This is a genomic window from Acidobacteriota bacterium, assembly GCA_016184105.1.
Taxonomy (GTDB): domain Bacteria; phylum Acidobacteriota; class Vicinamibacteria; order Vicinamibacterales; family 2-12-FULL-66-21; genus JACPDI01.
In genome coordinates this window covers 1-56,146 of record JACPDI010000002.1, presented here as the reverse complement: position 1 = coordinate 56,146, position 56,146 = coordinate 1, and the positions used below count along the sequence as shown (strand labels likewise).

At 68.4% G+C, this 56,146-nt stretch carries 61 protein-coding genes (1 of these 61 cut by a window edge); 44 read left to right on the top strand and 17 right to left on the bottom strand.

Annotation, left to right across the window (positions count from 1 at the left end):
• The 20 genes from tilS to HYU53_00370 all read left to right on the top strand — a co-directional run.
• On the top strand, positions 1–308 hold the 3' end of the coding sequence (gene tilS, locus HYU53_00465) for a tRNA lysidine(34) synthetase TilS (protein MBI2219667.1). Its footprint begins 1,087 nt before the window's first position; the window shows 308 of its 1,395 coding nt (coding positions 1,088–1,395); the start codon falls outside the window, past its left edge; its stop codon occupies positions 306–308.
• Between the two features lie 29 nt (positions 309–337).
• Positions 338–2,212, top strand: a complete 1,875-nt coding sequence (locus HYU53_00460; protein MBI2219666.1) for an ATP-dependent metallopeptidase FtsH/Yme1/Tma family protein — start codon at positions 338–340, stop codon at positions 2,210–2,212.
• Positions 2,213–2,411: 199 nt separating this feature from the next.
• Complete coding sequence (gene folP, locus HYU53_00455; protein ID MBI2219665.1) at positions 2,412–3,299, top strand: dihydropteroate synthase; 888 nt, start codon at positions 2,412–2,414, stop codon at positions 3,297–3,299.
• Positions 3,300–3,308: 9 nt separating this feature from the next.
• Positions 3,309–3,593, top strand: a complete 285-nt coding sequence (locus HYU53_00450) for a hypothetical protein (protein MBI2219664.1) — start codon at positions 3,309–3,311, stop codon at positions 3,591–3,593.
• 43 nt (positions 3,594–3,636) lie between these two features.
• On the top strand, positions 3,637–4,452 hold the full coding sequence (locus HYU53_00445; protein ID MBI2219663.1) for a TIGR00159 family protein: 816 nt from the start codon (positions 3,637–3,639) through the stop codon (positions 4,450–4,452).
• Entirely contained in the window at positions 4,452–5,102 is a 651-nt protein-coding gene (locus tag HYU53_00440) for a YbbR-like domain-containing protein (protein ID MBI2219662.1), read from the top strand. Before HYU53_00445 ends, HYU53_00440 begins: the two co-directional genes overlap by 1 nt.
• 22 nt (positions 5,103–5,124) lie before the next feature.
• Positions 5,125–6,465, top strand: a complete 1,341-nt coding sequence (glmM, locus tag HYU53_00435) for a phosphoglucosamine mutase (protein ID MBI2219661.1) — start codon at positions 5,125–5,127, stop codon at positions 6,463–6,465.
• Positions 6,462–7,199 (top strand): pyridoxine 5'-phosphate synthase, encoded by a 738-nt coding sequence (locus HYU53_00430; protein MBI2219660.1) that lies wholly within the window; start codon positions 6,462–6,464, stop codon positions 7,197–7,199. Before glmM ends, HYU53_00430 begins: the two co-directional genes overlap by 4 nt.
• Before the next feature lie 41 nt (positions 7,200–7,240).
• The gene (locus HYU53_00425; protein ID MBI2219659.1) at positions 7,241–7,972 is read left to right on the top strand and encodes an alpha/beta fold hydrolase; all 732 of its coding nucleotides are present in this window, start codon (positions 7,241–7,243) and stop codon (positions 7,970–7,972) included.
• Positions 7,973–8,044: 72 nt separating this feature from the next.
• Entirely contained in the window at positions 8,045–8,674 is a 630-nt protein-coding gene (locus HYU53_00420; protein ID MBI2219658.1) for a tetratricopeptide repeat protein, read from the top strand.
• An 8-nt stretch (positions 8,675–8,682) separates the two neighbouring features.
• Complete coding sequence (locus tag HYU53_00415; GenBank protein ID MBI2219657.1) at positions 8,683–8,946, top strand: YHS domain-containing protein; 264 nt, start codon at positions 8,683–8,685, stop codon at positions 8,944–8,946.
• 3 nt (positions 8,947–8,949) lie between these two features.
• Positions 8,950–9,792, top strand: coding sequence for a class II aldolase/adducin family protein (locus tag HYU53_00410; protein ID MBI2219656.1), 843 nt, complete (start codon positions 8,950–8,952; stop codon positions 9,790–9,792).
• Between the two features lie 115 nt (positions 9,793–9,907).
• Complete coding sequence (gene eutM / locus HYU53_00405; GenBank protein ID MBI2219655.1) at positions 9,908–10,201, top strand: ethanolamine utilization microcompartment protein EutM; 294 nt, start codon at positions 9,908–9,910, stop codon at positions 10,199–10,201.
• Between the two features lie 27 nt (positions 10,202–10,228).
• Entirely contained in the window at positions 10,229–10,498 is a 270-nt protein-coding gene (locus tag HYU53_00400; GenBank protein MBI2219654.1) for a EutN/CcmL family microcompartment protein, read from the top strand.
• On the top strand, positions 10,498–10,821 hold the full coding sequence (locus HYU53_00395; GenBank protein ID MBI2219653.1) for a EutN/CcmL family microcompartment protein: 324 nt from the start codon (positions 10,498–10,500) through the stop codon (positions 10,819–10,821). Before HYU53_00400 ends, HYU53_00395 begins: the two co-directional genes overlap by 1 nt.
• A 1-nt stretch (position 10,822) precedes the next feature.
• Positions 10,823–11,101: a EutN/CcmL family microcompartment protein gene (locus tag HYU53_00390; protein ID MBI2219652.1), complete on the top strand. Its 279-nt coding sequence runs from the start codon at positions 10,823–10,825 to the stop codon at positions 11,099–11,101.
• Positions 11,098–11,337 (top strand): hypothetical protein, encoded by a 240-nt coding sequence (locus HYU53_00385; protein ID MBI2219651.1) that lies wholly within the window; start codon positions 11,098–11,100, stop codon positions 11,335–11,337. The genes HYU53_00390 and HYU53_00385 overlap by 4 nt, the downstream gene beginning before the upstream one ends.
• Entirely contained in the window at positions 11,309–12,292 is a 984-nt protein-coding gene (locus HYU53_00380) for a D-glycerate dehydrogenase (protein MBI2219650.1), read from the top strand. The genes HYU53_00385 and HYU53_00380 overlap by 29 nt, the downstream gene beginning before the upstream one ends.
• Positions 12,293–12,306: 14 nt before the next feature.
• Positions 12,307–12,996: an endonuclease III gene (locus HYU53_00375; GenBank protein ID MBI2219649.1), complete on the top strand. Its 690-nt coding sequence runs from the start codon at positions 12,307–12,309 to the stop codon at positions 12,994–12,996.
• 8 nt (positions 12,997–13,004) lie between these two features.
• Positions 13,005–13,553 (top strand): peptidylprolyl isomerase, encoded by a 549-nt coding sequence (locus HYU53_00370; protein MBI2219648.1) that lies wholly within the window; start codon positions 13,005–13,007, stop codon positions 13,551–13,553.
• Here HYU53_00370 and HYU53_00365 read toward each other — a convergent pair.
• Positions 13,531–14,463, bottom strand: coding sequence for a DUF72 domain-containing protein (locus HYU53_00365; GenBank protein ID MBI2219647.1), 933 nt, complete (start codon positions 14,461–14,463; stop codon positions 13,531–13,533). The two genes, HYU53_00370 and HYU53_00365, sit on opposite strands and share 23 nt — an antisense overlap.
• Positions 14,456–14,728, bottom strand: a complete 273-nt coding sequence (locus tag HYU53_00360; GenBank protein MBI2219646.1) for a hypothetical protein — start codon at positions 14,726–14,728, stop codon at positions 14,456–14,458. The genes HYU53_00365 and HYU53_00360 overlap by 8 nt, the downstream gene beginning before the upstream one ends.
• 99 nt (positions 14,729–14,827) lie before the next feature.
• Between HYU53_00360 and queC the strand changes: the two genes are divergently transcribed.
• The 4 genes from queC to HYU53_00340 are packed head-to-tail and all read left to right on the top strand — an operon-like array spanning position 14,828 to position 17,361.
• The gene (queC, locus tag HYU53_00355; protein MBI2219645.1) at positions 14,828–15,520 is read left to right on the top strand and encodes a 7-cyano-7-deazaguanine synthase QueC; all 693 of its coding nucleotides are present in this window, start codon (positions 14,828–14,830) and stop codon (positions 15,518–15,520) included.
• Complete coding sequence (locus tag HYU53_00350) at positions 15,507–16,700, top strand: alanyl-tRNA editing protein (protein MBI2219644.1); 1,194 nt, start codon at positions 15,507–15,509, stop codon at positions 16,698–16,700. The genes queC and HYU53_00350 overlap by 14 nt, the downstream gene beginning before the upstream one ends.
• Positions 16,697–17,086, top strand: a complete 390-nt coding sequence (locus HYU53_00345; GenBank protein ID MBI2219643.1) for a response regulator — start codon at positions 16,697–16,699, stop codon at positions 17,084–17,086. Before HYU53_00350 ends, HYU53_00345 begins: the two co-directional genes overlap by 4 nt.
• Positions 17,083–17,361 (top strand): hypothetical protein, encoded by a 279-nt coding sequence (locus tag HYU53_00340; protein ID MBI2219642.1) that lies wholly within the window; start codon positions 17,083–17,085, stop codon positions 17,359–17,361. Before HYU53_00345 ends, HYU53_00340 begins: the two co-directional genes overlap by 4 nt.
• Positions 17,362–17,579: 218 nt before the next feature.
• Here the strand turns inward: HYU53_00340 and dacB are convergent, their stop codons facing one another.
• From dacB to HYU53_00315, 5 genes are all read right to left on the bottom strand, one after another.
• A complete protein-coding gene (dacB, locus tag HYU53_00335) occupies positions 17,580–19,061 on the bottom strand; it encodes a D-alanyl-D-alanine carboxypeptidase/D-alanyl-D-alanine-endopeptidase (GenBank protein MBI2219641.1) in 1,482 nt (493 codons plus the stop codon).
• The gene (locus HYU53_00330; protein MBI2219640.1) at positions 19,058–20,410 is read right to left on the bottom strand and encodes a DUF4340 domain-containing protein; all 1,353 of its coding nucleotides are present in this window, start codon (positions 20,408–20,410) and stop codon (positions 19,058–19,060) included. The genes dacB and HYU53_00330 overlap by 4 nt, the downstream gene beginning before the upstream one ends.
• A complete protein-coding gene (locus HYU53_00325; protein ID MBI2219639.1) occupies positions 20,411–21,730 on the bottom strand; it encodes a Gldg family protein in 1,320 nt (439 codons plus the stop codon).
• Positions 21,731–21,886: 156 nt separating this feature from the next.
• Positions 21,887–22,654, bottom strand: a complete 768-nt coding sequence (locus HYU53_00320; GenBank protein ID MBI2219638.1) for an ABC transporter permease subunit — start codon at positions 22,652–22,654, stop codon at positions 21,887–21,889.
• The gene (locus tag HYU53_00315; GenBank protein ID MBI2219637.1) at positions 22,647–23,621 is read right to left on the bottom strand and encodes an ABC transporter ATP-binding protein; all 975 of its coding nucleotides are present in this window, start codon (positions 23,619–23,621) and stop codon (positions 22,647–22,649) included. Before HYU53_00315 ends, HYU53_00320 begins: the two co-directional genes overlap by 8 nt.
• A 64-nt stretch (positions 23,622–23,685) precedes the next feature.
• Here HYU53_00315 and HYU53_00310 point away from each other — a divergent pair, with 64 nt between their 5' ends.
• Positions 23,686–24,039, top strand: coding sequence for a helix-turn-helix transcriptional regulator (locus HYU53_00310; GenBank protein MBI2219636.1), 354 nt, complete (start codon positions 23,686–23,688; stop codon positions 24,037–24,039).
• Positions 24,039–26,177, top strand: a complete 2,139-nt coding sequence (gene cadA / locus HYU53_00305) for a cadmium-translocating P-type ATPase (protein MBI2219635.1) — start codon at positions 24,039–24,041, stop codon at positions 26,175–26,177. Before HYU53_00310 ends, cadA begins: the two co-directional genes overlap by 1 nt.
• A gap of 61 nt (positions 26,178–26,238) precedes the next feature.
• Here the strand turns inward: cadA and HYU53_00300 are convergent, their stop codons facing one another.
• Positions 26,239–26,943 (bottom strand): response regulator, encoded by a 705-nt coding sequence (locus tag HYU53_00300; GenBank protein MBI2219634.1) that lies wholly within the window; start codon positions 26,941–26,943, stop codon positions 26,239–26,241.
• Positions 26,944–27,017: 74 nt separating this feature from the next.
• On the opposite strand from HYU53_00300, the gene HYU53_00295 reads away from it, so the two are divergent.
• From HYU53_00295 to HYU53_00285, 3 genes are read left to right on the top strand one after another with little or no spacing between them, the layout of a single operon-like run.
• A complete protein-coding gene (locus tag HYU53_00295; GenBank protein ID MBI2219633.1) occupies positions 27,018–27,278 on the top strand; it encodes a hypothetical protein in 261 nt (86 codons plus the stop codon).
• Entirely contained in the window at positions 27,275–28,147 is an 873-nt protein-coding gene (gene larE, locus HYU53_00290) for an ATP-dependent sacrificial sulfur transferase LarE (GenBank protein ID MBI2219632.1), read from the top strand. Before HYU53_00295 ends, larE begins: the two co-directional genes overlap by 4 nt.
• Positions 28,148–28,157: 10 nt before the next feature.
• Positions 28,158–30,110, top strand: a complete 1,953-nt coding sequence (locus HYU53_00285) for a hypothetical protein (protein ID MBI2219631.1) — start codon at positions 28,158–28,160, stop codon at positions 30,108–30,110.
• A gap of 33 nt (positions 30,111–30,143) precedes the next feature.
• On the opposite strand, the gene HYU53_00280 is transcribed toward HYU53_00285, so the two are convergent.
• Positions 30,144–30,896: a class I SAM-dependent methyltransferase gene (locus HYU53_00280; GenBank protein ID MBI2219630.1), complete on the bottom strand. Its 753-nt coding sequence runs from the start codon at positions 30,894–30,896 to the stop codon at positions 30,144–30,146.
• Between the two features lie 70 nt (positions 30,897–30,966).
• Here HYU53_00280 and pal point away from each other — a divergent pair, with 70 nt between their 5' ends.
• On the top strand, positions 30,967–31,509 hold the full coding sequence (gene pal, locus HYU53_00275; GenBank protein MBI2219629.1) for a peptidoglycan-associated lipoprotein Pal: 543 nt from the start codon (positions 30,967–30,969) through the stop codon (positions 31,507–31,509).
• On the opposite strand, the gene pyrF is transcribed toward pal, so the two are convergent.
• From pyrF to HYU53_00260, 3 genes are read right to left on the bottom strand one after another with little or no spacing between them, the layout of a single operon-like run.
• On the bottom strand, positions 31,496–32,194 hold the full coding sequence (pyrF, locus tag HYU53_00270) for an orotidine-5'-phosphate decarboxylase (GenBank protein MBI2219628.1): 699 nt from the start codon (positions 32,192–32,194) through the stop codon (positions 31,496–31,498). The genes pal and pyrF overlap by 14 nt on opposite strands.
• The gene (locus HYU53_00265; GenBank protein MBI2219627.1) at positions 32,179–33,117 is read right to left on the bottom strand and encodes a dihydroorotate dehydrogenase; all 939 of its coding nucleotides are present in this window, start codon (positions 33,115–33,117) and stop codon (positions 32,179–32,181) included. The genes pyrF and HYU53_00265 overlap by 16 nt, the downstream gene beginning before the upstream one ends.
• Positions 33,117–33,935: a dihydroorotate dehydrogenase electron transfer subunit gene (locus tag HYU53_00260; protein MBI2219626.1), complete on the bottom strand. Its 819-nt coding sequence runs from the start codon at positions 33,933–33,935 to the stop codon at positions 33,117–33,119. The genes HYU53_00265 and HYU53_00260 overlap by 1 nt, the downstream gene beginning before the upstream one ends.
• Before the next feature lie 19 nt (positions 33,936–33,954).
• On the opposite strand from HYU53_00260, the gene HYU53_00255 reads away from it, so the two are divergent.
• The 6 genes from HYU53_00255 to HYU53_00230 all read left to right on the top strand — a co-directional run bounded on the left by HYU53_00255 (position 33,955) and on the right by HYU53_00230 (position 40,204).
• Positions 33,955–35,712, top strand: coding sequence for an alkaline phosphatase family protein (locus HYU53_00255; GenBank protein MBI2219625.1), 1,758 nt, complete (start codon positions 33,955–33,957; stop codon positions 35,710–35,712).
• Positions 35,713–35,897: 185 nt separating this feature from the next.
• Complete coding sequence (pyrR, locus tag HYU53_00250) at positions 35,898–36,440, top strand: bifunctional pyr operon transcriptional regulator/uracil phosphoribosyltransferase PyrR (GenBank protein ID MBI2219624.1); 543 nt, start codon at positions 35,898–35,900, stop codon at positions 36,438–36,440.
• A complete protein-coding gene (locus HYU53_00245; GenBank protein ID MBI2219623.1) occupies positions 36,437–37,405 on the top strand; it encodes an aspartate carbamoyltransferase catalytic subunit in 969 nt (322 codons plus the stop codon). The genes pyrR and HYU53_00245 overlap by 4 nt, the downstream gene beginning before the upstream one ends.
• Before the next feature lies 1 nt (position 37,406).
• Entirely contained in the window at positions 37,407–38,735 is a 1,329-nt protein-coding gene (locus tag HYU53_00240; protein MBI2219622.1) for a dihydroorotase, read from the top strand.
• Positions 38,736–38,945: 210 nt separating this feature from the next.
• The gene (locus HYU53_00235) at positions 38,946–39,353 is read left to right on the top strand and encodes a hypothetical protein (protein MBI2219621.1); all 408 of its coding nucleotides are present in this window, start codon (positions 38,946–38,948) and stop codon (positions 39,351–39,353) included.
• Positions 39,347–40,204, top strand: coding sequence for a TIGR02757 family protein (locus HYU53_00230; protein ID MBI2219620.1), 858 nt, complete (start codon positions 39,347–39,349; stop codon positions 40,202–40,204). Before HYU53_00235 ends, HYU53_00230 begins: the two co-directional genes overlap by 7 nt.
• Before the next feature lie 21 nt (positions 40,205–40,225).
• Here the strand turns inward: HYU53_00230 and HYU53_00225 are convergent, their stop codons facing one another.
• Genes HYU53_00225 through HYU53_00215 form a run of 3 tightly spaced genes read right to left on the bottom strand, consistent with a single transcriptional unit; the run spans position 40,226 to position 43,707 of the window.
• Complete coding sequence (locus HYU53_00225; protein ID MBI2219619.1) at positions 40,226–41,353, bottom strand: glycosyltransferase family 4 protein; 1,128 nt, start codon at positions 41,351–41,353, stop codon at positions 40,226–40,228.
• Positions 41,353–42,180, bottom strand: a complete 828-nt coding sequence (locus HYU53_00220; protein MBI2219618.1) for a glycosyltransferase family 2 protein — start codon at positions 42,178–42,180, stop codon at positions 41,353–41,355. Before HYU53_00220 ends, HYU53_00225 begins: the two co-directional genes overlap by 1 nt.
• Before the next feature lie 12 nt (positions 42,181–42,192).
• Positions 42,193–43,707, bottom strand: coding sequence for a TolC family protein (locus HYU53_00215; GenBank protein ID MBI2219617.1), 1,515 nt, complete (start codon positions 43,705–43,707; stop codon positions 42,193–42,195).
• 259 nt (positions 43,708–43,966) lie between these two features.
• Between HYU53_00215 and HYU53_00210 the strand changes: the two genes are divergently transcribed.
• Positions 43,967–46,342, top strand: a complete 2,376-nt coding sequence (locus HYU53_00210; GenBank protein MBI2219616.1) for a S9 family peptidase — start codon at positions 43,967–43,969, stop codon at positions 46,340–46,342.
• A 65-nt stretch (positions 46,343–46,407) separates the two neighbouring features.
• Here the strand turns inward: HYU53_00210 and HYU53_00205 are convergent, their stop codons facing one another.
• A complete protein-coding gene (locus HYU53_00205; GenBank protein MBI2219615.1) occupies positions 46,408–47,919 on the bottom strand; it encodes an ATP-binding protein in 1,512 nt (503 codons plus the stop codon).
• Positions 47,920–48,367: 448 nt separating this feature from the next.
• Here HYU53_00205 and HYU53_00200 point away from each other — a divergent pair, with 448 nt between their 5' ends.
• From HYU53_00200 to HYU53_00170, 7 genes are all read left to right on the top strand, one after another.
• Complete coding sequence (locus HYU53_00200) at positions 48,368–48,937, top strand: orotate phosphoribosyltransferase (protein MBI2219614.1); 570 nt, start codon at positions 48,368–48,370, stop codon at positions 48,935–48,937.
• A complete protein-coding gene (gene truA, locus HYU53_00195) occupies positions 48,930–49,673 on the top strand; it encodes a tRNA pseudouridine(38-40) synthase TruA (protein MBI2219613.1) in 744 nt (247 codons plus the stop codon). Before HYU53_00200 ends, truA begins: the two co-directional genes overlap by 8 nt.
• A gap of 76 nt (positions 49,674–49,749) precedes the next feature.
• Positions 49,750–50,535, top strand: a complete 786-nt coding sequence (locus HYU53_00190) for an isoprenyl transferase (GenBank protein ID MBI2219612.1) — start codon at positions 49,750–49,752, stop codon at positions 50,533–50,535.
• A 35-nt stretch (positions 50,536–50,570) separates the two neighbouring features.
• Positions 50,571–51,365: a phosphatidate cytidylyltransferase gene (locus HYU53_00185; protein MBI2219611.1), complete on the top strand. Its 795-nt coding sequence runs from the start codon at positions 50,571–50,573 to the stop codon at positions 51,363–51,365.
• Entirely contained in the window at positions 51,362–52,549 is a 1,188-nt protein-coding gene (locus tag HYU53_00180; GenBank protein MBI2219610.1) for a 1-deoxy-D-xylulose-5-phosphate reductoisomerase, read from the top strand. Before HYU53_00185 ends, HYU53_00180 begins: the two co-directional genes overlap by 4 nt.
• Before the next feature lie 27 nt (positions 52,550–52,576).
• Entirely contained in the window at positions 52,577–53,884 is a 1,308-nt protein-coding gene (gene rseP, locus HYU53_00175) for an RIP metalloprotease RseP (GenBank protein MBI2219609.1), read from the top strand.
• An 11-nt stretch (positions 53,885–53,895) separates the two neighbouring features.
• Positions 53,896–55,278, top strand: coding sequence for an MATE family efflux transporter (locus HYU53_00170; GenBank protein MBI2219608.1), 1,383 nt, complete (start codon positions 53,896–53,898; stop codon positions 55,276–55,278).
• On the opposite strand, the gene HYU53_00165 is transcribed toward HYU53_00170, so the two are convergent.
• Complete coding sequence (locus HYU53_00165) at positions 55,275–55,748, bottom strand: hypothetical protein (protein ID MBI2219607.1); 474 nt, start codon at positions 55,746–55,748, stop codon at positions 55,275–55,277. The genes HYU53_00170 and HYU53_00165 overlap by 4 nt on opposite strands.
• Positions 55,749–56,146: the final 398 nt, after the last annotated feature.

Genomic DNA, 56,146 nt, shown 5'->3' with positions numbered 1-56,146 from the left:
GATACCGGGTGCATGTTGCCGCCCCGGCCGTTACCGACGGGCTGGCCGTGCGAAACAGGCGGCCAGGGGACCGTTTCCGCCCGCTTGGGCTGGGCGGATCCAAGAAGCTGCAGGACTATTTCGTCGACCGGAAGGTCCCCCGGAGCGAACGGGACCGGGTGCCCCTCGTCGTGGATGGCCGCGACCGTATTGTCTGGGTCGTCGGCCACACCATTGCAGAGGAATTCAGCCTCAGCGCCGGCAGTGATAGGGGCCCCGAAGGGCACATGTTACTCTTGAAGGTCAGGCATTTGGGGGAACCAGTTTGAACTCGACTCTTAAGAGCCTCCTCTTCTGGATGGTCCTCGTCGTCGTCGGGGTCATGATCTGGAACTTTTCCACCGGGTTCCAGGGACCCGACCAGCCGATGACCTTCAGCGATTTCATCGCCAAGGTCGACGCCGGCGAAGTGGAAGAGGTGACGATTACCGGCAACGAGATTACCGGCACGCTCAAGGTCGGGCCCGACACCAAGTTCCGCACGTACGCGCCCCCGCAATTCGAGGGGCTTGGCAACAAGCTGCTCGAAAAGAACGTGCACCTGGCGGCGAAGGCACCGACGGCGAGCCCGTGGGCCACGCTGCTGTATTCGTGGGCGCCGATCCTCCTGATGATCGGCTTCTGGATTTTCATCGTGCGGCAGATGCAGAGCGGCGGCAACAAGGCGCTGTCGTTCGGCAAGAGCCGCGCGAAGCTCTCGTCGAGCACGCAGAAGAAGGTGACCTTCAAGGACGTCGCCGGCGTGGACGAGGCGAAGGAGGAGCTCCAGGAGATCATCGAGTTCCTGCGTGAGCCGCAGAAGTTCCAGAAGCTCGGCGGCCGCATCCCGAAGGGCGTGCTCCTGATGGGGCCTCCGGGAACGGGCAAGACGCTGCTCGCGCGCGCGGTCGCGGGCGAGGCCAACGTGCCGTTTTTCTCGATCAGCGGCTCGGACTTCGTCGAGATGTTCGTCGGCGTGGGCGCCTCGCGCGTCCGGGATCTGTTCGAGCAGGGCAAGAAGAACGCGCCGTGCATCATCTTCATCGATGAAATCGACGCGGTCGGCCGGCACCGCGGTGCGGGTCTGGGCGGCGGACACGACGAACGCGAGCAGACGCTGAACCAGCTCCTCGTGGAGATGGACGGGTTCGAGTCGAACGAAGGCGTGATCCTGGTCGCGGCCACCAATCGTCCCGACGTCCTCGATCCGGCGTTGCTGCGCCCGGGCCGCTTCGATCGCCGCATCGTCGTCAACCGTCCCGACGTGAAGGGGCGCGAGGGGATCCTCGCGGTTCACACGAAGAAGATCCCGCTGTCCGACGACGTGGATATCCGGCTGCTGGCGCGGAGCTCGTCGGGCTTCTCGGGCGCGGACCTGGCGAACCTGGTGAACGAGGCGGCGCTCAACGCCGCGCGTTACAACCAGAAGGTCGTGCGCATGGCGGACTTCGAGTTCGCCAAGGACAAGGTGATGATGGGCACGGAGCGCCGCTCCATGATCATCACCGACGAGGAGAAGAAGGTGACCGCGGTGCACGAGGCGGGGCACGCGCTGCTCGCCGTCGTGCTGCCGCACGCCGATCCGATCCACAAGGTGACGATTATCCCGCGCGGCATGGCGCTCGGCGTCACCATGCAGGTGCCGGTGGACGACAAGCACAACTACACGCGCGACTACCTGAACGACATGATCGCGATCCTGCTCGGCGGCCGCATCGCCGAGGAGATCACGCTCGGCGGCATCACGACCGGCGCGGGCAACGATCTCGATCGCTCGACCGAGCTGGCGCGCAAGATGGTCTGCGAGTGGGGCATGAGCGACTCGATGGGCCCGCTCACGTTCGGCAAGAAGGAAGAGCAGATCTTCCTCGGCCGGGAGATCGCGCAGCACCAGGACTACAGCGAGGACACGGCGGTCCGGATCGACCAGGAGATCAAGAAGGTCGTGACGGACAATTACAACCGCGCAAAGCAGACGATGGAACAGTACCGACTGGTGCTCGAGCGGATCGCGCAGGAGCTGCTCCTGCGCGAGGTGCTCGACGCCGAACAGGTGAAGCGCCTGGTGGCCGGCGAGGCGCTCGAGGAGTTCAAGGCCGCGGTCCCGCCGGCGGCCGAGTCGGGCGATTCGCGCAAGCCAGCCCGCGAGCGGCCGGCCATCGTGCCGCTGCACAAGCCGGTGACGCAGGAGTAGAGGGTAGGTTCGAAAGGGTTCGAGAAGGTTCGAAAGGGTTCGAGAAGGTTCGAGGGGGTTCGAGAAGGTTCGAAACGGTTCGAAACGGTTCGAAAAGGTTCGAGTGACAGGTTACCGCCGAACCCTCTCGAACCCCCTCGAACCCTTTCGAACCTTCTCGAACCTTCTCGAACCCCCTCGAACCCTTTCAAACTCCCCCATGTTTCCCCGCACATCCCACACCCTCCTCCTCCCCTCGGGCACGGCCCTGCGGCTCGGCGAGCGCACGCTCATCATGGGCATCCTCAACGTCACCCCGGATTCGTTCGCGGATGGCGGCCTGCACCTCGATGCGCGCCGCGCCGTCGATGCGGCGCTGCGCATGGTGGACGAGGGAGCGGACATCATCGACGTCGGCGGCGAGTCCACGCGTCCCGGTTCGGCCGCCGTGCCGGCCGATGAAGAAAAGCGGCGCGTGCTCCCCGTGATTGAAGCGATTGCCGCGCGCGTGAAGACGCCCATTTCCATCGACACGTACAAGGCGGCGGTGGCAGACGCGGCGTTCGAGGCGGGAGCGTCGATCGTCAACGACATCAGCGGCCTTCTGTACGACCCGGGGCTGGGCGTGGTGGCTGCACGACGGGGCATGCCTATCGTGCTGATGCACACGCGAGGGCGGCCGGCCGAGATGTACAAGGAGGCGGTTTACCAGGATGCTGCGCGCGAGCTGGCTGGCGAGCTGGAGCCGCGCGTGGCCTTTGCGGTTTCCTGCGGCATCCCGCGCGGGCAGGTCATCGTCGATCCCGGCCTGGGGTTCGCGAAGAAGGCGGACCACAGCTATGCGGCGCTCGCCGGTCTCCAGCGGCTGGCCGTGCTGGACCTGCCGATTCTCGTCGGCGCCTCGCGAAAGTCGTTCCTCAAAGACGCGGTCGGCGACGTGCCGCCGGCCGAGCGGGAATGGGGGACGGCGGCCGCCGTCGCGGCGGCCGTGCTGTTTGGCGCCCACATCGTGCGCGTGCACGGCGTGAAGGCGATGGCCGATGTCGTCCGCGTCGCGGATCGCATCCGGGGCTTCACGGCAGAAGCCGCAGAATCCGCAGAGAACTAAGTTTTCTGGGTGTTCCGCGCGTTCTGCGGTGGGTACAATCACCTCGTGGCCCGTGGATTCGAGAGCAAGCAGGTTGAGTCGCAGCAGGAAGAGGCCGCCCGCCCGAAGGCCACCGGCAAGCCGCTGAGCCCGGCCCAGATGGAGCGGCTGGACAGGGTCCGCACGCTCGAACTTTCGCGCGCCCGCCTCCTGGCGGATCTGCAGCGCGCCACCAATGCCGCGCACCGCCGGATGCTGGAACAGGCCGTCGAGGCCCTGAACGCCCAGCTCGGCTCCCTGAACCCGGACCCCTGACCTCTGGCCCCGCGCCCCGTTCTTGATAAGCTAACGGCGCGTGCTGCAGTACCTCTCCACGCTCCTGCGACGCCCGCCGATCTCCTGGTGGGACATCCTCGACATCGCCGTCGTGGCCATCGTCGTCTACGAGGCGCTCAAGCTCATTCGCGGCACGCGTGCGGTCCAGATGGCGCTCGGCTCGTTTCTCGTCATCGTGCTGTTTTTCGTCTCCGGGCTGTTGCCGCTGCAGACGGTCAACTGGCTGATCCGGAACATGCTCGTGTACGTGGCGTTCGCGGCCATCGTCATTTTCCAGTCGGACATCCGTCGCGCGCTGGCGCACCTCGGGCGGGCGCCGTTCTTCCGCTACTTCACGACGACCGATGCGGCAGAGGAGGCGATTGCCGAGATCGTCGTTGCGGCGCAGATGCTGTCGGCGCAGCGCACCGGCGCCATCATCATCGTCGAGCGCGAGATCGGGCTGCGAAACTACATCGAGAGCGGCATCCCGATCGACGCCAGGCTCACATACGACCTGCTCGTCACGATCTTCCAGCCGGGATCGCCGCTTCATGACGGCGCCGTGATCGTGCAGGAGGACCGCGTGGCCGCCGCCGCCTGCTTCCTGCCGCTGACCGTCAATCCGAGCCTCGGACGGGAGATGGGCACGCGGCATCGTGCGGCAATCGGCGTCAGCGAGGAGAGCGACGCCGTGGCGATCGTGGTTTCGGAGGAGACCGGTGCCGTCTCGCTCGCCCTGGACGGCCAGATCGAGCGCAGGCTGGATCCCGAGCAGTTGAAGGCGCGCCTGCAGGCGCTGCTCGTTTCGCGGCGGCCGGCGTCGCGCGTCACCGAGAGCGTGTATACAGGACTCTGATGGCGTACAACCCGTTCCGCAATCTGGGGCTCAAGGTGCTCGCCGTCCTGGTGGCAGCCGGGCTCTGGTTCGTCGTGGCGGGCGAGCACGTTGTGGAGCGGAACATGCGCGTGCCGCTCGAGTTTCGCAACATCCCCGAAGGGATGGAGATTGTCGGGGACCCCCCCACCGCCGTCGACGTGCGGCTGCGCGGATCGTCGGGGCTTCTCGCCAAGCTCCAGCCGGGTGAGGTCGTGGCGGTCCTGGATCTCCGCGGCGCCCGCCGCGGGATGCGGTTGTTCCATCTGCAGACAGACTCCGTCAACCGCCCCTACGGAGTCTCGGTGTCGCACGTGCAGCCGCCGACGCTGAGCCTGGTTCTGGAACCGACCTCCAGCCGCATTGTGCCCGTCCGTCCCGCTCTCGAAGGGGAGCCGGCCGCGGGGTACGTCGTTCGTGCGGTGCGGTCAGACCCCGCGACAGTGGAGATCATCGGCCCCGAAGACCATCTGCGCCAGACGGCGGAGGCCATCACCGAGCCGGTGAACATCACCGACGCCCGCGCCTTCGTGCGAGACACGGTGAACATCGGCGTGGCGAGGACCACGGTGCGCCTGCGCACCCCGCAGAGCGCACGCGTCGTGGTGGAGATTGTCGAGGCGAAACAGTAGGCCCAAGATACAATCGTCCTCCATGCCCCGACTGTTCGGCACCGACGGCGTCCGCGGCGTCGCCGGCCAGTATCCGCTCGATGAATCCACCGTCGAGCGTCTCGGTGCGTCGCTCGTGCGCGCGCTGCCCGATCCGGGGCGTACGCCGCGCCTCGTCGCGGGCCGCGACACGCGCGAGTCCGGCGCGTGGATCGAGCGCGCGCTCGCGCGCGGCATTTGCTCCCAGGGTGGGACGCTGACGAGCGCCGGGATCATTCCGACCCCGGCGGTAGCCTTCATCACGCGCTCGCTCGGGTTCGATGCCGGCATCGTCATCTCCGCCTCGCACAATCCATTTCAGGACAACGGCATCAAGGTCTTCTCGGGGCGCGGGGAGAAGTTCAGCGAGAAACTCGAGCAGGAGATTGAGGCGACCATCGCCGACACCTCCTGGCAGGTGCACGCCGAGGCGCGGCCGGAGATCGAGCACCGCGATTTCCGCGACGCATACATCGCGCACGCGCGCGAGGCGCTGCCCGAGGCGTCTCTGTTGGGGCGCCTGCGTGTCGCGCTCGATCTCGCCAACGGTGCGACGACGAGCGTCGCGCCGAAGCTGTTTCGCGGCTACGGCTTCGACGTCACGGTCGCGGGAGATACGCCCGACGGCCGCAACATCAATCTCGGGTGCGGCTCCACCCATCCGCAGGCGCTGCAACGCCTCGTCCGCGAGGGCGGGTACCGGCTCGGCGTCGCGTTCGACGGCGACGGCGACCGCGCCATTTTCGTGGACGCGGCGGGCAACGTCGTGGACGGCGACGCGGTGCTGCTGATGTGCGCCAGCCGGCTCCACTCGACGGGCGCGCTTCCCGGGAATGCGATTGTCGCGACCGTCATGAGCAACATCGGCCTGGAGCTCGCCCTGCGCGACCGCGGCATCGGCCTTGTGCGCTGCGCGGTCGGCGACAAATACGTGATGGGGGAGATGCTGCAGCGCGGCATCGCCCTCGGCGGCGAGCAGTCCGGCCACATCATTTTCCTCGAGCACCTCTTCACCGGCGATGGCATCGTCACCGCCCTGCGCGTGCTGCGCGTCATGGCGGAAACCGGCCGGGAGCTGGCGGACCTCGCCTCCGACCTGAAGACCTTCCCGCAGGTGCTCGTCAACGTGCGCGTGCGCGAGAAACGCGAGCTGTGCGAGCTGCCGCCCGTCGCCCGCGCGATGGACCAGGTCGAGCGCGCGATGGCGGGCCAGGGCCGGCTGCTGGTGCGGTATTCCGGCACGGAGCCTTTGCTGCGCATCATGATCGAGGGGCGCGACCAGGACGAGATCCAGGGCTGGGCGCAAGGGATCGCTGACGCGGTCAAGCGGGAGATCGGCGCGTGAGCGTCCGGCTGTCGGTCAACGTCAACAAGATCGCGACGCTCCGCAACTCGCGTGGCGGCAGCCTGCCCGATCCTCTCCACGCCGCCCGCGTCTGCGTCGATGCCGGCGCTCCCGGCATCACGGTCCACCCTCGTGCGGACCAGCGCCACATCCGTCCCGTTGACGTGTGCGCCATCGCGGAGTTCCTGAAGCCCCTGCGGGGTCGCGTGGAGTTCAACATTGAAGGGGATCCGCGACCCGATCTTCTGGAGATGGTTCGGAGCACCGCCCCCGACCAGTGCACCCTCGTGCCGGTTCGGCCGGGCGAGATCACGAGCCAGGCGGGCTGGCCTCCGGACACGCCGCGCGAAGCGCTGGAAGAGACGATCGCAGACCTCCAGCGCCGCGGTGTTCGGGTGAGCCTGTTTGTCGACCCCGAGCCCGCGGCGGTGCGATGGGCTGCACGTCTCGGCGCAAACCGCGTGGAGCTTTACACGGAGCCGTACGCGCGCGCGTTCGAGGCGGGCGAGCCCGCCTCGCGCGCCAGTTTCGGGAGGTACGTTGCCGCCGCTGAGCTCGCCCACGAGCTTGGGATGGGGGTCAACGCGGGGCACGATCTGGATCTGGACAACCTCGTGCTCTTCCGCACGCTGCCGCATCTTGACGAAGTGTCGATCGGACACGCGATCATCAGCCGCGCGGTGTTCGTCGGCCTCGAGACGGTCGTGCGCGAATACCTGTCGGTGCTCGCGTGAATTACGCAAAACGTAAAAAGGGGTCGGGAGCCTTTTCCGCGTTGCACGCAACGCGGAAAAGGCTCCCGACCCCTTTTTCCCTGCTGCTCCTGCTGTGCGTCGCGCCGGCGCCCGCGCACGCGCAGCGGGTTGAGCGCGTGTCGTTCCAGACCGCCGACGGAGTCACCGTCGCAGCCAGTTTTTTCGAGCCCTCGCGGCGTCCCGCGCCAGCCGTTATCTTCGTCCACATGCTGACCAGGACGCGTCGCGACTGGGAGCCGGTCGCGGCAAGGCTCGCGTCGGAAGGCATTGCCGCCCTCGCCATCGACCTGCGCGGCCACGGCGAGTCCTCGCCGGCGCTGACCGAGGAGTCTGCCGGCCCCTCCGCCATGCTCCAGGACGTTGTCGCCGCCAGGCAATACCTGGCGGGCCGTCCCGACGTGCAGCACAGCCGCATCGGGATCGCGGGAGCGTCGCTCGGCGCGAACCTCGCCCTGGTCGCCGCCGCAGCCGATCCGGCCGTGCGCTCGATCGCGCTGCTCTCGGTCACCCTGGACTACCGCGGCCTGCGCATCGAGCAGAGCGCCCGCAAGTACGCCCCGCGCCCCATGCTGCTGGTCGTCAGCCGCGAGGACGCGTACGCGCACCGCACGCTGCGCGAGCTGACCAAGGCGGCGACCGCCCCCGGCCGGGAATCGCTGGTGCTCGACCAGATGGGGCATGGCACCGTGATGCTCTCCCGCGACGGCTCGATCGTCGGGACGCTCGTCGACTGGTTCCACCGGACGCTATAGAATAAGTGGGACAGTCACACTTTCCTGCGCCGCTGCTTTCGGAAAGTGTGACTGTCCCACTTATTCACTCCTATGCAGCGCGAGTCGATCATCTTCGCCGTCTCCGGCGCGTTTTTCGGCCTTCTCGTCGGCTGGATTCTCGGGACGCAGCAGGCGAGGCCGTCCGCCCCGGCCCTGGCGCCGCAGATGAGCGCCGCATCGCAGGGGCAGAACGCGCCCGCGCCCAAGCCGGTGGACCCCGAGCGCGTGCGCACGCTTGAAACCGCCGCCACTGCCGCATCCAGCGACCCGGCGCCGCGCATCGAGCTTGGCAACCTGTACTTCGATGCGGAGCACTATCCGGAGGCGATCCGCTGGTACGAGCAGGCGCTCCAGATCGATCCGAAGAACGTCAACGCCAGCACGGATCTCGGCGTCAGCTACTACTACACGAACCAGCCCGATCGCGCCCTTGCCCAGTTCGATCGCTCCCTCGCCGTGGATCCGTCGCACGCCAAGACGCTGCTGAACGTGGGCATCGTCCGGGCGTTCGGCAAGCAGGATCTGAAGGGGGCGACCGAGGCGTGGGAGAAGGTCGTGCGGCTGTCGCCCGACAGCCAGGAGGGGCGTGCCGCCAAACAGGCGCTCGACGCCGTCAAGTCAGCGCACCCTGACATGACCGGCACCACGCCGCCGGGAACGCCGTCACGCGGGAGCGAGTAGCGGGGGTCATGCTCCGACTGCTTCAGATCCTCCTCGTGCTCCTCATCGTCCGTGCGCTGTGGCGCCTGTGGATGGGCATCCGCCGCGGCCTGCACGAGCACGGCGCGGTTCGCGGCGGCGGCGCTGCCGTGCCGCTGTTCCGGGATCCGGTCTGCGGCACGTACGTCGTGCCAGGCCGTGCGCTCGCGCTTCGCGACGGCGGGCTCGTCCGCTATTTTTGTTCCGAGCGCTGTCGCGACGAGTTCGCGCGCGCGCCGCGGGATTCCCGGTAAACGATGCCCCCCGCCTCCAACGACACCCTTCGCGCGCACATCGTCGAAGTGGGAAGGCGCCTGTACGCGCGCGGCTACTGCGCGTCAAACGACGGCAACATCAGCGTCCGCCTCGATGCCTCCCGCCTCCTGACGACGCCAAAGGGGGTATCGAAGGGATTCATGACGCCGGACATGATGGTTGTGACCGACATGTCCGGCCGGAAGCTCGCGGGAGACCGCGATCCGTCTTCCGAGCTGCTGATGCACCTTGCCGTGTACCGCAACCGTCCCGACGCGCAGGCGGTGGTCCACGCGCACCCGCCGCTCGCGACCGGCTTCGCGGTGGCCGGCATCCCGCTCGACCGCGCCGTGCTGGCCGAAGTCATCACGACGCTCGGCAGCATTCCGATTGCCGAGTACGGCACGCCGTCCACCCCGGAGCTTGCGGCGGCGGTGGAACGCCACATCAGGGCGCACGACGGCCTGCTGCTCGCCAATCACGGGGCGCTGACCGTGGGGCAGGAGCTGTTTGCGACCTACTACAAGATGGAGACGATCGAGCACTTCGCCAAGATCAGCCTCGTCGCGCGCCTGCTCGGGCGCGAACGGCTGCTGTCTCGCGAAGAGGTCGGGCGGCTGCAGGAGCTCCGGGGCAAGTACGGGATTGCCGCCCCGGCTCCGATCTGCCCTCCGGATCAGGGGGAGAGCGGCGCGGATGCGTGCCAGGTCATTCGTGCGCCGGAGGTCCCTCCCGGCGGACCGCGCCTGGTCGCCGACTCCGCGCTAGGAGCCGATCAGGAAATTCGGCTAACATACGGCGAACTGGCGGCATTGATTGAGGAAGCGATCCGCGCGTTGAAATGAGGCGCGCGGCAGCGGATAGCTGCAGTGCGCAGTGGGCTGTGGGCAGTGGGCGGACGATCGCCCGTTGAGCCCTGCCCACTGTCCCCTGTCCACTGTCCACTACATGGAGGCAGTAATGGGTGAAGCGCTCGGCATGGTCGAGACCAAGGGGCTCGTCGCGATGATTGAAGCGGCGGATGCCATGGTCAAGGCGGCCAAGGTGACGCTCGTCGGCTGGGAGAAGATCGGTGCCGGCTACGTGACCGCAATCGTTCGGGGCGACGTCGCCGCGGTGAAGGCCGCGACCGACGCGGGGGCAGCGGCGGCGCGCCGCGTCGGCGAGCTCGTGTCGGTGCACGTGATTCCGCGCCCGCACGCGAACCTCGAAGACACGCTGCCCATCGGCAAGACAAACGCGACCAAGGCGTAAGCTCTGGCCACCGGGCACTGACCACTCATGATCCTTGCCAAGGTCGTCGGCACCGTCGTTGCGACGCGGAAGGACGAGCGGCTCGTCAGCAACAAGCTGCTGCTCGCCCGCCCCGTCGATCCGAAGGGGAAAGTCGACGGCAGCTACCTCGTCGCGGTCGACACGGTTGACGCCGGCGTCGGCGAGACCGTGTTGATCGTGAGCGGCAGTTCGGCGCGCATGGCGTCCGGTATGAAGGACTGTCCCGTGGATGCGGCGATTGTCGGCATCATCGACGCGATTGAGGTGAAAGACTGATGCAGCTTGCCCGCGTGATCGGCGATGTCGTCGCGACGCGCAAGGACGAGCAGCTCGTCAGCCTCACGCTGCTCGTCGTCCAGCCGCTCGACGCCGACGGGCGCGCGGCCGGCCGCCCGCTGGTCGCGACCGACTCGGTGGGTGCGGGGGTCGGCGAGAACGTCTTTTTCGTCCGCGGCCGCGAGGCCGCGCTGCCGTATCTCCCCGGCGAACCGCCGACCGACGCGGCCATCGTCGGCATCGTCGATCACTGGTCGTACGCCGCACCGCCCGCCGCTGGCGGGGGGAGCAAAGGGCAGCCGGCCGGCCGGCGGCGAGGCTGACGTGCTCATCGCCAGGGTCGTGGGCGCGGTGGTTTCGACGCAGAAGAACTCGAAGCTGCACGGCACGAAGCTGCTCCTCGTCCAGCCGCTCGGTCCCGCTGACGAGCCCCGCGGGGCCGCGCTGCTCGCGATCGACTCGGTGGGTGCGGGGGTCGGTGAGAAGGTGCTGGTGGTGGTCGAGGGCAAGGCGGCGATCAGCGCGCTCGGCCGGGCGTCCTCGCCGGTGGACGCGGCGATCGTCGGCATCATCGACACGGTGGATGTGGGAATCGAGTCATGAACGAAGACGCCCTCCGCGCGCTCGTGCGCGACGTCATCGCGCGCCAGCTCTCCGTGGCGCCCGGCACGCCGGCGGCCGGACGGCACCTGACATCGTCGCGGACCATTCCGCTCTCCTGGCACGCCAGCCACGCGCGTTATGGCGTGCTGAGCGGCGAAGAGCTCGACGGCCCCTGCTTCATCGAACCCGTCGTCCGCTGCAATCACTGTGGCTACTGCCAGTCGCACGGACACTAGCCAGCGCCCTCCGGTCCTCGTCACCCGGCGCCTCCCGTCCTCGGTCATCGAGCTCCTCGAGCGGCACTGCGATGTCGAGATGAACACGCGCGCGGCGAGGCTGCCGCCCGAGGAGCTGCGCGCGCGCGTCGCGGGCAAGCGCGCGCTCGTCTGCCTGCTGACCGATCGCATCGACCGCGCGCTCCTCGACGCCGGACGCGATCTCGCGATCGTGGCCAACGTGGCGGTCGGCTACGACAACGTGGACCTGGAAGCGGCGCGCGACCGTGGCGTCATCGTCACGAACACGCCGGACGTGCTGACCGGGGCGGTGGCGGAGTTCACCTGGGGGTTGATCCTCGCGGCGACGCGCCGCATCGCCGAGGCGGACCGCGTCATCCGCGCGGGGCAGTGGAAGGGTTGGGGACTCGACTACATGCTCGGCATGGAGTTGCGGGACAAGCAGCTCGGCATCGTCGGCTACGGCCGGATCGGGCGCGCGGTGGCCGCGCGTGCCGGCGGGTTCGGGATGACGGTGGCGTATTCCGATCGCACCGGCCAGTCGCTTCGCGATGCCAGCGGTGCCGTGCCGCTGAGCTTCGACGAACTCCTGGTGACGTCTGATGTCGTGTCGATCCATACGCCGCTGACCGAGGAGACCACGCGCCTGTTCGACCGTCGCGCGTTCGCGCGCATGAAACGCAGCGCGTACCTGGTGAACACCTCGCGCGGTCCCGTTGTCGACGAGGAGGCGCTCGCGTGGGCGTTGCGGGAAGGGCTTCTTGCGGGCGCCGCCCTCGATGTCTACGAGCGCGAGCCGCAGGTCCACCCGGACCTGCTCGCGCTGAACAACCTCGTGCTCGCGGCGCATCTGGGCAGCGCGACGCGTGAAACGCGCACCGCCATGGCGGACCTTGCCGCGCGCAATGTCATTGCCGTGCTCGACGGCCAGCCGCCGATCACGCCGGTCACCTGAACAGGTTCTGACGAATGGTCCTGACGAATGGCGCGTCTGTTTCCGTCGTCATGCGCCGCCTGGGGAAGGCGATCGACGGCCTCGATGAGCCCGCCGTGGAGAAGATCGCCGAGGACAGCCGGGACGATCCCTTCGAGGTTCTCATCGCGACGATGCTCTCCGCGCAGACGCGCGACGAGGTGACGCACGCGGCGTCGCAGCGGCTCTTCAGGGTCGCGCGCACGCCGCGGAGCATGGCCAGGCTCCCGGTGCCCACGATCCGCAAGCTCATTTACCCCGTCAGCTTCTACCGCAACAAGGCGCGCCACGTGAAAGCCGCGTGCGGCCGGATTCTCGAGCGCTTCGGCGGCCGCGTGCCGGACACGATGGGGGAACTCCTCACGCTTCCGGGCGTCGGGCGAAAGACCGCGAACCTGGTGCTCATCCTCGCGCACCAGAGCCACGCGAACATCTGCGTGGACACGCACGTGCACCGCATCTCGAACCGCATGGGATGGGTGCTGACGCGGACGCCCGAGCAGACCGAGCACGCCCTCTACAAGGTCGCGGCACGCCGCTGGTGGCCGCTGGTGAATCTCTATCTCGTCACGTGGGGGCAGAACGTGTGCCGGCCGGTCTACCCGCTGTGCACCCGGTGCGTGCTCGCGGACGTGTGCCCGAAGGTCGGCGTCACGAAGGTCGGCAAGCCGCGCGCGGCGCTATAATCCGTCCCATGCTCCTCATACTCACCGCACTGTTGCTGGCCTCGCAGCCGGCGGCCGGCCAGGCCGCGGCACCGGTGAAGAAGTCCCCCGGCGCGGGCCCGATCGTGGTCGTCGAGACGAGCCGCGGCGCGATCCAGTTCGAGACGTATCCGGAAGACGCGCCCAAGACCGTCGACCACATCCTCACCCTCGTGAAGCGGCGCTTCTACAACGGCCTCCGGGTCCATCGCGCCGAGGGGCGATTCGTCATCCAGATGGGCGACCCGCAGACGCGCGATTTCACCAAGAGGGACATGTGGGGGCGCGGCCCCGCGTCGGGGAGCGGCAAGCCGGTCGGCGTGGCGGAGTTCTCCAAGCGCCGAACGCACATACGTGGCGCGGTCGGCATGGCCCACTCCGGCGATCCGACGCAGGCCGACAGCCAGTTCTACATCATGCGCAGCGACCGCACCGGCCTCAACGGGAAGTACGTCATCTTCGGACAGGTGATAGCGGGGATGGACGTCGTCGACAAGATCCAGGCCGAGGACGTGATCAAAAGAATGTATGTGAAGTAGGCGCGGCCTTCACGATGTCCTTCACGTCCGGGTAACGCTCGATGAACTCGGGCAGGTAGATCCCGCCGGCTTCCTGCCCCAGTTCGTGCTTCAGCACTGCGGCGTTGGCCACCGCTTTCGCGGAGTGGTGGTTGTTCATGTAGACATACGCCTTGCGCGTCGCGCGCGCGGCGGCCCCCACCGTTTCCACCACCGGCTTCAGCTCGTCGACGGAGTACAGGTAGTCGTACCGCTCTTCGGACGCCTTGTGGCTCCACCAGGCGTCGGCGTTGCGCCCGTGCAGCCGCATGTAGAAAAGCCCCGGGGTGTTCGGCTTGAATGTCTGCCGGATCGACAGGCGGAACTTCGGCTCGTCGATCTGGACGAGCGCGGCGCCCGACTCGCCCAGAATGCCGAGCGTTCGGTCGATCGCGTCGCTCCAGCTGCGATGCCGCAGCTCGACCGCGAGCGGATAGTCACGAAACGCCTCGAGGAGCCACGCGAGGTACGCGCGCGCGTCCGGATCGTCCTTGAAACTGGCGGGAAACTGGGCGAGCAGCGCGCCCAGGCGTCCGGCATCCGCGAGCGGCGCGATCCCTGCGCGGAACTCGTCGATGTCTGCCGCGCCCAGATCGTGCGGGTCCCTGCCGGTCGCCTTCACGAACATCTCGGGATGTGTGAACTTCCGGTACAGCTTGACCGAGAAATCGAACCCGGGCGGCGTCTGCTCGATCCAGTTGCGGGCAGCCGCGGCGGACGGCGGCCGATAGAACGTCGAGTTGATCTCGACCGTGTCGAAGTGCTCGGCGTAGAAGGCGAGCTCGCGGAACCCGCGCGGGCGCGACCCCTTCGGCGGGTAGAACACGCCGTTCCAGGTCCCCTGGCCGGCTGGATAGCTCCAGCCGGAGGTGCCGATGCGGATCTCACCCAACTTCCTGGTACTTGTCCTTGTCGAACCCGAAAATCACCTTCGAGCCCCGAACCAGGATCGGCCGCCTGATAAGGTTCGGCTGCTGCATCATCAGGTCGATCGCCTCCTTCTTGGACTTCGGCAGCGGCCGCTCCTTGAACACCGGGCTGCGGGTGCTGACAAAATCGAGGAAGCGGGTGGCGTCGATGTGCTGCTCGAGGAACTCGCGCGTTGGCGGGTCCCGGTTGATGTCCCGTTCTTCCACGTCGATCTGCTGCTCGTCCAGAAACCTTCTGGCGTTGCGGCAGGTCGTTCAGGTGGGTTTCCAGTACAGCGTTGGCTTCGCCACGCGTTCCTCCGGCCGCGACATACTACAATGAAACCCATGTCACGCTCACGCGCCGTCGTCCTCCTCAGCGGCGGGCTCGATTCTTACACCGCCGCGGCGCTCGTCCAGGCGCGCGGGACGGAGCTGTACGCGCTGACGGTGCGCTACGGCCAGCACCACGCCCAGGAACTGCTGGCCGCGAGCCGCGTGTGCCAGGCGCTGGGCGTGGCCCGACGGCTGGAAATCTCCGTCAACCTGGATGCGGTCGGTGGCTCGGCCCTGACCGGCCACGGGCCGGTGCCGAAGGACCGGCCGCTCGAAGACGAATCGCGCATCCCGTCCACGTACGTCCCGGCGCGCAATACGATCTTCCTCTCGCTGGCGCTCGGGTGGGCGGAGGTGGTGGGGGCGCGCGCCATCGTCATTGGGGCAAACGCCGTCGATTACTCCGGGTATCCCGATTGCCGGCCGGAATACCTGCGCGCCTTCGAGCAGATGGCCGCGCTCGCCACGAAGGCGGGCGCCGAGGGGCGGACGATCCAGATCGAGGCGCCCCTGCTCCGTATGACAAAGGCGGAAATCATCCGCACCGGCCTCTCGCTCGGCCTTGATTACAGCCTGACCCACAGCTGTTACGATCCGGATCCGGACGGCGCGCCGTGCGGCCATTGCGACAGCTGCCGGCTGCGTGCCCGCGGCTTCGCGGAGGCGGGCGCGCAGGATCCACTGACCGCTCGTGTCCATCACTGAACGCATCTACTACCTGGACGCCTACGCCCGGGAATTCGACGCGTCGGTCGTCGAAACCTCCGAGCACGAGGGCAGGCCGGCGGCGATCCTCGATCGCACCGCCTTCTATCCGACGAGCGGCGGTCAGCCGTTCGACACCGGCACGCTCGGCGCCGCGAAGGTCGTCGACGTGGTCGATCGCGACGATGGCGCGGTGATCCACGTGCTCGATCGCGAAATCGCGAAGGGCCCGGTGCGCGGTGCGGTGGACTGGGAGCGGCGCTTCGAGCACATGCAGCAGCACACGGGGCAGCACATCTTGTCGGCCGCGTTCGACAAGGTGGCCGGCGCGCGCACGGCGAGCTTCCACCTCGGGTCCGACCGGAGCACGATCGACCTCGCGCGTGACGTTCCGGGCGCCGAACTGGCGCGTGTGGAGCGTGAGGCGAACCGGATCGTGTGGGAAGACCGGCCCGTTGGCGTGCGCGTGGTCAGCGAGGAAGAGGCTGCGAGGCTGCCCCTGCGCAAGGAACCTGCCCGCACCGGCCGGCTCCGCATTGTCGACGTCGATGGCTACGACGTGTCGGCGTGCGGGGGAACCCATGTCGCGAGAACCGGAGCCATCGGCGTGATCGCCATCAGCGGCACGGAGAAATACAAGGGGGGCCTGCGCGTCGAGTTCCTGTGCGGCGCGCGCGCGCTCGGTGCGTTCGGCGCGCTCCGGGACACGGTCGCCGGATGCATCAGGCGGCTGTCCGTACTGCCGGTGGAGCTGCCCGAGGCCGTCGCGCGGCTGCAGGCGGAATCGCGCGAGCTGCAGCGCACGATCAAGGGGCAGCAGGAGAGGCTCGCCGGATTTGAGGCCCAGGCACTGGTGTCCAGGGCAACGGCGATCGGCCCGTGGCGCGCCGTCATCGAGACGGCGGACTGGGATGCGGCCGGCCTGAAGGCGCTGGCCCTCTCCGTCGCCGCCTCGCCGGGCGTGGTGACGATCCTTTTCAACCCCGCCGGCGGCCTGATTGTCGTGGCGCGCTCCGGCGACGTCGCGTTCGACGCGGCCACGGCCCTCGAGGCGCTCGTCGCGGCACACGGCGGAAGGGGCGGCGGGCGCCCGGAGTTGGCGCAGGCCGGCGGACTGGCTGGCGCGGGCGTTCTCGAGACCGCGCGACAGCTCGTTGTCCGCGCCGCGGAGGCCGCATGAATACCGAGCCGGAAAGCGCACCGACGCTGCTCGTCGTCGATGACGACCCATCGGTGCTTCTGCTGATCGATGTCATCGCGGAGCGGCTGGGGTTTCGCGTCAAGGCCGCCACATCGGGCCTGCAGGCGCTGGAGCAGCTCCGCGACGGGCTCGCCCCCCGTGTGATCCTGCTCGACCTGATGATGGAGCGCATCGACGGCCTGACGTTTCTGTTGCATCTCAAGGAGATGCCCGCCGTCGCCTCCACGCCGGTGATCGTGATGAGCACCGAAGCGGCGCTCGAGCAACACGGGGCGAAGCTGGACGTGGACGGCACCCTCATGAAACCGATCACGCGCCAATCGTTGTCCGCCTGCCTCGAACGGTTCCTGCCGACACCCGAATGACGACCGCGTCGCGCCCCGCTCCGACCTCGGCGCTCGCCGCCGGTCTGTTCCTCGTGACGTTCGCCACCCTGGTGCTCGAAGTGCTCGACTCGAGGCTCCTGTCGGTCCTGACGTGGTACCACCTGTCGTTCTTTGCGGTGTCGCTGGCCATGCTCGGCATGGCCGCGGGCGCCGTTCGCTGGCCCTCACGCGCGCCGGCGCGCAGATCGGCCGTATCTATGCGTGGGACCTGCTCGGCGCGTCGGCCGGGTGCCTGGCCGTCGTCCCGCTGCTGAACACGCGAACGCACAGGGATTTCGCGCGGATTGCCGGCACGCCCGGCGTGCAGCTCGTCCACGATGAGGCGCGCGCGTACCTGCACCGGTCGACCGAGCGGTACGACGTGCTCCAGATGTCGCTGATCGACACGTGGGCCGCCACCGGGGGGAATAAGGGGGACAGTCACACTTTCCTGGGCCGTTGCTCCGGAAAGTGTGACTGTCCCCCTTATTGCCTACCGCGCCAGGATCTCGACGAGCAGATCAATCACCCGCTCGACGCGCCACGCCGGCAGGCTGAAGTTGTTGGCGACGATCGAAAACACGAGCGTCTCGCCCCTCCGCGTCCTCACGTACCCGGAGAGCGCGCGCGCGTTGGAGATCGACCCGGTCTTCGCGTGGACGTTGCCCGCCGTCCAGGACGCGCGCAGCCGGTTGCGCAAGGTGCCGTCCTGCCCCCCGATCGGCAGCGCCTGCAGGAACGCGTCGCGATGCCGGGCATCCGCGTGAACGTGCTCCAGGATCCGCACGAGCGCCTCGGCGGAGACGAAGTTCCTCCGTGACAGCCCCGAGCCGTCCGCCAGGATGTACGAATCGGCCGGCACACCCCACGTGCTGAGCGTCTCTCGAATCGCCTGCTGCCCGCGGGCCGTGGTTCCCTCGCCCGCCGCCCGCCCGACCGCCTTCACGATCAGCTCGCCGTAGAGGTTCTGGCTGACCTTCATGAACGTCCGGCCGATCTCGGCGAGCGGCGCCGACCGGTGGCGCGCGAGCACCGCCATGGTGCCGGCGCGCCGCGCAGGATCGCCCGGCGGCAGCGCGTCAGCGTCCATGGCGTCTCCCGACACACGGAACCCCCGGGCGATGAGCGCCGACCGCAGCGCTCGTGCGAAGAAGAGCGTGGGATTGTCCACCGAGGCGGTGAGCGTGGCCGCGCGCTCGCGGCCTGCCGGCACGCGGCCGACGACTTCCAGGATCTCGGAGCCGCGTGCGCGCCGCGCCTCGAGGCTCTCAGGCTCGCCGGCAGGAGCGGTGATCACGCGGTTCACGACCGCGAGGCCGTGGTCGCCGTCCGGCGTCACCTCGAGGATTGCCGGATCGCCCGGTCGCGCGCCGGGCCGCGCGTCGATGCGGACGAGCGACTCGTTGTACACGAGCCCCGTGATGGGGCCGGAATAGGCATACGCCAGGTCGTCCCACTCCCAGCCGCTTCCCAGCTCCTCGTCGTCCAGCGCGTCATCGCTTCCGACAATGCGGCCGTCGATCGCCGCGATCCCCGCCGCGCGCAACTGCTGCGCCCACTCGTCGAACGTCGTCGCCGCCACACCGTCGCGCGTGCCGATGGACGGGTCCCCTCCGCCCCGCACGATCAGATCGCCCGTCAGCACGCCCCCGACGACCGGGGCGGCGCTCTCGAGCGTCGTCTCGAACCGATAGTCCCATCCGAGACGCTCGGCCGCCGCGGCCATCGTGAACACCTTCATGTTCGACGCGGGCATCACGAGCTTGCGCGAGTTGTGTTCGAAGATGACGTCGCCGCGATCGAGCGACTTCACCAGGATGCCCCAGTGGGAGCGGGCGAGGAGCGGCGCCGAGAGCACCGCCGAGAGATCCTGGCGGAGCCCGCCAGGCCGCGGCGGCGCGTCCGCCACCGGCGCCGCCGGCGCCCAGACGATGGCAAGGGCAGCGATGGCGGCGGCACCGTGCCGGCGGGTCATTTCAGCAGGTCGTCGAGCGCGCGGATGGCCGCGTCGTAATCGGTGGACGGGATCTTCGCCGCGCCGGGCTCATCGCTCCGGGTGGCGTACACGTCGGCCCCCTTCTTCGCGAAGGCCACGCGTTCCTCCTTCTTGCCCTCCTCGAACTTCACGACGAATGCAAGCGGGGGCGCGTCAAGTCCGGGAGCCCCTGTCCCGCCGGTCCACGCGTCGATCCGCAGGTTGGAGAGCGCGGACAGGAACGAGTCCATCTTCTGGCGATCGACGTCGCGTGCGGGGGAGACCTGCCGCCACTTGAGCGTCGCAACCGCCTTGGGATCCGCGTCCTTCACCAGTTCGAAGGCGATCGGCCGGCCGTTCCGCGTCAGTTCCACGCGCGTCGCGTTGAACGGCCGGAACTCGAACAGGTCCCTGCGGCGGAAATCGGACGCGGTCTTCTTGAACTCGTCGACCAGCGACGGCTCCACGGTGAACACGAGCGGCCTCGCCGTGTCCATCGCGTAGTAATTGCCTTCCGGGTCGGTGCGGCCGACCTTCAGCACCGCGCGCGCGCTGCCGCCGGTCAGCGTCACGGTGATCGCGGGCGCCGCCAGCCCGTATTGCTGCAACGCCGCAGGCGCCGGCGTTTCGTCGGACACCACCGACCGCATCTGCGCGGTGGTCAGCCTGCCCACGAGCCCCTCGGCTGCGCCAAAGTCAGCCCGCACCTTCAGCGGCTGCGCGATCCGCCACTCGCCCGGCGCGTGCGCGAGCGTCAGAACGCCGCCCGCGGAGTCAATGTCAATCCGTTCGATCCTGTCACGCTCGAACGCGAGGATCGCCTTGTTGCGCAGATCGAACGTGCTGCGGACGAAGACCCCTTCCATGAAGCCGGAGATGAGGATGACGCGCGCTTCCCCCTCCACCTGCGCGTACAGCTCGCCGCCGGTGGGCGTCTTGTTGCCCACGCGCAGCCGTTTCGGCTCCCGGGAGCCTTTCGTGCGGAACCCGACTTCGGCGCGCGGCGGGTCGAGACCGAACTCCTTGAGCGCGGATGGATGTTCGTCCACCACGTCCGACCGCTCGAGCGTCGCGAAGTTCCCGGTGAGGTTGTTGACCTGTTCGGTGTCCGCATCGGCGGTGATCGGCGCGACGACCCGCCACTTGCCATCCACTTTCGTCAATCGCGTCGTCTGTCCGCCGCTGGAAACGGTGATCTCCTCGACGTCCCCCTCCTGGACGCCCTCGAACACCTTGGGCTTCTGCTCGGGCGCGTCGCCCGCGGGCCGGTGCCGCTCGACGAAGTAGATGTAGGCGCCGAGCGCGACGCCCGCCGCAAGCAGCATCAGGAACGATCGCTCGCGCCGCATCTAGCGCCTCCGCCACCAGGACTGCACACCCGCGAGGATGATCAGGCCGGGGATGATGAAGAGCGCGAGCCAGTACACCCGCTGCTGCTGCTCGGCGGTCATCGTCACGCGGCGATCGGAGGGTTCCTTCGCGCGGATCGCGATCATGTTTTCCTGCTGGGCGAGCCAGTTCACCGCGTTGAGGAAGAAGTCGCGGTTGCCCTGGACGCCCAGCGCCAGGTTCGACGCAAAGTCCGAATCACCGAAGATGACGACGCGGGATTCGGCTTTCGACTGGCCTTCGGGCGCCGCCGGAGCCTCGGGCGCCGCGGCGCTGACCGCGGCCGCCAGCGATATCGGCCCCGCCTTGTCACCCTTGTCCTCTTCGCGCCGCGCCTCGCCCGTGGTCGAGAGCGCCTTCAGATCGGTCTCCGCCCAGCTGTTCTGGCTCGTCTCGACGATTGACTGCGCAACGCGCCCGTCCGCGCCCGCTGCGGCGGGAGTGATCGACCGCGCCAGCGGATACGCCGTCAGCGTTTCCATGCGTTCGTTGATCGCGTGTGTCGGGTAGCTCGCGGCGACGGGAATCGACGGCCCGGTGCCCAGGAACCGTCCCGCCGGGCTCAGGTCCACCACCACGTTGTTGCCCGCATCCACGCCCCATTCGCGCGCGAACGCGATGAGGTTCGGCACGGGCGCGCTGTCGGTCGACTCGGGCGGATCCAGCATGAGGAGCACTTTGCCCCCTTTGCGCAGGTAGGCCCGCAGCATGTCCATCTCGGCGGGGAGGTAGTCGGTGCGAGGGCCGGCAACGACCAGGACGGCCGCATCCGCGGGGACCGTCGTCTGCTGGGCGAGCACGACCTTCTCCACGGTGAAGTTGTCGCCGCCGAGCGCGGATGCCGCGCCGCTGTAGCCCGTTCGCTCGGTCGAGCCGGTGTCCTTCTCCCCATGCGCCCCGCGTACTCGAACACGACCGTGCCGTCCTGCTGAACCTGGTACTGGTTGGCCAGCGCGGGCTGCTTCAGCGGCTCGATGTACTCGACCACCAGCTTGTCGGCCGCGTGCGTGTACTCGGTGAGCCGATCGCGAAAGCGATCGACCGTGCGCGCGCTCGCGAAGACCCGGACCCTGACCGGCTCCTTGAGGCTGCCAAGGACCTTCTTCGTCTGGTCCGACAGCGTGAACTGGCTGCCCGTCGTCAGGTCCCAGCGCGTCGACTGGCGGGCCGCGATCCAGTTGATGCCCGCGAGGATCAGCAGCACGACCAGGACGCTCGCGGCCGACACCGCGCCGTAGCGCACCTGGCGCCGCGTGAAGCTGCGCCCGATCTCGCGCCACTGGCTCAGAAGATAGAGGAGCGTGCAGATCAGGCCGCCGATGGCGAGCGGGCGGTACCACTGCGACAACTCCGGCCGGGTGAATTTCAGGGCGAGCGCCGCCAGGACGAGCGCGGCGCCGAGCCATCCGATGAGATTCAGCACTCGCTTCAGCACGTCAGCCTCTCCACCGTTCCGTGTCCACCGACTTCGCCGTCAGGAAGAGCCCGAACGCGATGAAGCTGAGGTAGTAGACCACGTGCTTCGTGTCGATGACGCCCTTCGCGAAGTCCTCGAAATGCTTCGTGATTGACAGGTACGCGACGACCTCGCGGACGGTCGAGCCCGCCTGGTCCCCGACCCAGTCGATGATCCAGAGCATCAGCACCAGCGTGAAGGTGCCCACGCCCGCCACGATCTGGTTTTTCGTGAGGCTCGAGATGAACAGCCCGAACGAGATGAACGAGCCGCCGAGCAGCACCAGCCCGAGGTAGGCCGAGGCGATCGGCTTCCACTCGGGGTTTCCGTAAATGAACAGGACGGCCAGGTACAGCACCGTCACCAGCAGCATCACGCAGTACAGGCCGAGCGCGCCGAAGAACTTGCCGAGGATGATCTCGATATCGCGCACCGGCGAGGTGAGCAGCAGCTCGATCGTCCCGGATCGCTTCTCCTCCGCGTAGGTCCGCATGGTGATCATCGGCAGCAGGAACAGCATCACGACCGTCGCGTTGAGCAGCAGGTACTTGATCAAATCCTGGTTCACGTTGACCGAACCGCCGCCGCCGAACTGGTCCATCCCCATGCTGCGCTCGACGAACCACGCGAGCGAGTTCACGTAGAACCAGCCGAAGATCAACGCGAAGAGCCCGGTGATGATGTAGGCCACGGGCGACGCGAAGTACGACCGCAGCTCCTTGCCCGCGATCGCGACGACGTTACGCATGCGCCACCTCCTCGCTCGATCCGTTGCCTGCCGGCGGCTCTTCGGTGGTGAGGTGCAGGAAGATCTCTTCGAGGCTCATGCGCACCGGGCGCAGCTCGAGCAGTCCCCAGCCCCGCCCCACGACGGTCCGCGCCAGCTCGCGGCGCACGTCTTCCCCCTTCGCGCTCTCGACCTCGTAGCCCGACAGGCCGTTGTGCTGGTCGGCCAGGGTCACGCGCAGCACGCCCCGGACACCCTCGAGCGCGGTCGCCACTTCCTGGCCGCCCCCTTCGACCTGCACGTACATGGCCTCGGTCCCGCGCAGCCGGGCGGTCAGGTTGGCAGGTGTGTCCACGGCCACCACGCGTCCCTTGTTGATGATGACGACCCGCTGGCAGGTCTGCGCCACCTCCGGCAGGATGTGCGTGCTGAGGACGACCGTGTGATCCCCCGCGAGGCTGCGAATCAGCTGGCGCGTCTCGATGATCTGCTTCGGATCGAGGCCGGCCGTGGGCTCGTCGAGGATCAGGACCTCCGGGTTGTGGATGATCGCCTGCGCCAGGCCCACGCGCTGCCGGTAGCCTTTCGACAGCTTCGCGCAGTGGCGGTCCGCCATGTCGGCCACGTGCGTGCGCTCCATCACGGCATCGACGCGGGCCTTGCGCTGCGCCGGCGGGATGTTCTTGATCCGCGCGACAAACGCGAGGTACTCACGCACGGTCATGTCGGGGTACAGCGGCGGCGTCTCGGGCAGGTAGCCCGTGCGGCGCTTGGCTTCGATCGGCTGGTTGAACACGTCGTACCCGGCCACGCTCGCGCGTCCTTCCGTTGCGGGCATGTAGCCGGTCAGGATGCGCATCGTCGTGGTCTTGCCTGCGCCGTTCGGGCCGAGGAAGCCGAGGATTTCTCCCCGCTTCACCTGGAAGCTGACATCATCGACGGCCGTGACGCGGCCGTAGCGTTTCGTGAGGTGTTGGACCTCTATCACCGGCATCTCCCCCTGTGGATCTCTAATTAGTAGCAGAAATGCATGGTCCAGTTATACTAGACGTATGAGCATATGCTCAGATGTCACACCGAACCTGCTCTCCGCCGATGCCGCCCTCGAGCTGGCCGAGACGTTCAAGACCCTCGGCGACGTGACGCGGGTGCGCATGCTCGACGCCCTCGCGCAGCAGGAGCTCTGCGTCTGCGACCTCGCGTCGCTGGTCGGTCTGTCTGAATCGGCCGTGTCGCACCAGTTGCGCCTGCTCCGCAACATGCGGCTCGTGCGCTCGCGGCGCGCCGGACGGATGATCTTCTACGCGCTCGACGACCAGCACATCATCAGTCTGTTTCAGCAGGCGAGCCGCCACGTCGAAGAGGCGGCCGCGCAGGCGGGCGCGCGCCGCGGGGCGAGGGCCTGATGGCGCGCGCGGCGGCCTGCGAGGTCTGCGAGCTCCACGCCGAGTCGGTCTTCAAGATCGAAGGCATGGATTGCCACGAAGAAGTGACGATCCTCGAGCGGCGGCTGAAGCGCCTTGGCGGTCTCGAAGCGCTCGACGCCGACGTGCTCGCGCAGCGGATGCGCGTAAAGTACGACGCGGCGCGGCTCTCGGCGAGCGACATCGCCGAGGCGGTCGCGCAGACGGGCATGCGCGCGTGGCTGGAGCACGAGGATTCGATCGCCCCCGATCACGCGGTGCGCGATCGGCAGCGCCTCGTGATGGCCTCCGGGCTGGCGACCGCCGCCGCCGGCGCCGCCTGGCTGGCGGGCGCGCCCGAGCTGGTGCAGGCGCTGCTGCTGGCCGGTGCCGCGCTGACGAGCGGCCTCACCGTGGCCCGGCGCGCGTGGATCTCGCTCCGGCACCGCACGCTCGACATCAACGTCCTGATGCTGATCGCCGTCGTCGGCGCGCTCGCGATCGGCGAGTGGTTCGAGGCGGCGACGGTCATGTTCCTCTTCGCGCTGGCGCAGCTGCTCGAGGCGCGGAGCATGGCGCGGGCGCGCGGCGCGATCCGCGCGCTGATGGATCTGACCCCCGCCGAAGCGCTCGTGCGGCGCGGCGCGTCCGAGGTGCGTCTCGCGATCGATGCCGTCCAGGTCGGCGACGTGGTCATCGTCCGCCCCGGCGAGAAGATCCCGGTTGACGGGCACGTGGCCGCGGGCAGCAGCTTCGTCAACCAGGCGCCGGTCACGGGGGAGTCGCTCCCGGCCGACAAGGGGCCCGGCGACGAGGTGTTCGCCGGGACGATCAACGGCCGCGGCGCGCTCGAGGTGATCGTGTCGCGGCGGCGGCAGGACACGACGCTCGCGCGAATCATCCATCTCGTCGAGCGCGCCCAGGCGCAGCGCGCGCCGACGCAGAGCTTCGTCGATCGCTTCGCGCGCGTCTACACGCCGATCGTGCTCGTCCTCGCGGTCGTCGTGGCGATCGCGCCGCCGCTTCTCGGCGCGGGGCCGTTCCGCGACTGGTGGTATCGATCGCTCGTGCTCCTGGTGATCTCGTGCCCGTGCGCGCTCGTGATCTCGACGCCGGTCTCGATCGTGTCGGCGCTGGCGGCCGCGGCGCGCAAGGGGGTCCTCATCAAGGGGGGCGTGCACCTCGAGCGCACCGGCGACGTGCGGTGCGTGGCCTTCGACAAGACGGGCACGCTGACGCGCGGGCGGGTCCGGGTCGTCGAGGTCGTGCCGGTCAACGGCGTTCCGCGCACCGAGCTGCTGTCGGTGGCCGCATCGCTCGAAGCCCGGTCGGAGCACCCGATCGCGCACGCGATCGTGCAGCACGCGCTTGCCGAAGGGGTGACGCCCGCCAAGGCCGAAGACTTTCAGGCGCTCCCCGGCCTGGGCGCCCAGGCGGTGGTCGGCGGCGCGGACGTCATCATCGGCAGCCACCGGTTGATCGAGGAGCGCGGGCTGTGCTCGCCCGCCGTGGACGCCGAGTTGAAGCGCCTCTCGGCGTCGGCACGCACGGTCGTGCTGGTCGCCTCGCCCGGGTCGGGCGTCAGCGGCGTCATCGCGGTTGCGGACGAAACCCGCGAGGCCGCCCGCGACACCGTCGAGCTCCTGCGCCACCACGGCGTGCACCACGTCGCGCTGCTGACCGGCGACAACGAGGCGACCGCGCGTGCGCTCGCCGCCGACCTCGGGATCGATGAAGTCTGCTCGGAGCTGCTGCCGGAGGACAAGGTGCACGCCGTCCAGCGCCTGCGCGAGCGCCACGGCGTGATCGCGATGGTTGGCGACGGCGTCAACGACGCCCCGGCACTGGCCGCGGCGGATGTGGGCATCGCGATGGGGGTGGCCGGCACGGACGCCGCGCTCGAAACCGCCGACGTCGCGCTCATGGCCGACGAACTGCTCAAGATTCCCTACACGGTGCGTCTGAGCCGCGCGACGCTGCGCAACATGCGCGCGAACATCGCGTTCTCGCTTGTCCTCAAGGGCGCGTTTCTGATCCTGGCGGTCGCAGGGGTCGCGACGCTCTGGATGGCGGTCGTCGCCGACATGGGGGCGTCGCTGGTGGTCATCGGCAACAGCCTGCGGCTGTTGAGAGCGGAATAAGGGGGACAGTCCCACTTTCCATGGCCAGGAAAGTGGGACTGTCCCCCTTATCGCCCCGCCCTCAGCCCCTCCTGTTCGAAAAGAAGTGCCGGTCGACGAAATCGTCGATCGCGGCCTGATCCTCCGCGGCCATCTTCTCGAACTGGAACCCCATCCCGATGCGGCGGTCGCTCCACGCCACGCGCGACTCCGTCTCGATGTCACGCTTCGACCCTGGCAGCCGGAAACGCGCGCGCACCTTCGTGCCCGGCCCGAGCGGGCTCATCGTCCGGATGCCGAGCCCGCCCTTACCCAGGTTGAGCGTCAGCGCGGCGGCGATCGTGCTGCCGAACCGGTATGCCACGGGAATGCCGAGCACCACGCGCGGGCTGCCGCGCCGGTTGAAGTTGTCGGGGAAGAGGTGCGGCGCGAGCGACGGCAGGATGTGCTGCACGGCGCTGTACTCGTTGATATAGCCCTTCACGCCGAGCGAGGCGAGCGTGCGGACCTCCTCCGCGCTTCCAATCGTGCCGCTGAAGACCAGGATGACGATCCGGCCGTCGTCCAGTTTCCGGATCGACCGGACCAGTTCGACGCCGCCGGCGTGCGGCAGGCGCAAATCGAGGAGCAGCAGATCGATCTGATCGCGATCGCCCCGCACGCGCGCGAGCACTTCCGCGGCGCTCTTGACGGTGAGGGCGCGATGCCCGGCCGCCAGCAACGCGTTGGCGAAACGGTCGCGGACGAACGCGGTGTCGTCTGCGATCAGGACGGTTTTGGTGGTCACGTTGCATTGCAGAATGTATCAGGTTCTGTCTATAATCCGAACTCGGCGCGACGCGCGCTGCGCGAGGAGTTCGTATGGCCACCTGCCCGGAATGTGACGCCGATCTGCCCATCGACGAAGAGGAACTCGAGGAGGGCGATCCGGTCCAATGCGACGAGTGCGGCGAGAGCTTCGTCGTGACGGGCACCGATCCGCTCGAGCTCGAACTCTCCGATGAAGACGACGAGGACGAGGACGAAGACGAGGACGAAGAAGACGAAGACGAGGGAGACCTCGACGACGACGAGGACGGCCTCGACGAGGACGACGAGGACGACGGAGAGTGGGAAGAATGATCCGCGCCGCGGCAGCGATCCCGACACCCCGTTCTGCCGCGACCCCGGTTCCGCTCCATCGCGAAAAAGAGCAGCGCCTCCAGGATCTGCTGCGTGGTTTCGGCTCGGTCATCGTCGCCTTCAGCGGCGGCGTGGACAGCGCGTACCTGGCCTGCGTGGCGGCCGATGTCCTCGGCGGCCGCGCCCTCGCGGTCACCGCCGACAGCCCGAGCTATCCCGACCGCCATCGCGAGATCGCGCTTCGCGTCGTCCGCGAATTCAACCTGCAGCACGAGTTCGTCCAGACCGACGAGATGTCGCGGCCCGAGTACCGCGCCAACGCCGGAGACCGCTGCTACTACTGCAAGCACGAGCTGTACACGCGGCTCGCCGCCGTCGCCGCCGCGCGTGGGATCGCCGTCGTCGTGGACGGCAGCAACGCGGATGATCGCGGCGACTACCGGCCCGGCCGCACGGCCGCGCGCGAGTTCGGCGTGCGCAGCCCGCTCGACGAGGTCGGCCTCACGAAGGACGAAATCCGCCAGCTGTCGCGCGACCGCGGCCTGCCCACCTGGGACGAGCCCGCGTCGGCCTGCCTTTCGTCCCGCATCCCGCACTTCACCGAGGTCACCGAGGCGAAGCTGGAGATGATCGAACGTGCCGAGTCCGTGCTGCGCGACCTGGGCTTTCGCGTGTGTCGCGTGCGGCACCACGACGAGACCGCGCGCCTCGAGATTGGCTCGGGCGAGCTCGCACGCGCCGTCGAGCCGGATATTCGCGAGCGGATCTGGCGGGAGCTTCGCCATATCGGCTACCGGCAGGTGACGCTCGACCTGCGCGGTTATCGTTCCGGCAGCCTCAACGAGGGACTTCGGCTGAAAGTCGTCTAAGTCCGCGCACATGACCGATGCGACCCCCGCGCCTCCGCGGCGCTGGCCGCTCGTCCCCGTATTCGTCGGGTACCTCCTGCTGGCGTTCGCCGCGGCATGGCCGCTGACGGCGGACCTCGGCGGCACGCTGCCCGGCGACGCGTCGGGCGATACGGGAATCTACGTCTGGAATCTCTGGATTTTCCGGCACGAGCTGCTGGACCACCACGCGGTTCCGCTCTGGACCGACCACATCCTGCAACCCGGGTCGCGCATCGACCTGGCGCTTCACAACTACACGATGTTCCAGGATGTGCTGGCGCTCGCCCTCGTGCCCGGCCTCGGGCTCGTCGCCGCCTTCAACGTCATCTGGATCGGCATGCAGGCGCTCGGCGGGCTGGGCGCCTTCCTGCTCGCACGCCGCAAGACCGCGCGCGATGCCATCGCGTTTCTTGCGGGCGCGCTCTTCGCGTTCTCTCCGACGATGATCGCGCGCAGCACCGCGCACCAGAGCCTCGTCGCCGCCGCGCCGCTGACCTTCTTTCTCCTGTTCGTGCTGCGGGCTGCCGATCGGCGCACGCTCGCCGACGCCGCCCTCGCGGGGGTGTGCGCCGCGTGGGCGGCCCTGTGCGACGCGTACTACGGCGTCTATTGCGTGCCGCTGCTCGTCTGGGTCGGCGTCGCCCGCCTCGCCCGCTTCGAGCCATTGCCGCAGCGCCGAGGGCCGAGCCCGCTCGCGACGATCGTGACCGGGCTGATGGCGTTCCCGATTGTCATCGCCGCGATCATTCTCGTCACCGGAGGGGGCCGTCTCGAACTGGGCGGCCTGACGATCCGGGCGACCACGCTCTACACGCCGATGCTGGCCTTCAGCGTGCTCGTCGCGATCCGCGCCTGGCTCGCGCTGCGCGGGCGCGGTCGCTGGCATATCGATGGAGGGGCAGATCGTTTCCGGCTGCTTCAGCTGGCGGTCGGCGGTGCCGTCTGTGCCGCGCTGCTCGCGCCTGTCATTCACACGGCGCGCGCGCGCATGCAGGCCGGCGGGCGGTTGCAGGAGCCGGTGCTCTGGCGCAGCAGCCCGCCCGGCGTGGATCTGTTGGCCTTCTTCGTACCCAACCCGAACCACCCGCTCGCGCCGGAGGCGTTCCGGGATTTCCTGACGACGCGCCCGGACAGCTTTCCGGAGAACGTGGCCTCGGTGCCGTATGTCGCGCTGGTCGTGATCGGCCTCGCGCTCGCGCGGCGGCCGCGGCCGAAAACGTCGCTCGGCCTCGCGGCGTTCTTCGGGCTGCTCGCGCTCGGACCCTTCATCACGGTCGCGCACCTGAACACCCATATCCCGGGTCCATGGGCCCTGCTTCGATACCTGCCCATCCTGGGCGCAGCGCGCACGCCGGCGCGATTTGCGATTCCGATGCTCATCGCCGTCGCGCTGCTGTTTGCGTGGGCGATGGACCGTGTCGCCCGGCGCCGGCTGACTGTCGGGATTGTCGCCGGCGCCCTTGCGTTCGAGCTGCTTCCGGTGCCGCGCGTCACCGCGAGCGCCCGCGTGCCGGTTGTCTATGACACGATTGCGTCCGACCCGGACGAGGTAACGGTGCTGGAAATTCCGTTCGGCATCTGGGACGGCAGGTCGCAGACAGGTGTTCCGAACACGGCGAAGATGTACTACCAGACACGTCACGAGAAACGCCTCGTCGGCGGCTATCTTTCGCGCGTGCCACGAAGGCGGATACGCAGTCAGCTCTCGCATCCGACGCTCCGGATGCTCACCCTCATGAGCGAACGGCAGCCGGTGGACCGAACGCTCGCGGAGGCTGCCAGGCAGGACGCGGGATCTTTCCTTCAGAAGGGACGAATCCGCTACGTCGTCATCAACTCGAGGACGGCTTCGCCCGAGCTGAGGGCCACGGCAATCGATCTGCTGCGGCTTCGGCTGGTGGCGTCGGCAGACGGGCTCGAGTTATACCGCACTGATCAGTGATCAGTGGTCAGTCTGGCCACTGGCCACTGCTCACTACAAGGATCTCTTCGCCACCGCCAGCAGCGAGCTTCCAAACGGCATATCGATGGCGCGCACGGCGGCGGCCTCGAGGCGCAGCAGCCCTGTCATAACCGCGTTCACCGGCCGGGACGGGAGGGCAACCTCCTGCTCGGCCCTGGCGTCCGCGTCCGAGGCCGCAAGGCCGATCGCGCGTTGCGTGATCCGGAGCGGCGCGAGGATGGGGAACAGCGTCGCGTTCGTGTAGGTAATCCGCAGCGGCTGCAGACCGGCCGCAAGCAGCCGCTCGCGCAGCCCGCGCTTCGAGTAGCGGCGCACTTCGTGGGCGAGGATCGAGTGGTTCCCCCACAGGATGTCCATTGCGGCAACGTTCAGCACCGCGTGCCCCCCGGGCTTGAGCACGCGATGCATCTCGGCAAATGCCCCGCGCTCGGCGGCGTCCGGCAGGCACTGCAGCATGTCGAACGACGTCACCAGGTCGAAGGTGGCATCGGCAAACGGCAGCGCATCTGCGCTGGCGCGGGCGACCTGTCGCTCACCGCGCTCGCGCGCAAATGCCAGCCCTGCCCACGCCAGGTCGATGCCGGCCGCCGGGCCAAACTCGCGCAGCATCGCGAGGTTGGCGCCCGTGCCGCAGCCGCAGTCCAGGACCTCTACCCGCCCCCGGGCGGCGGCGCGGGCGATCGCCGGCCGGACGAACGCGCGGAAACCGCGCCACCAGAAATGCTCGCGTTCGGCGCGTGCCGTGGCCTCGAGAAGTCGATCCAAATTGACAGGTCCTCAGCGAGTCGTTAAGCTCAGCGCCATGGAACGAACGCTCCGAATTCTCTGCACGCTTATGCTGTGTGGTGCCCTCATCGCGGCTGTCGGGTGCGGCAAGAAGCAGCCCGAGGCCGCTCCGGCGCCCCCGCCCGCTGCCGAGCCGGCGCCGCCGCCACCGCCGCCACCGCCCCCACCGCCCCCGCCGCCGCCTCCGCCGGCGCCGAAGCCGCCGACTGAGGATGAGATCTTTGCGAAGAAGACGCTCGACGAGCTCAACGCCGAGAAGCCGCTGACCGACGTGTCATTCGACTATGACAGCGCGGCGCTCTCCGAGCAGGCCCGGGCGGACCTTCAGAAGAACGCGGCCTGGCTGCAGCGCTGGGCGAGCACGCGCATCCTCGTCGAGGGGCACTGCGACTCGCGCGGCACCAACGAGTACAACCTTGCGCTCGGCGAACGCCGTGCCGCCGCGGTGCGCGACTACCTCGTCAGCCTCGGCGTGCCCACCGATCGCCTCCAGATGGTGAGCAAGGGCGAAGAGCAGCCGTTCTGCACCGAGGAGAACGAGAGCTGCTGGTCGCAGAACCGTCGCGGCCACTTCATCTTCACAGCGAAGTAACGATCTCTTCTGCGGCGCGCCGGGGATCCGGCGCGCCGATCACAGGCCTGCCGACGACGATGTAGCTCGCGCCAGCCGCGATCGCGTCGCGGGGCGACAGCGTCCGCGTCTGGTCCCCCTTGGCGTCGTTCGGCCCTCGAATACCCGGCGTCACGATCGCGAACCGGGGCCCGCACGCGGCCCGGATGGCCGCCGTTTCCTGCGGCGACGCCACGACGCCGTCGAGCCCGGCCTCCTTCGCGAGCCGCGCGAGGTGCGTGACGTGCTCCAGCGGCTCGCGCGGCACGCCCGTTTCCCGAAGCTCGCCGGCCGAGAGGCTCGTCAGCACGGTCACCGCGATGACGATCGGCCGCGCCCGTCCCGCCTGTGCCGACGCGCTGTCCGCGGCATCGCGCGCGGCGCGCATCATCGATCCACCGCCCGCCGCATGGACGTTCACCATCCACACGCCCATCCGTGTCGCGGCTTCCACCGCGCCCGCCACGGTATGTGGAATGTCGTGGAACTTCAGGTCGAGGAAGACACGGTCGCCGCGCTCGGCAAGCTCCCTGACAAATGCCGGCCCTTCCGCGGTGAACAGGCGGCTGCCGATCTTGAACGCGCCGACGGCGCCGCGGAGCGTATCGGCCAGCCGGCGCGCCTTCGCCGCGGAATCGACATCCAGCGCCACTATGAGCTGGTCCACACCACGTCCTTCTTCCGCGTGTCCACGGTGCCGACGATGTCGGCCAGGCGCGTGAGGCCGTGGCGCTGCATGTAGGCCTCGATGCCCGAGCGCAGCTTCGGCCAGATGAACGGATCGACGAAATTCGCCGTTCCCACCTGCACCGCGTTCGCCCCCGCAATCATGAACTCGATCGCGTCGTCCGCGCACGCGATGCCGCCCATGCCGATAATCGGGATCTTCACCGCCTGACGGCATTCGTACACCATGCGCACCGCGATCGGCCGGATCGCGGGCCCGCTCAGGCCGCCGACGACGTTGGTCAGCTTGGGCCGCCGTGTGTGCACGTCGATCGCCATCGCGAGAAACGTGTTCACGAGGGAGACGGCGTCGGCGCCGGCCTCCTCCGCCGCGCGCGCGAATGACGCGACGTCGGTTACGTTCGGCGTGAGCTTGGGGATGACCGGCAGCCGCGTGGCCTTGCGGATGGCGGATACCACCTGGTGCGTGCCCGGCAGGCTGCACCCGAACTGGATGCCGCCTTCCTTGATGTTCGGGCACGAGATGTTCAACTCGAGTGCTGCGACCCCCTCCGCGTCCGACAGCACGTTCGCCACTTCCACGTACTCGTCCAGCGTGCTGCCGCAGATGTTGACGATGACGGTCGCGCCGAGACGCCGCAGCTCCGGGAGCTTCTCGCGAACGAAGCGGTGCACACCGATCCCCTGGAGCCCGATCGCGTTCAGCATGCCGGACGGCGTTTCGACGATTCGGGGCGGCCGGTGTCCTTCGCGCTCGTTGAGGAACAAGCCTTTGACGGCGATGGCGCCGAGCGACGAGAGGTCGACGATCTCCGCGTACTCCAGTCCGTAACCGAAGCAGCCGCTGGCGGCGATGAGCGGGTTCTTCAAGGTCAGCGGGCCGAGAGGAGTCGTCAAATCCATCAATGAACCAGCTCTTCCCAGGCGATCTGCCGCGCGTCGAAGACGGGGCCGTCCACGCAGGACCGCACGAGGTGCGTCCGGCCGTCCTCCGCACGAACGCCGACGACGCAGCTGTAGCACCCGCCGAGGCCGCAGCCCATGACCTGTTCGAGCGAGACGGTGCACGGCCGGCCGTGCGCCCGCGCGAGCGCGGCGACGGCGTTCATCATCGGCGTCGGGCCGCAGGCAAACAGGCGCGCGGACGCCCCCCCCTGCTGCAGCGCGCGCTTGAGCGGGACGGTCACGCGGCCGTGATCGCCGCGGCTGCCGTCCTCGGTGGCGAGCACGACGCGAACGCCGAGCTGTTCGAACAGCTCGACGAAAAACAGTTCGCACGCGCGCCGCGCGCCGTAGAAGAGCGTCATCGGCGTCCCGCGCTCTCGAAGCGCCTCGGCGAGCGTGGCAAACGGCGCCAGCCCGACGCCGCCGGCGACCATCCAGGCCTCTGCGCCCGGAGCGACGAGGTCGAACGGGCGGCCGAGCGGGCCGAGGCAGGCGATGCGCGCGCCGCGCGCGGCGTCGAACAGCCGGCTGGTGCCGCGCCCGATGCGCTTGTTGAGCACCGTGAAGCCCGTGCGACGTCCCGCGGCGTCGCGCAGGACCTGGAAGATCGAGAACGGCCGCCGCAGCAGCGGGTCGGTGCCGTCGTTCGCCTTGATCATCACGAACTGGCCGGGCTGCGCCGCCTCCGCGATGCCGGGCGCGTCGAGCGAAAGCACGTTGAAGTCGTCGGAGAGCGTCGTGTTCGAGACGACCGCGGCCTCGACGTCGATGGGCATATGGGAGCAGTATAACCTTGTGCGCTACCTCCGCCTGCTCGCGAACGCCGTCGTCACGGGTCTCATCGGCGCCGCGTATCTCACCGTCCTGATCCTCCAGCTCAATCCGCACGTGCCGCTGCACAGCCGCGTCGTGGCGGAGTGGTACGCGGCCGTCGCGCTGCTCTACGGGCTGCACCTCGCGATCGCCGGATATCTCGTGATGATGCTGCTGGAGATCGTGGGCCTGCCGGTGAGCGCGCCGGCGTGGATCAGCGTGCGGCTGCAGGCGTGGACCGGCACGGTGCTGTGCTCGGCGACCGCGCTGCTGATGTGGATGAACCTGCGCGCGTTCTCGGTGACCATCGGAGACGAGGCGGCGCAGCGCATGGCCGCGGGGGCGGTGGGTGCCACCGGCGTCGCCGTCGTGCTGCTGTCGATCGCGATCATTTACTACTCGGTCGGCCGTCGGGGAAGCCGCGCCGCCGCCGCGGTGCTGGGGATCTCGCTGGCAACCTCCATGGCGCTCCCGCTCGCCGTGCGCGGTGTGGGCGAGCGGCGGCCGATCGTGGCGCGACGGCTCGATCTGTCGCCGGCTGAGAGGCCGGCGGCAGGCGCCGGACGCGTCGTGCTGATCCTGCTCGAGGGCGCCTCGCTGGAGTACCTGTGGCCGCGCGCGGCGGAAGGGCGGTTCCCAAACTTCGGCCGCATCCTCGACCGCGGGGCGGCGATGGACCTGGCCACGCTCAGGCCCACGCAGCCCGAGCCAGTGTGGACCGCGGTCGCCACCGGAAAGTACCCGCCGGAGAACGGCGTGCCGAGCGGCGCCACGTACTACGTGCGATCGCGCGAGGCCGATGTCGAGCTGCTGCCCGATTACTGCCTGGCGCACGCGCTGGTGCGCTTTGGCGTCGTCCGGACGGCGCCGCATTCGTCGGCATCATGGCGCGCCCGCCCGCTCTGGGAGCTTGCGGGCAGCCGCGGGCTGCGCACCGGCATCGTGCGCTGGCCCGTCACGTATCCGGCGCATGCGGTCAACGGGTTCATCATTTCCGATCGCCTTCACCTGGTGTCACGATCGCTGGTGCGGCTGGCGGACGAATCGATTGCGTACCCGGCGGATCTGCTCCCGGCGGCTCGCGCGGCGTTCTCCGAGGGGCCGGCGATTGTCGAGATCGCGCCAATCCCGGCCAATGCGTCCGGCAGCGGCCTCGAGACGGTCCAGGACCAGCCGACGCGGTGGGATCGAATCTACGGCCGCCTGGCGCGCGACGTCGCCGCGCAGCAATCCCCGGACATTCTGGCGATTCGCTACACGGGGCTCGACGCCGTCGGCCACACGTATCTCCGTTACGCGACGCCCCGCGCCTTTGGCGACGTGCCGGAAACGGAGCTGAGGGCGTTTGGCGGCGTGCTCGACCGGTATTACGCGTTTCTCGACGCGGAGGTCGGTGCCGCGCTCGAGGGCCTGGGTCCCGGCGACCTGTTGCTCATTGTCTCGGGATTCGGGATGGAGCCGATGACGGTGCCCAAGCGCGTGCTCGCGCGCGTCCTCGGCGACGCGCGGATGAGCGGCACGCACGAGCGCGCGCCCGACGGCTTCCTGCTGGCCTACGGTACGCACGTGCGTTCGGGCAAGATCCAGCGCGGTGCGGTCGTGGACGTGACGCCGACGATCCTCTACTACCTGGGGCTCCCGGTCGGCCGCGACATGGATGGGTACGCGCGCGCCGACCTGTTCGAGAAGGAGTTCTCGGAGAGCCGGCCGATCGTGTTCATCCCGTCGTACGATCGGTGAAGAGGTGAGAATAAGGGGGACAGTCACACTTTCCTGGGTCGCTGCTTCGGAAAGTGTGACTGTCCCCCTTATTCCGTCCGTGATACACTCGTTCCTGCTCTTTAACCGCGGTCCCGCGAGGCCGCGAAGAGGTCTGTCGTGAAGTCACGCGTCCTTCCGCTCATCCCGCTTTCCCAGGTCACGCCATGCCGATTGTAATGGACGCCGAGCGCGTCGGGCGCACGCTCATGCGCATCGCCCACGAGATCGTCGAGCGCACGCGCGCGTTCGACGAGCTGGCCCTTGTCGGCGTGCGCGCGCGCGGCGTGCCGATTGCCCGGCGCCTCGCGCAGAACATCGCGTCGATCGCCGGTCACGAGATTCCCACCGGCGCGCTCGACATCACGCTCTACCGCGACGACCTGATGCGCCAGCCCGTCGGCCCGCAGCCCGTCGTCCGCAAGACGGAAATCCCGTTCTCGATCGACGACCGGCGCATCCTGCTCGTGGACGACGTGCTGTACACCGGGCGCACCGTCCGCGCGGCGCTCGACGCGCTGATCGATTTCGGGCGGCCCCGCAGCATCCAGCTCGTCGTGCTCGTGGACCGCGGGCACCGGGAGCTGCCGATCAAGGCGGACTACGTCGGCAAGAACCTGCCGACCTCGCCGCGTCAGAGCGTCCAGGTCAGGCTGGCGGAGGTCGACGGCCGCGACGAGGTCAGCATCGAAGAAGAGGTGGCGGTATGACGGCCGAAGCGCTTCCCGTCGCCGGGACGAGGTCGCTGCGCGGGCGCCACCTGCTGGGCATCCAGGGCCTGACGCAGGAGGAGATCCTCCTCATCCTCGACACCGCCGACGCGATGAAGGAAATCGCGTCGCGGCCGATCAAGAAGGTCCCGACGCTGCGCGGCCGGACGGTGGTGAACCTGTTCTTCGAGCCGAGCACGCGCACCCGCACGTCGTTCGAGGTGGCCGAGAAGCGTCTCAGCGCCGACACGCTGAGCATTGCGACGGCGGTGTCGAGCGTCGTGAAGGGGGAGACGCTCGTCGACACCGTGCTCAACCTCGAGGCGATGTCCCCCGACATCATCGTGATGCGCCACTCGTCGTCCGGTGCGGCCCACCTGGTCGCCCGGATCGGCCGATCGCACGTGGTGAACGCCGGCGACGGGCTCCACGAGCATCCCACGCAGGCGCTGCTCGACGCATTCACCATCCGCGAGCACAAGGGGACGATCGCCGGGCTGAAGGTCGCCATCGTCGGCGACCTGTTCCACAGCCGCGTTTTCCGGTCGAACGCGATTCTCCTCGACACGCTGGGCGCGGAGGTCCACGTGTGCGCGCCGGCCACGCTGCTGCCGCCCGCCATCGGGCGGTTCGGCGTCAGGGCGACCACGCGGATCGAAGAGGCGGTGGACGGGGCGGACGTGGTGATGATGCTGCGCATCCAGCAGGAGCGCATGCACGGCCACTTCTTCCCGAACACGCGCGAGTACTTCGAGGAGTTCGGCCTCACGCCCGAGCGGGCGAAGCTCGCGAAGGCGGACGCCATCATCATGCATCCGGGCCCCATGAACCGCGGCGTGGAGATCGCGTCCGAGGTGGCCGACGGGCCCTATTCCGTCATCCTCGAGCAGGTGGCGAACGGCGTGGCCGTGCGCATGGCGGTGCTGTACCTGCTCGCAGGCGGCGGCGAAGAACAGGCGGCGTGACGTGAAACTGCTGTTGAAGGGAGGGCACGTCGTCGACCCCGTGCGCGGGCTGAACGGGCCGGCGGACGTGCTCGTCGAGGGAGAGCGCATCGCGCGGGTGGGCACCTCCATCCCCGGCGATGGCGCGTCGATCGTCGAGGTGCCGGCTGGCTGGCTGGTGGTGCCCGGGCTCATCGACATGCACGTGCACCTGCGCGAGCCCGGCCAGGAGCACAAGGAGACGGTAGCGACCGGCACGGCGGCGGCCGTGGCCGGCGGCTTCACCGCCGTCGCCTGCATGCCGAATACCGAGCCGGTGAACGACCACGCGGCGGTGACGGAGCTGATCCTCCGGCGCGCCGCGGAAGCAGGGCAGGCGCGCGTGTATCCCATCGGCGCGGTCTCGCGCGGATCGAAGGGAGAGCAGCTTGCCGACATCGCCGAGCTGAAGCGCGCAGGGTGCGTCGCGATCTCCGACGACGGCCGGCCGGTCGCGACCGCGCTGCTGATGCGCCGCGCGCTCGAGTACGCGGGCATGTTCGGCATGCCGGTGATCGACCACTGCGAGGACTCGTCGCTGAAGGCCGACGGCGTGGCGCACGAGGGCTACCACGCGTCCCGCCTGGGGCTCCGCGGCATCCCGGCCGCCGCAGAGGCCCTGATGGTCGAGCGCGACGTCACGCTCGCGGACGTGGCCGGCGCGCCGGTGCACATTGCACACATGAGCGTGCGCGGCTCGCTGCGCGCGGTGCGTGCGGGGAAAGAGCGCGGCGTGCGCGTGACCTGCGAGGTGACCCCGCATCACCTGGTGCTGACCGACGAGGCGCTCGAGGGCTACGACACGAACGTGAAGATGAACCCGCCGCTGCGCGACCTGGCGGATCGCGATGCGTTGATCGAGGGGCTCGCGGATGGGTCGATCGACGCCATCGCGACCGACCACGCGCCGCACCACTACGACGAGAAGCTCGTGGAGTTCGACCGCGCCCCCTTTGGCATCGTCGGCCTCGAGACCGCGGTGGCGCTGGTCTTCGATCGCCTCGTGCACGCGGGACGAATCACCGTGAATCGGATGATCGAGCTCATGTCGGTCAACCCGGCCAGGATTCTCAACGTCCCCGGCGGCACGCTCGCCGGCGGCGCGCCGGCCGACATCACGCTTCTCGCGCCAGACATGCCGACGACGATCTCGGCCGCGGCGCTGCGATCGAAGTCGAAGAACACGCCGTTCGATGGCTGGACGCTGCGCGGCGGCGTGGCGGCGACGATCGTGGGCGGCCGTCTCGTGTACGTGAATCCCGGCGCGCCGGGCGCCGCGAACCTGGAGGGCAGACGTGTCGCGGCTGGATGAAGTGAGGCTGCAGGCGCTCAGGAAGCTGCAGGACTTCGAGGTGCTGATGGTCAACGGGCACTTCGACTATGGAAACGGGTACNTGGAAACGGGTACCACGGGCGCGTCTACCTGAACCCGCACCAGCTGTTTCGCCATCCCTCGACGATCTGGCAGCTCGCGCAGGACCTGCTCGACGTCATTCCCGGAGACCTCCTCTCGAGGACGGACGTGGTCGCCGGGCCGGTGACGGGGGGCGCGCTCCTGGCGCACACGCGCGCCGGCCTCCTGGACGGGCGCCGCAGCCTCGGGCATCCGCCGTCGCAATTCGCGCCGTTCACCGAGGACGACGACGGCGCGTTCGTGCTTCGCCCCTTTTACGCCCGGCAGATGCAGGGCCGGCGCGTGCTCGTCGCCGACGACGTGCGGAACACGGGGAAGACGTTCGAGTTGTGCGCCGACCTGGTGCGGCGCGCCGGCGGGGAGGTGCTCGCCACCGTGGAGATCTACGACCGGGGCGAATCGGTCGTCGATCCCGGCGTCCCCAACTTCGCCCTGGCCTCCTATCAATCCGCCCACAACTACACCGCCGAGACGTGCCCGATGTGCCGGGAACGGATTCCGATCACGACGTGGTAGCACTCGAGCGGTACCGGAGCGTCCTCGACGCCCAGTACGACGATTTCAACCGCACGGATTCCGCTGCGGATCCCGTCCAGCTCGTGCGGCGCTATCCGGATCCCGGTGACCTCGAGATCGCGGGTTTCTGCGCGGCGGCGCTCGCCTTCGGCCGCGTGGCGAGCGTCCTGCAATCGATCGAACGGCTGTTCGCGATCCTCGGCCCGTCTCCGCGCGCGTTCGTGCGGCGCTTCGACCCCGCGGCACACCCCGAGCTGCTGCCGCTCGTGCACCGGTGGGTGGGCGGGCGCGACCTCGCGGCGCTGCTGCTGATCCTCCGCCGCATGATCGAGGACGCCGGGTCGCTCGAAGACTTCTTCCTCGCGGAATACTCGGACGCCGACACGGATATCGCCGCGGCGCTCGACGCGTTCTGCCGCCGCGCGCTGGAGTGCGACCTCTCCGCCGTCTACGGCCGGCGGCGCACGCGCCTTGGCGTCCGCCATTTCTTCCCGCGCCCCTCCGGCGGCAGCGCCTGCAAGCGGTTGAACCTGTTCCTGCGCTGGATGGTGCGGCGCGACGCGGTGGACCTTGGCGTGTGGACGCGCGTGCCCGCGTCGAAGCTGGTGGTGCCGCTCGACACGCACGTGATCAGGCTGGGGCGCTGCCTGCGGCTGACCACGCGCGCGACGCCGGGGTGGAAGATGGCGGCCGAGATCACCGCGGCGCTCCGCGAGCTGTCACCGGAGGACCCGGTCCGCTACGACTTCTCGTTGTGCCACATCGGCATGGCGGGAATGTGCGGCTACGGCACGCCGCGCGGGAACCGAGACTGCCCGCTGAAGGGCGTCTGCCGGCCGGTGACGCGATAGGACGCGGAATAAGGGGGACAGTCACACTTTCCCGAAGCCGCGCCCCAGGAAAGTGTGACTGTCCCCCTTATGCTCCTCGTACACGCCGAGCACTCTCCTCACCATCCGCTCAGCGCTGAAGTGTTCCTCGACGCGCCGGTAGCCGGCCTCGCCGAACGTCGTGCGCATCGCCGGGTCCCGCAGCAGCCGCACGATCGCGTCCGCCATCGCGGCATCGTCGCGCGGTGGCACGAGGAGGCCGGTCTCGCCGTGCACGACGGCCTCCGGGATCCCGCCCGCCTCGGTGCCCACCACCGCCCGGCGGCACGCCATCGCCTCGAGGACCGCGCTGCCGAGCCCCTCGGTGATCGAGCTCATCACGAAGAGATCGATCGTCTTGCAGAGCGACAGCACGTCGGCGCGAAACCCCGCGAGCCGCACGTGCTTCTCGAGCGCGTGAGACCTGATCTGCCGCTCGAGCGACTCGCGCAGCTCTCCCTCGCCGAAAATGACGAACCGCGCATCCGGCACCTCGCGGACCACGATCTTCGCTGCCTCGACCAGGTGCCGCTGCCCCTTGTGCGGTACGAGCGCGGCGGCGTTGGCCACGACCGGCGCGTGGTGCGGCAGCCAGAACGCCTCGTGGATGCTTGCCGGCGGCACGGCGGACAGCCTCGCAAGGTCCACTCCGTCGTGCACGACCGCGGTGCGCTCGGGCGCGACTCCATCGTCGATCAGCATGCGCCGGATCGCGTCCGACGCGCAGAGGAACCGGTCCACCTGGTTGTACTTCCAGCGCGAGAGCGCGTTCCTGCGGATGTGGAAGTCCACGCGGCGCGACATCACCAGCGGCGGGCACGGCCTGGGAGATGCCATCGAGAGGGCGGACGCGGCCATGGCCACCGCGTGCGAGTCGTGCGCGTGGATGATGTCGGGGCTCATCTGCCGGATGACGCGCGACAGCTTCCACGCGGCGCCGAGATCCATCTCGCTTCGCGGCGCGAACAGGATCAGATCGTGTCCCTCGCTGGCGCGCTGGCGAAGCACGCCGTCGGGGTGCGCCACGAGCACGGCGCGGTGCCCCAGCTCGCGCAGGCCGAGCACGGTCATGAGGACCTGCGCCTGGCCGCCGCGCCAGGTCCGCGCGGTGTCGACGTGGAGCGAGAACATCAGGTGGGTCCCGGGCCGCGCGGCCCGGGGCCGGGAGTGCGAACGTGCGGATCGGGCGAGACCGGCTCGGTGGTGCCCGGGCCGGACGTCTGGCGCTCCCAGAGTTTCAGGAACTTCAGCAGCACGTAATAGCTGTTGAGCACCGAGATCACAAATCCCCTCGTGCCCTGCATGAAGCCCCGCCGCAGGACGTAGTTCCTCGCGAAGGCCGCCACCGGAAGAACGGTCAGCGACGCCAGCCCGGACCGCCGTCCCTGCTCGTACATCTCCTCGGCCGCGAGCGTCGTATACCGGTTCATCGTGTCGAGGTGATGCGTGAGATCGCGATACGGCCGGTGCTGGATTTCATGCTGCAACCGGCCGGCCTCCCCATCCACGTTGACCGACTCGTGCACCCGGCGCGTGCCCCACCGCGCCCGGCGCCGGTCGTACAGGCGCAGCTGTCGATCGGGATACCAATCGGTCGTGCGAATCCACCGCCCGAGATACCAGCTGACACGCGGGATTCGATAGCCGGCCTGCGCCGGCTCGGACGCCATCAGGGCGCGGATTTCATCGGCGAGCGCCGGCGTCACGCGCTCGTCGGCGTCGAGCGACAGGATCCAGTCGTGCTCCGCCAGCTCCGCGGCGTAGTTCTTCTGCTCCGCAAAGCCCTTCCAGTCGCGATGAAACACGCGGGCGCCCCGCGCCCGCGCGACGTCCACCGTCGCGTCCGTGCTGCCGCAGTCCACCACGACGATGTCGTCCGCCCACGCGACCGACCCGAGGGCGGGCGCGATATTGGCGGCTTCGTTTCTGGTAATGATTGTGACCGAGAGCTTCGGCACGGGGGGAGGTTATCACGGCTGCGCCACTCCCACCGGTCCCCCGCCCGCCAGCGGAATCTGCTGGATCGCCTCGAAGTCCACGGTCGAGCGGTTGTAGTCGATGATCGCGCGCAGCTCGTTGTTGCGGGCGTTGGTGAGCTCGCGCTGCGCCTGGAACACGATGAACGTCGTGGACATGCCGACGTTGAACTTCTTCTGCTCGGCCGCCAGGCGCTGCTCGGCCAGCTGGCGGGCGACCTGCGTGGCCTGCACCCGTTTGAGGTTCGTGTTCACCTGCCGTCCCGCCTCGCGCACGGCGGTCGTGACCTGCAACTCCAGGTTCTGGAGAGCGGTCCGCGACTGCGTGTTCTGCAGCCGCGCGCGCGCCAGGTTGGCCTCCGCGGCGCTTCGCCCGATGGGATAGCCGATCGTCACGCCGAGCGTCCACGACGGGAACTGGTTGCGGAAGACGTCGCTCAGCACCGAGCCGAAGCTGCGGTTGGTCTGCCCGATGACCGGCGGCGGGAACCCCCCCTGGCCGAATTCGAGCTGGGTTCCGCCGAGCCCCGTCAGCCCGTAGCTGGCCTCGAGATTGAGGTCGGGCAGCCGCTGGTTGTTGTAGAAGCGGATGTTGATGTCGGCGCTTTCGAGCTGCTTCTTCGTCTGGATGATGTCGGTGCGGTTCTGCAGCGCGTTGGAGACCGCCGCGTTCACGTCGATCGGCCGCGGCGGCGCCATCATCGGCTGGTCGGTCGGCTCGAGGCGCATCGACCAGAAGTCCGGGCGCGAGGGATCGGCGACGAGCGCGCGCAGTTGATCCTCGGCCGAGCGGATCGCCGCCTCCGAGACGATGACCGCTTCCTCGTTCCGCGCGACTTCCGCTTCCGCTTCCACGATGTCGATCGGCGCCATCGTGCCGACCTCCACCCGGGTGCGGTTGTTGCGCAACGACTCGCGCGCCAGCTCGAGCGACTGCGTCTGCACCTCGTGATTCGCGACGGCGGAGACGAGGTCCCAGTACGAATTGCGCACGTTGCGCGTGATCTGTGCGATGGACTGGCGCAGCTGCACGTCCGCGATCTCCCGCTGCTTGTTGCTCAGCAGAACCTGCTGGCGCAGCGAGTCGATCTTGAAGTTGCGCAGCAGCGGCTGCACCAGCTGCGCGTCCACGTTTGACGCGAGCTGCGGATTGAAGCTCGTAAAGCTCGTCGTCTCGCGGCGGGAGCCCGCCCAGCTCACCTGGTAGTTCCCGCCCCCCCACGGCAGGTTCTGCCGCACGCCGAAGGCGGAGTTGAACCGGTCGTCGGTAATCGTCTCTTCTGAACCCGAGAGGAAGCTCTGAGACGGCGATTCGTTGCTCGACGTGGCGAATGTGGAGAACAGGTTCGGCGCGTATGCCGCGCGCGCCTGCGCCACCGACAGGTCCTGGATCTGCGGATCGAGCCGCGCCGCCCGCAGGTTCAGGTTCTGCTCCAGCGCCATCGCCACCGCATCCTCGACGCTCAGCCGCCGAACGGGGCCCGTCTGCGGCGCCGGTTGCGCGGGCATGCCCGGCACGGCCGATGACTGGCCCGGGGGGGCCGAAGCCTGCGAAGCAGGCGAAGGCGCCTGCCCGGCCGCGAACACCGCGGTGCCGCAAACGGACAGATTCGCGGCGAGGAACGCTGCCGTCGCGAGGCGAATCCAGGCCGACGTACTACGGTTCGAACACATCGTGGGTATCTCCAGGTGGAATAACGGAATGGACCCTGCGGTACATAGACGGGCGGGCCTGCGTGAGGGTTTCAGAATTGTATACTTTTCCGCCATGTCTCACCGCCGCTTTCCCTCTCGTGCATCAGGACTTGCGCTGCTGTTTTGTTCGCTCGCGACTGTCGCCGGCGCGCAGGTCGAACCCGCCGCAAAGACCGCGCCGCTTCGGCTCACCGTGGACAGCATCATGCGAGGACCGGACCTGGTGGGCCATCCGCCCACCGGGCTCCGCTGGTCGGGCGATTCGAAGCGGCTGTACTTCGAATGGCGCCGCCCTGGAGAAGACGAAGCCGGCACGTGGATGGTTGGGGCCGACGGAACCCAGCTCACGCCGCTGACCGAGGACGCGCGCCGCTCGGCACCGCCGGCCGCAGGCGGCCGCTGGGATCGGGCGCACCGGCGCGTCCTCTTCGTCGACCGCGGCGACATCGTCCTGGTGGACAGCGTGTCCGGGACACGCCGGCAGATCACCCGGACGTCGGACGGCGAGGCGAGCCCGCGGTGGGCCCGGAACGACACGCACGTGACGTTCACGCGTGGCGGCAACCTGTTCATCGTGCCGGCCGCTGCCGCCGGTGACGCCCCGCAACTCCTGGTGCAGCTCACCGACGTTGCCGTCAGGAAGCCCGAGCCGCGCCTGACCGACAGCCAGAAGTATCTCCGGGAGGAAGAGAAGAAGCTGTTGGAACATGTCCGCGAGGCGGCAGAGAAGAAGCAGCGCGACGAGACGAAGGAGCGGCGGGATGCGCTGCCGAAGCTCGATCTGAAGGACGGGCAGGCCGCCGTCGATCTGCTCCTTTCACCGGATGACCGGCACGTCTTCGTGCTCGTGTCGGAACGGGCACAGGGAGCGAAAACGTCGGATGTGCCCGGCTACATCACCGAGTCCTCGTACCCCGAGATGATCCCCGGGCGGTCGAACGTGGGCGATGCGCAGGACGAGCTCCTGCTTGCGGTGCTCGACCTCGGGACCGGCAAGAGCGTGTGGGTCGAGGCGACGTTCGCCGCGCCACGCCCGGTCCGCTGGACGATGCCCGTTTTTTCGAGAGACGGGAAAGACGCCGTGGCGTCGGCGCGCGCCGGCGACAACAAGGACCGCTGGCTCGTCACGATCGATCCTGCCACCGGTAAGGCCCGCGTCGTCGAGCACACGCACGATGAGGCGTGGGTGCGTGATGGGGGCACGCCAGCGCAGTTCCTCGAGGATGGAAAGCGCGTGTACTTCCTGTCGGAGCGCGATGGATGGATGCACCTCTACACCGTCGATGTGACGGCGGCGGACCCGCGTCCCACGCAGATCACGGAAGGGAATTTCGAGATCGACGAGGTTCAGCTGTCGGCTGACGGCCGCACGTTCTACGTGACCTCGACGGAGCATCATCCCGCCGAGCGCCACCTCTACGCCGTGCCTGTTGACGGGGGTGCGCGGGCGCGCATCACGTCGATGACCGGCTCGAACGAGGCGGAAGTCTCGCCCGACGGCGCCGCGCTCGGTCTCGTCCACTCGTACGCCACGAAGCCGCCGGAGGTATTCATCATGCCGAACCGCGCCGGCGCGGCGGCGCGGCAGGTGACGACCACCCCCACCGCGGAGTGGCGGGCGTTCAGATGGATCGATCCGCAGATCGTCACGTTCCCGGCACGCGACGGCGCCCGTGTGTACGCCAGGCTCTATCGTCCCGAGATGATTGGCGCCCGGCCCGATCCGGCAAAGCCGGGCGTCGTCTTCGTGCACGGCGCGGGCTACCTGCAGAACGCGCACAAGTACTGGTCCACCTACCACCGCGAGTACATGTTCCACAACCTGCTCGCCTCGCGCGGCTACGTGGTGCTGGACGTCGATTACCGCGCGAGCCGCGGCTACGGGCGCGACTGGCGCACCGCGATCTACCGCCACATGGGAGGCAAGGACCTCGATGACGTCGTGGACGGCGCACGATATCTTGCCGCCACGCAGGGCGTGAACCCGAGGCGCATCGGCGTCTACGGCGGAAGCTACGGCGGGTTCATCACCCTCATGGCGATGTTCACGACGCCGGACGTGTTCGCCGCGGGCGCCGCCCTGCGGCCCGTCACCGACTGGGCGCACTACAACCACGGCTACACGTCGAACATCCTCAACGTTCCTCACGGGGACCAGGAGGCGTACAGGCGCAGCTCGCCGATCTACTTTGCCGAGGGCCTGAAAGGCGCGCTGCTCATCTGCCACGGCATGGTCGATACCAACGTGTTCTTCCAGGACTCGGTGCGCCTCGCGCAGCGGCTGATCGAACTGCGGAAGGAAAACTGGGAGCTCGCGGCGTACCCGGTCGAGAACCACAGCTTCACCGAAGCCACGAGCTGGGCCGACGAGTACAGGCGGATCCTGAAGCTGTTCGAGGCGAACCTGCGGCAGCGCGGTCGCGCGTGGCGGGGCACCGCAGCGCGTTGAGTGGAAACGACGTCAATCAGCTTCCGTGGGCAGTGACCGCTGGAATAGGTCGCGAACAGCTGAAATCATGACATCCCGGTCGCTGGCTCCGGCGGAAGCACCGTCGGGCTGTGAAGTTTCTCCAGGTCCGAGCCAATAGTCGCGAGATTCCGAGACTGCCTCCCGCGGATTATGTTGTAGCCAACTGTGTAGCAGTAAAGGCTCACCGGAATGAACTTAACTTCTATGCCGTTGCTGACAACCACTCGTGATCGGGATTTCGAGGTGACGAGCACCTTGCTCTGTCCGTTCGCCGCGGAGAATTCGAATAGGTTGTTCAGTTCGTGCGGCTTGTCAACGAATCTGTCAGTCCATTTGACTTCAACGGCCCACGCCGGCCTCTGTTCATCGTTAAGGCAAACGATGTCGACTTCGCCTTTTGGCCAGCGCGCGTATCGTAACGTTGTTCTCACGTCAGCATGAAACCATTGCGAAAAAGCGCCGGTCTCCGCGAGATCACCGAACGCGTCATCGGTGTCATTCAGCGGCGAAAAAAGTGCACTGCGGATTGATGGATTGGTCAGGTATACCTTGAAGAAGTTGGCGCGCTGAAATCGTCTGCCGCGACGATCGATACGGTGCACCGTGCGGATGAGGAATGCAGCCTCTAGATACTCGATATATCGTTTCAGCGTGTTCTTTGCTACTCCCGAATTTCTTGATAAGCCTTCCAAAGACACTTCATTTGCCGTGTTGAAGGCAAGGGTCGTGAACAGTGAGTTCAGTTCTTGAATGTCTTGGATTCCATAAAGGCTCGGAAGATCTCGCAGCAGGACTTTGTCGATGATGTCACTCTTGATGAACCGAGCGAGGTCGTCTTGGATGTCTGGCGAGAAGATGACTTCCGGATACCCGCCGAAGTTCAGGTACTTAACGAACTCGGTATTGAGCGCCTCGATGTCGTCCGTACCGAAAAAGGCCGACCCTTGAGGGCCGCTCTTGTCAGGAGCGGTCAAGAGATTCGTTTTGTCCAGAAGGCCGATGTACTCGCAGAAAGTGAGGGGTGGCAACAAAAAGTCGGTAAAACGGCCGGCTCCCGACTCGTTACTCTTCAACTTCAGCGCCGCAGCAGCCGATCCGGATGCGACGAATCGAATGTGGGGTTCGGTGTCGACGAGCGTCTTCAAGTGCACTTCCCAGTCGCGTAGGTACTGAACCTCGTCGAAGAATACGTACGCAGGAGACCCGCCCGATGAAATCGCCGCGGCTTCCCTGCAAAGCGCAAGTAAGTCACCTAGGCCGCACCCGTTGTAAAGCGGGTGATCGACTGAGACATAACAGATTCGGTTGGGCTCGACTCCGTCCCGAATGAGCTCTTGGACTGTATGGTGCAGCAAGACGGTCTTGCCAACACGTCGCGGCCCCATGAGAAGCACGGCACGCCGCACCGAAAGATTCGTTATTAGAGGAAACAGGAGTTCAAGATAGTCACGGCGCCGCATTTCATCCCATGCTGGGTTGATCGTGTGGGGCGCGCGCCACCAAGGGTTCTCCGCTTGAATCCTCCGGACGACTTGGTCTTTCGGAATTTCCCGCACCGCCCGAGAGTACCATCGACGGTCGCTAAAATCAACGCGCTGACTCTAATTTGTAAGTGCCTGTAAACAAATGGCATACTCCGACACGTTCCGATGCGGACGCGCGGGTCGATGAGCCGAAGGGGGCTGCCGCTAAGCGCCATCCGTCGAGAACCCGCCGCGCACCCCCGGACGGGGCATGGTGCCACAGGCCAGCAGGCGCCTCGCGTTCCAGCGTGCGTCGCAGCCGCTCCAAGCCGGGAGCGTCAGCTCACCAGTGCCCCCGTTCGGTGCGATGCGATCGCCCGCGGGGCTCACGCCCGTAAATCCGGCGCGCGGATCACGCCGGACCGGCTTCCCCGGACCGCGTGAGTCGGACGAGGGCGGCGGAGAGCGCGCACCCGGCGAGCGTCCCGGGCTGCGGCATCGGGGCAGATAGCGAACGTAGAGAGTACAATCGGTCCTCCGCATGCACCGAAACGACGTCCTTGATCTCTTCCGCCGGTCGGGCGCGCTGCTCGAAGGGCACTTCAGGCTCTCGTCCGGATTGCACAGCGGCGGCTACCTGCAATGCGCGCTGGTGCTGCAGGATCCGCGCGACGCCGAGACGCTCGGCCGCGCGCTGGCCGGGAAGGTTCGTGGGCTGAACGTCGAGGTCGTGCTGTCGCCGGCCATGGGCGGCCTCATCATCGGCCACGAGGTGGCCCGCGCGCTCGGCGCGCGCGCGATCTTCGCCGAGCGCGTCGAGGGACGGCTCACCCTCCGGCGCGGCTTCGCGTTGAAGCCGGGCGAGCGCGTGCTCGTCGTCGAGGACGTGCTGACCACCGGCCTGTCCACCCGCGAGACGATTGACGTCGCGCGCGCCGCGGGCGCGGATGTGGTCGGCGCTGCCGCGATCATCAACCGCAGCGAGTCGCACGGGCTTGACGTCGGTTTTGCCGCGCTGGCCGACTACCCGCTGCCGGCCCACCAGCCCGGCGCATGCCCCCTGTGCGCGGAAGGGAAGCCCGTCGTCAAGCCGGGGTCGCGCGGTGCCTGAGCGACGCAACGCCAGACTCACCCTTCAGTACGACGGCACGGGCTACGTCGGCTGGCAGCGGCAGGCGCGCGGCGTGTCGATCCAGGCCCTTCTCGAAGACGCGCTCGCGACGCTTGAAGGCGCGCCGGTCACCGTCACGGGCGCCGGGCGCACCGACGCCGGCGTCCACGCCCTTGCGCAGGTCGCGAGCGTCCCGCTCACCGTGTCGCTCGACGATGAGACGCTGCAGCGGGCGCTCAACGCGAAACTGCCGGATGACGTGCGGGTGGTTTCCGTCGAGCGCGCGCCGGACGATTTTCACGCGCGTTTCAGCGCCCGCGCGAAGACCTACGAGTACCGCATCGTGACCGGGCCGTTCCTGTCTCCATTCGAACGGCGCTACGCGTGGCACCTGCCGCACCTGCGGGACGTCGCGGCGATGCAGGCGGCAGCCGCCGCGCTCGTCGGCGTCCACGACTTCGCCGCGTTCCAGGCGGCCGGTGGTTCCGTCAAGACGACGGAGCGGGAAATCACCTCGCTCGAGGTGGAGTTCGACGACCCGCACCTGTCGGTCGTCGTCACCGCGAACGGGTTTCTCAGGCACATGGTCCGCACGATCGTCGGGACGCTGGCCCAGGTCGGCGCGAGGCGCGCCGTGCCGGAGTGGGTCGCGGGCGTGCTCGAGTCGCGGGATCGGTCGCTCGCCGGGCCGACGGCACCGGCCCTGGGACTGTTCCTCGTTTCCGTGGACTATTGACGGCAGATACTTTGTGATGCAAAGTACGAGGACGCCGGCGCCGCCGACTGCGGTATGATCGGTGTTTATCGCTGTCATGGGGTTTCAAGACATCCTGTCGGTCTGTCCCCCCGGGTCCGCCGAGGAGTCGCTCGTCCGCCAGATCAACTTCGATCAGCTGCCGCGGCATGTCGCGATCATCATGGACGGCAACGGCCGGTGGGCGGCGCAGCGGCACCTGCCGCGCGTGGAAGGGCACCGCGCGGGGATCGACTCGGTGCGCGACGTCGTCGAGTCATCCGCGCGCATCGGCGTCGGCGTGCTGACGCTCTACGCGTTCTCGGTCGAGAACTGGAAGCGCCCCGCGACCGAGGTGTCCACGCTCATGATGCTGCTCAAGCGCTATCTGCGCCTCGAGCTGAACACGCTCCTGGGCAATAACATCCGCTTCAACGTCATCGGCCGCCCCGACGAGCTGGCGGCGGACGTGCGTCGCGAGCTCGAGAGCGGCCAGACAAAGACCGCGGGCTGTACCGGCATGCTGTTCAACATCGCGTTGAACTACGGCGGGCGCGCCGAGATCGTCGACGCGCTCAAGCGGGCGATTGCGCAGGGCCTGGCGCCCGCCGACATCGACGAGACGACGATTGGCCACCTGCTGTATACGGCGGGACAACCCGATCCCGACCTGCTCATCCGGACGAGCGGCGAGATGCGCGTGAGCAACTTCCTGCTCTGGCAGATTGCCTATTCCGAGATCTGGGTCACCGAGACCCTGTGGCCCGACTTCCGCAAGCGTCACCTCCTCGAGGCGATTCTCGCCTTCCAGAAGCGGGAGCGCCGCTACGGCGGGATCCCGCAGCCGGCCGTCGCGGGGCGCTGAGTGCCGCACGCGCTGAATTGCCGCGAGGCGAAGTCATGCTCCAGAGAGTCTTGAGCGCGCTCGTCCTCCTGCCCGTTGTCCTCGGCACGATCTGGTTCCTCCCGCCGGTGGCCACGCTCGTCCTCGCCCTGGTCGCGCTGGTCCTGGCCTTCTTCGAGTACGTGACGCTCGCCGAGCAGCTCGGCGCCCGTGTGTATTGGCTGGTCTCGCTGGCTGCGACCGTGGCGGCGGCGATCGCGATGGTCTCGCCCGGCGCGCCGCTCGATGTCGTCCTGATCTCCGCGCTGATTGTCGTCGGGGGCCTCACGGTCGGGGCGGGCGTGCCGGACGCCGCGCGGCTGCGCGACGCGACGTCCAGCCTGTTTCCGGTGATCTATCTCGGCGTGCCGATCGGGGCGCTCGTGGCGGTCCGCGCGTCGGTGAGCCGCGAGGCGGCGCTTCTGCTCATCGCCGCGCTCGTGCTCAGCGACACCGCGCAGTATTACGCCGGCCGCGCGTTTGGGCGCCGCCCCCTCGCACCCACGATCAGCCCGAAGAAGACCATCGAGGGGGCGTTCGGCGGGCTCGTCGTGGGCACCGCGGCGACGGTCGGCTTCGGCCTGTACTGGCTTCCCGGGGTTCCGCCCGCGGCCCTGGCGATGCTTGGCGCCGCGCTCGTCGAGCTCGGCATCGTGGGCGACCTGTTCGAGTCGCTGCTCAAGCGCAGCGCGGGAGTGAAGGACAGCTCGTCGCTGATTCCGGGGCATGGCGGCCTGCTCGATCGCCTCGACAGCTGGCTCTTCGCCGCGCCGGTGTACTACGTGTTCCTGCGCTACGCGGTGCTGAAGTGACGTGCACGCGCAAACGCATCGCCATTCTCGGCTCGACCGGATCGATCGGCTGCAGCGCGCTTGCCGTCGCGGAGGCCTACCCGGACCGCATCGAGGTCGTGGGACTCGCCGCGGGCGAAAACGCGCAGCGGTTCGCGGAGCAGGTGCGGAAGTTCCGGCCGCGTGCCGTGGCGATGGCGACGCGGGCGGCCCTGGACGAGGCGCGCGCGGCGTTCGCCGCCGGCGCGCGCCTCGCCGTCGAAGCGGCGGGCGCTGAAGGCCTCCTCGCGATCGCGACGCACCCCGACGTGGACATCGTGCTGTTCGCCTCCTCCGGCACCGCGGGGCTCGATGCCGTGCTCGCGGCCATCGAGGCGGGCAAGACCATCGCGCTGGCCAACAAGGAAGTCCTCGTCATGGCCGGCGCGATCGTGACAGGCGCGGCGCGCCGGCGGCACGTGCGCATCCTGCCGGTCGACAGCGAGCACAACGCGATCCACCAGTGCCTGCACGGGCGCGCGCAGCACGAGGTCGAGCGGCTCATTCTCACGGCGTCCGGCGGCCCCTTCCGCACGCTCGGGCCGGACGCGCTCGAGCGCGTGACCCCTGAAGACGCCCTGCGTCATCCGACGTGGCGCATGGGGCCGAAGATCACCATCGACTCTGCGACGTTGATGAACAAGGGGCTCGAGGTGATCGAAGCGCACTGGCTGTTCGACATGCCGGGCGAGCGGATCGACGTGGTCGTGCACCCGCAGTCGATCGTCCACTCGATGGTCGAGTTCAAGGACCGCTCCGTCATCGCGCAGCTCGGCGTGACCGACATGCGGCTGCCGATCCAGTACGCGCTCTCCTATCCGGAGCGCTGGGACGGCACGCTCGAGCGGCTCGACCTGACGCGCGCCGGCAGCCTCGAGTTTCTGCCGCCAGACCCGCGCAGGTTCCCGTGCCTGCCGCTCGCGTACCGTGCGTTGCGTGACGGCGGCGCGCTGCCCATCGTGCTCAACGCGGCCAACGAAATCGCCGTCGAGGCGTTCCTCGCGCATCGCCTGCCGTTCACCGGGATCCCGCGCCTCATCGAGCGGGCCATCGAAGATGCGGAACGCCGCCCGTCTGTCGACGTCAAATCACTGACCGACGTGCGCGAGGCCGACCGCTGGGCGCGCAGTCGGGCCGAAGAGCTGCTCGCCGCCGCCGGCGCCTGACGGGCTGTTACAATCAATCCAGGGTCTATGACACATCTGTGGGCTTTCCTGCTGGTTCTTGGCGTGCTCGTGTTCGTCCACGAGCTCGGCCATTTCCTCATGGCGCGCCGGATTGGCGTGCGCGTGCTGACGTTTTCGCTGGGTTTCGGCCCGAAGCTGCTGAAGTTTCGCCGCGGCGACACCGAGTACGCGATCAGCGCCATTCCGCTCGGCGGCTACGTGAAGATGGCGGGGGAGAACCCTGACGAATCGCTCACCGGGCGCCCGGACGAGTTCATGTCGCGCACCAAGTGGGAGCGCTTCCTCGTCTACATCATGGGCCCGATGATGAACCTCGCGCTCGCCGTCGTCGTGATGGCGTTCGTGCTCTACCAGGGTGCGGACGTTCCGGCGTACGAGACGGAGCCGCCCGTGATCGGCCGCGTGCTCGAGGGGTCTCCGGCGGAGGCCGCGGGCCTCCGGGCGGGGGACCGCATCCTCGAAATCAACGGCCGGGCCATCCCGGACTGGGAAGCCTTCAGCCTGGCGATCCTGCCGAAGGCGGGCCGCGAGGTCACCATTCTCGCCACGCGTGAAGGCGTTCGACAGCAGGTCATCGTCACGCCGATCGGCCAGACGAAGTACGAGATCGGCGACATCGGCATCCAGCCGCTCGTGCACCCGCAGGTCGCCGGCGTGACGGCGGGCGAGCCCGCGGACCAGGCGGGCCTGCGCAAGGGGGACGTCATCCTCGCCGTCGACGGCGTCCGCAACGTGCAGTACGACGATCTCGTGACCCACATCCGCTCGCGCGACGGGCGTCCCGTGCGGTTTGCCATCCGCCGCGACGGCGCGGAGCGCGAGATCGTGGCGACGCCGCGCAGCAAGCGCATCGGCGTGCAGCTCACCGCCTTCGAAGTGCGCACGATCGAGCCGGGACCGCTGCAGGCGGTGGCCATGAGCTTCGAGCGCAACTGGGACTGGACCAGGCTGATCTTCCGCACGCTCGCGGGCCTCTTCACGCGCGAGACCTCTGTCAGGCAGCTGATGGGTCCTGTCGGGATCGCCGAGCTGTCCGGCGGCGCCGCCCAACTCGGGTGGGTGCCGCTGCTGAACCTGATGGCGATGATCTCGCTGAACCTCGGGTTGCTGAACCTGATGCCGATCCCCGTCCTCGACGGCGGCCACATCGCCATCATGGCGATGGAAGGCGCCGCGCGGCGCGACTTCAGCATCCGCGTCAAGGAGCGGCTGCTCTTCGCCGGCTTCGTGGTGCTGATGGCGCTCATGGTCACGGTCATCTACAACGACCTGACCCGCGTGCAGTGGATCGAGCGCCTCATGCCCTGGCGGTAACAACCCGCCCCATGCTTCGAGGTCTCGGCGTCCGACGCGAGTTCGGCCCGATGCTGCAGCTCGCGGCGCCGGTGGTCCTCGCCGAGCTCGGATGGATGTTCATGGGCGTGGTCGACACGCTCATGGTCGGCCCGCTCGGGCCGGAAGCGATCGGGGCGGTCGGCGTCGGCAGCAGCCTGTTCATGGCGCTCGCCGTGTTCGGCATCGGGATCCTTCTCGGCCTCGACACGCTCGTCTCGCAGGCCTTCGGCGCCTCGCGCATGGACGAGTGTCACACGTGGCTCGTTCACGGGACGGCCGCCGCCGTCGTTCTCGCGATCCCTCTCACGGCCGCCTGCATCGGAATCAGCGCGACGCTCGACGTGTGGGGCCTCGACCCGCGCGTCATGCCGCTGACGCAGGCATACTTCAACGTCGTCTTGTGGTCGTCGCTTCCGCTGCTGCTCTACGGGGCGTTCCGCCGCTACCTCCAGGCACTGACGATGGTCAGGCCCGTGATGGCGGCGCTGATCTCGGCCAACGTCGTCAACGCCATCGCCAACTATCTGCTCATCCACGGCAGGCTCGGGTTGCCTGCGCTCGGCGTATCCGGCGCGGCCTGGGCGACGGTCATCTCGCGCGTCTACATGGCCGCGTTCCTCCTGGCCACGATCGTCATCGCGGAGCGCAGGTGCCGTACGGGATTGTTCGACACGCCGCTGGCCATCGAGCGCGCGCGCTGCCGGAGGCTTGTCGGCCTCGGGTTCCCCGCGGCCATGCAGGCGGTCCTCGAGGTCGGCGTGTTCGCCGCGGCGACGACGCTCGCCGGCAAGCTGCCCCCCTCGTCCATCGCGGCGCACCAGATCGCGCTCAACATGGCCGCCGTCTCGTTCATGGTTCCATTCGGCATCGCGTCGGCGGCGGCGGTGCGCGTCGGCCACGCCGTGGGGCGCCGCGATCCGGCCGGGACGGCGCGAGCGGGATGGACGGCGCTGCTGATTGGCGTCGGGTTCATGGCGCTCGCCGCCGCGACCTTCGTGGTCTTCGGCCGCCAGTTGATCGGCGCGTTCACCACGGACGCCTCCGTCATCGCCATCGGCATCGTGCTGCTGCGCGTGGCGGCGATCTTCCAGCTGTTCGACGGCCTGCAGGGAGTCGCGACCGGCGTGCTGAGGGGGGTCGGCGACACGCGCACGCCGATGCTGTGGAACTTCGCCGGGCACTGGCTCGTCGGCCTGCCGCTCGGCTACGTGCTCGCGTTTCCCCGGCACTGGGGCGTCGTGGGGCTGTGGGTCGGCCTCTCAACCGGCCTGATCATCGTCGGCGTCGTGCTGCTGATCGCGTGGATCCGGCACGTGCGCGAGCTTCGCGCGCTGAGCGCAGCGAGTTGCCAAGGCTCAGGTCAAGGAACTTAGCCGATGACGCAGTCAACAAACCAGCCCAGCCACTGATCGACGACGCGCCCAAGGCCCTCCGGCGTGGGCTGCGGGATCTCCGGCATGAGTACGAACGCGGCTGCCGCGCGGTCTCTCCCGATGGAACATTCGAGCCTCTTCCTGATCTCTTGCTCGCGACGGCGGCGTTCTTCCGTTTGAGGACCGTCGTACAGCTCCGGAGTAACGAAGTCGATCGCCTGTTCGACGGCAGCAACCTGCCCGGCCGATAGTTCTGCGCGATGGGTTTCAAGCCACCGCTGCGCATGGGTCCGTTTCAGTGCCGCTTTTTGATCGGCAGGAAGGCGCGCGAACGCTTCGCGACGTTGTTCCGCGGTCAAGGACATGAACTGCTCGTAGCCGTTGTCCCCTGCACGAGCAACAGCGCTTGGCGCCGCGAACGTCAAGAGCAGGATCGCAGCAATAACGCGCGCCCGGATTCGTCGGGTCATTCGTTTCTCCAAGGCGCAGGCGGTACCGTCGAGCCGTCTTCGACGGTGCCGCCGCAGAATGCTTTGACGCCTAGATGCGCTAGATGCATCCCTCCGGCACGCCGCACCCACCCCCACCACTATAGGGCATGCAGTAGCCGTCGCAAGGGTGATTGTCGAACAGGCCACAATCCTGGTACTGCGGGCGCTCGCAGACATACGGCGGATCGGGTGTATTCGGCCCGCAGAAATGAGTCGATTGATTGCAACCATCGTACGTGCCCTCGGACGCTACGTTGCAGTTGCAGAGTTCGGACGCCTCAAGCGCTGCCTCTGAATAGACATACTCGGCCACTATAATCCGCAGGGCGCGAAGGCTGCGACGTGGTCCGATTCGCGTAAAGCTGTGATCCATTTCA

Bases quoted from the DNA above. Each gene is read 5' to 3' on its own strand.
- HYU53_00460 (MBI2219666.1), top strand. From the start codon at position 338: ATGGTCCTCGTCGTCGTCGGGGTCATGATCTGGAACTTTTCCACCGGG.
- folP (MBI2219665.1), top strand. From the start codon at position 2,412: ATGTTTCCCCGCACATCCCACACCCTCCTCCTCCCCTCGGGCACGGCC.
- HYU53_00440 (MBI2219662.1), top strand. From the start codon at position 4,452: ATGGCGTACAACCCGTTCCGCAATCTGGGGCTCAAGGTGCTCGCCGTC.
- glmM (MBI2219661.1), top strand. From the start codon at position 5,125: ATGCCCCGACTGTTCGGCACCGACGGCGTCCGCGGCGTCGCCGGCCAG.
- HYU53_00420 (MBI2219658.1), top strand. From the start codon at position 8,045: ATGCAGCGCGAGTCGATCATCTTCGCCGTCTCCGGCGCGTTTTTCGGC.
- HYU53_00415 (MBI2219657.1), top strand. From the start codon at position 8,683: ATGCTCCGACTGCTTCAGATCCTCCTCGTGCTCCTCATCGTCCGTGCG.
- HYU53_00410 (MBI2219656.1), top strand. From the start codon at position 8,950: ATGCCCCCCGCCTCCAACGACACCCTTCGCGCGCACATCGTCGAAGTG.
- eutM (MBI2219655.1), top strand. From the start codon at position 9,908: ATGGGTGAAGCGCTCGGCATGGTCGAGACCAAGGGGCTCGTCGCGATG.
- HYU53_00400 (MBI2219654.1), top strand. From the start codon at position 10,229: ATGATCCTTGCCAAGGTCGTCGGCACCGTCGTTGCGACGCGGAAGGAC.
- HYU53_00395 (MBI2219653.1), top strand. From the start codon at position 10,498: ATGCAGCTTGCCCGCGTGATCGGCGATGTCGTCGCGACGCGCAAGGAC.
- HYU53_00385 (MBI2219651.1), top strand. From the start codon at position 11,098: ATGAACGAAGACGCCCTCCGCGCGCTCGTGCGCGACGTCATCGCGCGC.
- HYU53_00375 (MBI2219649.1), top strand. From the start codon at position 12,307: ATGGTCCTGACGAATGGCGCGTCTGTTTCCGTCGTCATGCGCCGCCTG.
- HYU53_00370 (MBI2219648.1), top strand. From the start codon at position 13,005: ATGCTCCTCATACTCACCGCACTGTTGCTGGCCTCGCAGCCGGCGGCC.
- queC (MBI2219645.1), top strand. From the start codon at position 14,828: ATGTCACGCTCACGCGCCGTCGTCCTCCTCAGCGGCGGGCTCGATTCT.
- HYU53_00345 (MBI2219643.1), top strand. From the start codon at position 16,697: ATGAATACCGAGCCGGAAAGCGCACCGACGCTGCTCGTCGTCGATGAC.
- HYU53_00340 (MBI2219642.1), top strand. From the start codon at position 17,083: ATGACGACCGCGTCGCGCCCCGCTCCGACCTCGGCGCTCGCCGCCGGT.
- dacB (MBI2219641.1), bottom strand. From the start codon at position 19,061: ATGACCCGCCGGCACGGTGCCGCCGCCATCGCTGCCCTTGCCATCGTC.
- HYU53_00330 (MBI2219640.1), bottom strand. From the start codon at position 20,410: ATGCGGCGCGAGCGATCGTTCCTGATGCTGCTTGCGGCGGGCGTCGCG.
- HYU53_00320 (MBI2219638.1), bottom strand. From the start codon at position 22,654: ATGCGTAACGTCGTCGCGATCGCGGGCAAGGAGCTGCGGTCGTACTTC.
- HYU53_00310 (MBI2219636.1), top strand. From the start codon at position 23,686: ATGAGCATATGCTCAGATGTCACACCGAACCTGCTCTCCGCCGATGCC.
- cadA (MBI2219635.1), top strand. From the start codon at position 24,039: ATGGCGCGCGCGGCGGCCTGCGAGGTCTGCGAGCTCCACGCCGAGTCG.
- HYU53_00295 (MBI2219633.1), top strand. From the start codon at position 27,018: ATGGCCACCTGCCCGGAATGTGACGCCGATCTGCCCATCGACGAAGAG.
- larE (MBI2219632.1), top strand. From the start codon at position 27,275: ATGATCCGCGCCGCGGCAGCGATCCCGACACCCCGTTCTGCCGCGACC.
- HYU53_00285 (MBI2219631.1), top strand. From the start codon at position 28,158: ATGACCGATGCGACCCCCGCGCCTCCGCGGCGCTGGCCGCTCGTCCCC.
- pal (MBI2219629.1), top strand. From the start codon at position 30,967: ATGCTGTGTGGTGCCCTCATCGCGGCTGTCGGGTGCGGCAAGAAGCAG.
- HYU53_00265 (MBI2219627.1), bottom strand. From the start codon at position 33,117: ATGGATTTGACGACTCCTCTCGGCCCGCTGACCTTGAAGAACCCGCTC.
- HYU53_00260 (MBI2219626.1), bottom strand. From the start codon at position 33,935: ATGCCCATCGACGTCGAGGCCGCGGTCGTCTCGAACACGACGCTCTCC.
- pyrR (MBI2219624.1), top strand. From the start codon at position 35,898: ATGCCGATTGTAATGGACGCCGAGCGCGTCGGGCGCACGCTCATGCGC.
- HYU53_00245 (MBI2219623.1), top strand. From the start codon at position 36,437: ATGACGGCCGAAGCGCTTCCCGTCGCCGGGACGAGGTCGCTGCGCGGG.
- HYU53_00225 (MBI2219619.1), bottom strand. From the start codon at position 41,353: ATGTTCTCGCTCCACGTCGACACCGCGCGGACCTGGCGCGGCGGCCAG.
- HYU53_00215 (MBI2219617.1), bottom strand. From the start codon at position 43,707: ATGCCCGCGCAACCGGCGCCGCAGACGGGCCCCGTTCGGCGGCTGAGC.
- HYU53_00210 (MBI2219616.1), top strand. From the start codon at position 43,967: ATGTCTCACCGCCGCTTTCCCTCTCGTGCATCAGGACTTGCGCTGCTG.
- HYU53_00200 (MBI2219614.1), top strand. From the start codon at position 48,368: ATGCACCGAAACGACGTCCTTGATCTCTTCCGCCGGTCGGGCGCGCTG.
- HYU53_00190 (MBI2219612.1), top strand. From the start codon at position 49,750: ATGGGGTTTCAAGACATCCTGTCGGTCTGTCCCCCCGGGTCCGCCGAG.
- HYU53_00185 (MBI2219611.1), top strand. From the start codon at position 50,571: ATGCTCCAGAGAGTCTTGAGCGCGCTCGTCCTCCTGCCCGTTGTCCTC.
- rseP (MBI2219609.1), top strand. From the start codon at position 52,577: ATGACACATCTGTGGGCTTTCCTGCTGGTTCTTGGCGTGCTCGTGTTC.
- HYU53_00170 (MBI2219608.1), top strand. From the start codon at position 53,896: ATGCTTCGAGGTCTCGGCGTCCGACGCGAGTTCGGCCCGATGCTGCAG.
- HYU53_00165 (MBI2219607.1), bottom strand. From the start codon at position 55,748: ATGACCCGACGAATCCGGGCGCGCGTTATTGCTGCGATCCTGCTCTTG.